We start from the raw sequence: 56,101 nt of genomic DNA, 5'->3' as shown, positions 1-56,101 counted from the left end.
CTTGGCCAGCGGAGCGAACTGCGCCTTGAGGGCTGCATCGTCATTCTGAGCTGCCAGCGCCTGTGCCCAGAACAGGGTCAGGTAGAAGTGGCTGCCACGGTTGTCGATGCCGCCGACCTTGCGCGAAGGCGACTTGTTGCGGTCCAGGAACTCGCCAGTGGCCTGGTCGAGGGTCTTGGACAGAACCAGTGCTTTCGGGTTGTTGTAGGCGTTGCCCAGATGCTCCAGGGAAGCAGCCAGGGCGAGGAACTCACCCAGCGAATCCCAGCGCAGGAAGTTTTCTTCCACGAACTGCTGAACGTGCTTCGGTGCCGAGCCGCCAGCGCCGGTTTCGAACAGGCCGCCGCCATTCATCAGCGGGACGATAGACAGCATCTTGGCGCTGGTGCCCAGTTCCATGATCGGGAACAGGTCGGTCAGGTAGTCGCGCAATACGTTACCGGTTACCGAAATGGTGTCCTTGCCGGCGCGGGTGCGTTCCAGGGTCAGCTTCATGGCTTCGACCGGCGACAGGATCTGGATGTCCAGGCCTGAAGTGTCGTGGTCACGCAGGTACTGACGTACTTTCTCGATCATCACGCTGTCGTGCGCACGGGAGGCGTCGAGCCAGAAAATGGCTGGAGTGTTGCTTGCGCGAGCGCGGTTGACGGCCAGTTTGACCCAGTCCTGGATCGGTGCGTCCTTGGCCTGACACATGCGCCAGATATCGCCGGTCTCGACCTTCTGCTCCATGAGCAGATTGCCCTGGCTGTCGGTCACGCGGACCACGCCGTCGGTATTGATCTGGAAGGTCTTGTCGTGCGAACCGTACTCTTCGGCTTTCTGAGCCATCAGGCCGACGTTCGGTACGCTGCCCATGGTGGTCGGATCGAATGCGCCGTTCTTCTTGCAGTCTTCGATGACTGCCTGATAGATGGTGGCGTAGCAGCGGTCCGGGATCACGGCCTTGGCATCGTGCAACTGGCCATCGGTGCCCCACATCTTGCCGGAGTCACGGATCATGGCAGGCATGGACGCATCGACGATCACGTCGCTCGGTACGTGCAGGTTGGTGATGCCCTTGTCGGAGTTGACCATCGCCAGTTGCGGACGAACGGCGTAGACCGCAGCGATGTCAGCCTTGATTTCGGCCTGCTTGTCGGCGGGCAGGGCGCTGATGCGGTCGTACAGGTCGCCGATGCCGTTGTTCAGGTTGAAGCCGATCTGCTTCAGCGTGTCAGCGTGCTTGGTCAGCGCATCCTTGTAGAACTCGTCGACGATCTGGCCGAACATGATCGGATCGGAGATCTTCATCATGGTGGCTTTCAGGTGCACCGAGAACAGTACGCCCTGCTTCTTGGCGTCTTCGATTTCAGCGGCGATGAAGCTGCGCAGTGCCTTGGCGCTCATGACCGAGCAATCGACGATCTCGCCCGCTTTCACGGCGGTTTTTTCTTTCAGGACGGTGGTGGTGCCATCCTGAGCGACCAATTCGATCTTGACGGTGTTGTCCGCTTCGATCTGGGCGGCTTTTTCGCTGCCGTAGAAGTCGCCGTTGCTCATGTGGGCAACGTGGGCCTTGGAGTCGGAAGACCAGGTGCCCATCTTGTGCGGGTGCTTGCGAGCGTAGTTCTTGACCGACAGTGGCGCGCGACGGTCGGAGTTGCCTTCACGCAGAACCGGGTTTACAGCGCTGCCCTTGACCTTGTCGTAGCGGGCGCGGGTTTCTTTTTCTGCGTCAGTGGTCGGTGCTTCAGGGTAGTCGGGAATCTTGAAACCCTGATCCTGAAGCTCCTTGATGGTCGCTTTCAACTGCGGAACCGAAGCACTGATGTTGGGCAATTTGATGATGTTGGCTTCTGGCGTGGTGGCCAGTTTGCCGAGCTCGGCGAGATGATCCGGCACTTGTTGATCGGCGCCAAGCGACTCCGGGAAGCTGGAAAGAACGCGGCCTGCCAGGGAGATATCACGCGTTTCCACGTCGATATCGGAGGAGGCGGTGAACGCTTCGATAATGGGCAGCAGCGAATAGGTGGCGAGGGCCGGAGCTTCGTCGGTGAAGGTATAGATGATCTTCGAGCGGTTGGACATTCGTATTAACTCTCTGTTTTGCTGAGCATGCACAAAATCTCGATACGCGCAGGGTATGCACTCTGCTCACAGTTCAGTCATGAGCCTGGGTCGAGGTTTATTCGCGGTGATGTTGGGTGCATCAGTCGAGCGTCAAGCTGCCGGGCCGAGCTCCGGTCCGGCGCATCTGTAAGGCTGAGAGGTCTGGTTCAGACGGGTCAGCCTTTATGACTCTGCGGTCACGGCGCGCAGTATATCAAACCCTTGGCGCCAAGCATTAATGCTATGCGTGCTATCGAATAATGAATATTCGCCGTTGGTCGAACGAGACCGCTCTGGGTCAATGTTTTCGGGTGTTTTATGGTGTTCACACAGGGCGCTTCGGTTGGCGGTTGACAGTGGACGTGGCTACGCTGAATGCCTGTCACGCAGTCCAATCAGACCCGAAAGCGGAGTCAGTCATTGAATACCAGAGAATAAGCATTCCAGATGGTGGGTGAAAAGATAACGGTCAACCCCGATCACTCCCTGAGCGTACCCGACACACCGATCATTCCCTATATAGAAGATGACGGAACCGGTGTCGACATCAGCCCGGTGATGATCAAGGTCTTGGATGCGGCTGTTGAAAAGGCGTACGGCGGTCAGCGCAGGATTTCCTGGATGGAGGTCTATGCGGGAGAGAAGGCGACCCAAGTCTATGGCCCCGACACCTGGCTGTCTGATGAAGCCCTCGACACGGTCAGGGAATACGTTGTGTCCACAAGGGATCGCTGACCACGCTTGTCGGCGGCGGCATACGCTCGCTCAATGTTGAGTTGCGCCGGGCACCAGGCTGTCGGACACCGTTGCGATGTTCGAGGTCGCGCGGGGTACTGCTCCCGGGCAGGAGGGCAAGGACCAGGTCAATCCGGGGTCGGTGGTTCTATCGGCCGAAATATGGATGTGTGGAGGCGGGGGGATCATCAAAGGCACCAACGGCGCAATCTCCGCTAAAACGGTGACCTATGACTTTGAGCAGTTGATGGAGGGCGCAACGTTGTTGTCCTCCTCAGCGTTCGGCGATGCGCTCATTGAGCACATGTAAACCGCCCCAGCTATCAGAAACGGCCGGTTCAATCACTTCAGAACCGGCTGCCTCCTATGGCTGGCGTTTGTGGTGGTTCGCCCTAGGCTGGCACATTTGAAGCTTTCTGGGTTGCATTCGAACCCTCGGTCGCAGCGCTGACGCCTGCCGTGACCGTGGTTATATTGACTGCATGCAAACCCTTCGGGCCCTGGATAATCTCGAAGCTGACCGGCTGGCCCGCCTTGAGTGTTTTGTATCCATCCATGTGGATAGCCGAATAATGAGCGAACAGATCTTCATTCTTGCCGTCGGCAAGGATAAATCCATAGCCTTTTGCATTATTGAACCACTTGACTTTACCACTGAGCATAGCCATATCCCTCTGCAAAGGACTCCGTCTGGAGTATCATCCACCTCAATCCGCCTGACCTAAAAAATTTTGGTTGACTGCGCGGACCCTTTTTACCCAATGTGGGCTCTATTGTTTGTAACACCGTTTAGCTGATAGTCAAGGTCATGCGGCAGTCCAATTCAAAACTGGTCAGATCGCGACTCAGGCTCAATCCGCCCTTTACCACGAACGTTTCTTTCCATGCATGCATTCAGCAAGATTCGACTAACATTCAATCAGGATGGTCCGCAATCACACGAGGACGACTCGGCTGGCATCGCAGTGCAGGACGCCAAGCCGACCCTGCAGGCGCCACCGATGTACAAGGTGGTTTTATTTAACGATGACTACACCCCGATGGATTTCGTCGTTGAAGTGCTCGAGGTGTTTTTTAACCTGAATCGTGAGCTGGCTACCAAGGTCATGCTGGCCGTCCATACAGAGGGACGGGCAGTCTGCGGATTGTTTACCCGCGACATCGCCGAGACCAAGGCAATGCAGGTCAATCAATACGCCAGGGAGAGCCAGCATCCACTACTCTGTGAGATCGAGAAGGACGGTTAATCGCCGACCACTTGGGTATGAGGTGAAGCTATGTTAAACCGTGAGCTCGAAGTCACCCTCAATCTGGCCTTCAAGGAAGCTCGTTCAAAACGTCATGAGTTCATGACGGTCGAGCACCTCCTGCTGGCCTTATTGGATAATGAGGCTGCAGCCACTGTCTTGCGTGCCTGCGGCGCAAACCTCGATAAGCTCAAGCATGATCTGCAGGAGTTTATCGACTCCACCACTCCACTGATCCCCGTCCACGACGAGGATCGCGAAACCCAGCCGACGTTGGGTTTCCAGCGCGTCCTGCAGCGCGCAGTCTTCCACGTACAGAGCTCCGGCAAGCGTGAAGTGACCGGTGCCAATGTGCTGGTTGCGATTTTCAGTGAGCAGGAAAGCCAGGCCGTGTTTCTGCTCAAGCAGCAGAGCGTTGCCCGGATTGATGTCGTCAATTACATCGCCCACGGAATCTCCAAGGTTCCGGGGCATGGCGAACACTCTTCTGAAGGTGAGCAAGATATGCAGGACGACGAGGGCGGTGAAGCATCTTCCTCTGGCAATCCTCTGGATGCCTATGCCAGCAATCTGAACGAACTGGCCCGTCAGGGGCGCATCGATCCGCTGGTCGGCCGCGAAAGCGAAGTCGAGCGTGTCGCACAGATCCTGGCGCGTCGTCGCAAAAACAACCCTTTGCTGGTCGGTGAGGCGGGTGTCGGCAAGACAGCGATCGCCGAGGGTCTGGCCAAGCGCATTGTGGACAATCAGGTCCCTGACCTGCTTGCCAGCAGTGTCGTCTACTCGCTCGACCTCGGTGCGCTGCTGGCCGGTACCAAATACCGTGGCGATTTCGAGAAGCGCTTCAAGGCGCTGCTCAATGAACTGCGCAAGCGTCCGCATGCGATTCTGTTCATCGATGAGATCCACACGATCATTGGTGCGGGTGCTGCGTCCGGCGGCGTCATGGACGCTTCGAATCTGCTCAAGCCATTACTGTCTTCGGGTGATATTCGTTGCATCGGCTCGACCACCTTCCAGGAATTCCGCGGGATTTTCGAGAAGGACCGAGCGCTTGCACGCCGCTTCCAGAAAGTCGATGTGTCCGAGCCTTCGGTCGAGGACACCATTGGCATCCTGAGAGGCCTCAAGGGGCGTTTCGAGCAGCATCACAGCATCGAGTACAGTGATGAGGCGCTGCGCGCCGCAGCCGAACTTGCATCACGCTACATCAATGATCGTCACATGCCTGACAAGGCAATCGACGTGATCGATGAGGCGGGCGCCTACCAGCGTCTGCAGCCGGTGGAGCAGCGAGTGAAGCGAATCGACGTGCCTCAGGTCGAGGACATCGTCGCCAAGATCGCGCGTATTCCCCCGAAACACGTCAACAGTTCCGACAAGGAACTGCTGCGTAATCTGGAGCGCGACCTCAAGCTCACGGTGTTCGGTCAGGATGCAGCAATCGATTCGCTGTCCACTGCGATCAAGCTGTCCCGTGCAGGCCTCAAGTCGCCGGACAAGCCAGTCGGCTCGTTCCTGTTCGCAGGTCCGACCGGTGTCGGCAAGACCGAGGCGGCTCGTCAGCTGGCCAAGGCGCTGGGCGTCGAGCTGATTCGTTTCGACATGTCCGAGTATATGGAGCGGCACACCGTTTCACGTCTCATCGGCGCGCCTCCGGGTTACGTCGGGTTCGATCAGGGCGGTCTGCTGACCGAGGCCATCACGCGTCAGCCGCATTGCGTGCTGTTGCTCGATGAAATCGAGAAGGCGCATCCGGAAGTCTTCAACCTGCTGCTGCAGGTCATGGACCACGGTACGCTGACTGACAACAACGGGCGCAAGGCCGATTTCCGCAACGTGATCGTGATCATGACCACCAACGCCGGTGCTGAATCGGCTGCGAGGGCCTCGATCGGTTTCACTCATCAGGATCACTCTTCCGATGCAATGGAAGTGATCAAGAAGAGCTTCACGCCGGAATTCCGCAACCGTCTCGACACGATCATCCAGTTTGGCCGTCTCAGCCACGAAGTCATCAAGAGCGTGGTGGACAAGTTCCTCACCGAGCTTCAGGCGCAGCTGGAAGACAAGCGTGTACTGCTCGAAGTCTCCGACGCGGCCAGAAGCTGGCTGGCGCAGGGTGGCTACGATGCGGCGATGGGCGCTCGACCAATGGCTCGTCTGATTCAGGACAAGATCAAGCGGCCACTGGCTGAAGAGATCCTGTTCGGCGAATTGTCAGAGCACGGCGGTGTGGTCCACATCGACATCAAGGACGGCGAGATCACGTTCGACTACGAAACCACGGCAGAGATGGCGTGATGGAGTAGGGGATGCGCCCGGAAACGGGCGCGGTCCCGGATCTGTTCGGATTGTCCTCAATTGTCAGAAACAAAAACGCCCGGCATATGCCGGGCGTTTTTGTTGATGCCTGATTAACGAGCGCGGTAGGTGATACGCCCTTTGCTCAAGTCATAGGGCGTCAACTCTACACGCACCTTGTCACCGGTCAGAATACGGATGTAATTCTTGCGCATCTTGCCGGAGATATGCGCGGTTACGACGTGCCCGTTTTCCAACTCCACGCGAAACATGGTGTTGGGCAGGGTGTCGACGACAGTGCCTTCCATTTCGAAGCTGTCTTCTTTCGACATGCAGTAAAGCCCTCGGTATACAAATGAGTGGCCCGGTGCAAGTGGCGCCAGGCAAAAGCGGCGTGCATTGTGCCCGAAAAAACCTGTTTAAGCCAAGGGGTTCAATACAGAGTGACCCATCTTTGATTGGTAAGCAGCTCGATGGGGCGATATTGGGTCTTGTAATTCATCTTTTTGCAGTTCTTTATCCAGTAGCCCAGGTACACCGCATGCAACTGCAACCTCGCGGCTTCAGCGATCTGCCACAAGATTGCATAACGGCCCAGGCTTCGGCGTTCTTCTTCGGGCTCGTAAAAGGTATAGACCGCAGAAAGACCGTTGGGCAGCAGGTCAGTCACCGCCACTGCGAGAAGACGACCCTCGAGACGGAACTCATAAAAGCGTGAAAACGGTAGGTCGCGCACCAGAAACGTCGAAAACTGATCGCGACTCGGTGGAAACATGTCGCCATCGGCATGCCGCTGTTCGATGTAGCGCTGGTAGAGATCGAAGTATTCCTGAGTAAAAACCGGCTTGGTACTGCGCACCTGAATGTCGGCGTTGCGCTTGAGAATGCGTTTTTGCTGGCGGTCGGGCACGAACAGATTCACGGGGATGCGTGCAGGCACGCAGGCACTGCAGTTCTGGCAGTGAGGGCGGTAAAGGTGATCGCCGCTACGCCGAAAACCCATATCGGACAGGTCGGCATAAACCTGAACATCCATAGGTTGGCTGGGGTCCAGAAACAGCGTCGTCGCCTGCTCTTCAGGCAAGTAACTGCAGGTATGGGGTTGAGTGGCATAAAACTTAAGCCGCGCCAGCTCCGTCATGATCGCCCCCTTGTCGAAAAACCTTTAATCATGAGTGTATGCCAGCCTGTCAAACTCGCCTAGGCAACCAGTCTGCGTTAGTCGGTTGATCCAGATGACGGTTCAAATAATCGGCAAAGGCCTGCCGTGGAATCGAACGGGCGCCGAAGCTGTGCAAGTGCTGAGTCGGCATCTGGCAGTCGATCAGAACGAAGCCCCAGGCTTGCAGGCGTTCCACCAGCGTGGCGAATCCGACCTTGGAAGCGTTGTCTGCGCGGCTGAACATGGACTCCCCGAAAAACAGTTGCCCCATCGCCAGGCCATAAAGGCCACCGACCAGAACATCGTTTTCCCAGACCTCGACGCTGTGGGCGTGTCCACGGCGATGCAGCTCAAGGTAGGCGTCCTGCATCGAACGGGTTATCCAGGTTTCATTGGCGTAACTGCGAGGCGCAGCGCAGGCTTGTATGACGGCGGCGAAGTCCTGATCGAAGGTGACGGTGTAGCGAGCCTGGCGCAGAACCTTGCCGAGACTGCGCGAGACGTGCAGTTCTTCTGGCAGCAGCACGGTTCTCGGGTCGGGCGACCACCACAGGATGGGCTGGCCGTCCTGAAACCAGGGAAAGCAGCCGTGACGGTAGGCGCGAATCAGGCGGTCGGCAGAAAGGTCTCCACCCGCAGCGAGCAATCCGTTTGGCTCGCGAAGGGCCTTGTCCAGTGGCGGAAAATCGAGGCTGTTGCGTTGTAACCAGGTCAGCATGGGCATCACGACTTTGCGGAAGGGGAGGGCGCATGCGATACGTGTTTGCAACTCCGTGCGGCAAACGCGGTCACAAGCGGTCGTCATTATGGCGCTTGTCGGCTGCTTGCGGTAGGGCGCGCAAAGGATCGCGGGGTCATGGGCGCCGTGTTGCGGGCTGTTGGCAGAATCCTGCCATAAGCCTTTGTCACAAAAGAAAATGCGTGCTCAAATTGAACGCTGTCGACGATGCATGAGGATGGTCGACCTCTACGCAGGCTTTTTTATCAGGCATGAAACCGTTCAAGCGAGTTTTCGTACAGACCTCAAGGCCTCTAAGGCCTTACAATGCCGGCTTTGCGCATTATCATTCAAACGGTTCTCGATCAGGCCTCACAGCGGGCTGTGGCCTTTTTTATCAGGGCGCAGCCGGTGCCGGCGACAGCCGTTCAACGTCAATCAACGAGATGTTCGCGCTCCAGCGCAGGAAATAAAGCGTTTTGAAGAAATCCACACCAGCACCCAGCGCTGTTCCGCTTTGGCGACAGCAACTGCATTACCGGCTCAAGGAAGGTGCCTTGATCGCCTTCGGCGCCCTGTGCCTGTACCTGATGATGGCGTTATTGACCTACGATCAGAGCGATCCGGGCTGGAGCCATACCAGCAGCGCCGCTCAAGTGCAGAATGCTGCCGGGCGTGCCGGTGCGTTCTGTGCCGACATCCTGTTCATGGTGCTGGGTTACTTCGCCTATATCTTTCCGCTGCTGCTGGCCATCAAGGCCTGGCAGGTGTTCCGTCATCGTCACGAACCCTGGCAGTGGAGCGGCTGGCTGTTCTCCTGGCGCCTGATCGGTCTGGTGTTTCTGGTGCTGGCAGGTGCTGCGCTGGCGCACATCCATTTTCACTTCGCAGCAGGCTTTCCGGGTTCTGCCGGTGGCGTGCTGGGTGAAGTCCTAGGCGATTTGGCCAAGAAAGCATTGAACATCCAGGGCAGCACCTTGCTGTTCATTGCGCTGTTCCTGTTTGGTCTGACCGTATTCACCGACCTGTCCTGGTTCAAGGTCATGGACGTGACCGGCAAGATCACCCTGGACCTGTTCGAGCTGTTCCAGGGTGCCGCCAACCGCTGGTGGGCTGCCCGTGTCGAGCGCAGGCAGATGGTCGCGCAATTGCGTGAAGTCGATATGCAGGTCAACGACGTGGTCGCGCCTGCGGCGTCCGATCGCCGTGAGCAGGCCAAGGCCCGCGAGCGGATCATCGAGCGTGAAGTGTCCCTCAGCAAGCACATGACCGAGCGTGAAAAGCATGTGCCTGCGGTCATTGCTCCTGCACCTTCGCGTCCGCCCGAGCCCAGCAAGCGCGTGCAGAAGGAAAAGCAGGCCCCGCTGTTCGTTGACAGCGCAGTCGAAGGCACCCTGCCACCGATCTCGATTCTTGATCCGGCGGAGAAGAAGCAGCTCAATTATTCCCCCGAGTCCCTGGCGGCTGTGGGGCATCTGCTGGAAATCAAGCTCAAGGAGTTCGGTGTCGAGGTCACGGTGGATTCCATTCATCCGGGTCCTGTGATTACTCGCTACGAAATCCAGCCGGCGGCGGGCGTCAAGGTCAGCCGTATTTCCAACCTGGCCAAGGACCTTGCGCGTTCGCTGGCAGTGACCAGCGTACGTGTGGTCGAGGTCATTCCCGGCAAGACCACTGTGGGTATCGAGATTCCCAACGAGGACCGCCAGATCGTGCGTTTCTCCGAGGTTCTTTCGACGCCGGAATATGACAACGCCAAGTCTCCGGTGACGCTGGCGCTCGGTCACGACATCGGCGGCAAACCGGTGATTACCGATCTGGCCAAGATGCCGCACCTGCTGGTGGCGGGTACCACCGGTTCCGGTAAGTCGGTGGGTGTGAACGCGATGATCCTGTCGATCCTGTTCAAGTCCGGGCCGGATGATGCCAAGCTGATCATGATCGACCCGAAGATGCTGGAACTGTCGATCTACGAAGGCATTCCGCACCTGCTGTGTCCGGTGGTGACCGACATGAAGGACGCTGCCAACGCATTGCGCTGGAGCGTGGCCGAGATGGAGCGTCGCTACAAGCTGATGGCCAAGATGGGCGTGCGTAACCTGTCGGGCTTCAACCAGAAGGTCAAGGACGCCCAGGACGCCGGCGAGCCGCTGGCAGATCCGCTCTACAAGCGTGAAAGCATCCATGACGAAGCGCCGCTGCTGACCAAGTTGCCAACCATCGTGGTCGTGGTGGACGAATTCGCCGACATGATGATGATCGTCGGCAAGAAGGTTGAAGAACTCATTGCCCGTATCGCCCAGAAGGCTCGTGCTGCGGGTATTCACCTGATCCTCGCGACCCAGCGGCCGTCGGTCGATGTGATCACCGGTCTGATCAAGGCCAACATCCCGACGCGCATGGCGTTCCAGGTGTCGAGCAAGATCGACTCACGGACCATCATCGATCAGGGCGGTGCCGAGCAACTGCTGGGCCACGGTGACATGCTGTACATGCCTCCGGGCACCAGCCTGCCGATTCGTGTGCACGGTGCGTTCGTTTCCGACGAAGAGGTGCACCGCGTGGTGGAGGCCTGGAAACTGCGCGGCACCCCGGACTACAACGACGATATTCTGGCTGGCGTCGAAGAGGCCGGCAGCGGCTTCGATGGCGGTGGCGGTGAAGGCGGTGAGGACAGCGAAAGCGATGCGCTCTACGACGAAGCCGTCAAATTTGTACTCGAGAGTCGTCGTGCGTCGATTTCCGCTGTACAGCGCAAGCTCAAGATTGGCTACAACCGCGCGGCGCGCATGATCGAGGCGATGGAGATGGCGGGTGTCGTGACCTCCATGAACACCAACGGCTCCCGCGAAGTCATTGCCCCCGGCCCGATGCGTGACTGATTGCAAAACTGCGTCGACAGCGGGTTCTGCCCGCTGTCGTGACATCCAATGACTGCAAAGAGGAATTCCATGCGTCTTATCCGCATGCTGCTGGCAACCGCACTGACTTTTTCCGTGATCCCCGCCCATGCAGACAGCAAGGACGTGACACGCCTGACCCAGTTGCTGGAAAACTCCCGCACCCTGACCGCACGCTTCTCCCAGTTGACGCTGGATGGTGGCGGCACCCAATTGCAGGAAACCACGGGTGAAATGGCGCTGCAACGCCCCGGCCTGTTCAACTGGCACACTGACGCACCTCAGGAGCAACTGATGGTGTCCGACGGCAAGAAAGTCTCGCTGTGGGATCCGGATCTCGAGCAGGTCACCATCAAGACCCTCGATCAACGCCTGACCCAGACCCCGGCGCTGCTGCTCTCCGGTGACGTGTCGAAGATCAGCGAAAGCTTTGACATCACCGCCAAGGAAGCGGGCGGCGTGATCGACTTCGTGCTCAAGCCCAAGACCAAGGACACGTTGTTCGACAGCCTGCGCCTGTCGTTCCGTAACGGCATCATCAACGACATGCAGTTGGTCGACAGCGTCGGCCAGCGTACCAATATCCTGTTCACCGGCGTCAAGGCCAACGAGCCTATCGCTGCCAGCAAGTTTCAGTTCCAGATTCCCAAGGGTGCTGATGTCATTCAAGAGTAAGAAGGCCTGATCCCGAACCATGGACCTGTTTAGCCGTGAACCCATCGCCCAGCCACTGGCCGCACGTCTGCGTGCGACCAATCTGGACGAATACGTCGGTCAGGAGCACGTGCTGGCTCATGGCAAGCCTCTGCGCGAGGCGCTGGAGCAGGGCGCGCTGCACTCCATGATCTTCTGGGGGCCGCCGGGCGTGGGCAAGACCACGCTCGCCCGGCTGCTGGCCAAGGTGTCGGATGCCCACTTCGAAACGGTTTCTGCCGTATTGGCCGGGGTAAAGGAAATTCGCCAGGCCGTCGAGGTCGCCAAGCAGCAGGCAGGTCAGTACGGTCGACGTACGATTCTGTTCGTTGACGAAGTGCACCGTTTCAACAAGTCGCAGCAGGATGCGTTTCTGCCGTATGTCGAAGACGGGACCCTGATTTTCATCGGTGCGACCACCGAGAACCCGTCCTTCGAACTGAACAACGCCTTGCTGTCCCGGGCACGGGTCTATGTGCTCAAGAGCCTCGACGAAACCGCACTGCGCAAGCTGGTTCATCGTGCACTGACCGAGGATCGCGGTCTGGGACAGCGCCAGCTGACCTTGAACGATGAAGGCTTTGCGATTCTCATGGCGGCCGCCGACGGTGACGGGCGTCGCATGCTCAACCTGCTCGAGAACGCTTCCGATCTTGCCGAAGATGGCAGTGAGATCGGCACCGAACTGCTGCAAAGCCTGCTGGGCGATAGCCGACGTCGTTTCGACAAGGGCGGTGAAGCGTTCTACGACCAGATATCCGCGCTGCACAAGTCGATTCGCGGGTCCAACCCGGATGCTGCCCTGTACTGGTTCGCGCGTATGATCGACGGCGGCTGTGACCCGTTGTACCTGGCGCGCCGTGTCGTGCGCATGGCCAGTGAGGATATCGGCAACGCCGATCCACGCGCTTTGCCGCTGTGCATGTCAGCCTGGGATGTTCAGGAGCGCCTCGGCAGTCCGGAAGGCGAGTTGGCGGTCGCTCAGGCCATTGTCTATCTGGCCTGCGCGCCTAAAAGCAACGCGGTGTACATGGCGTTCAAGAGCGCCATGCGCGAAGCGTCCGAGCACGGGTCGCTCGAGGTTCCGTTGCACCTGCGCAATGCACCGACCAAGCTGATGAAGCAACTCGGCTATGGCGAAGAATACCGCTACGCCCATGACGAGCCCGATGCCTACGCGGCAGGCGAAGATTACTTTCCTGACGAGCTTGAACCGCGCCAGTATTATCAGCCGGTTCCTCGTGGGCTCGAACTCAAGATCGGCGAAAAGCTCAGGCATCTGAACGCGCTGGATGAAGCCAGCCCCCGCAAGCGGAGAAAGTAGTGATTCAGACCATTCTTGCGGTGTCGATCGCCGGTATCGCTGGTACATTATTGCGCTTCGCGGCAGGTACCTGGGTCAGTGCCCACTGGCCGCGCTATTTTTATACGGCGACGCTGGCGGTCAACATCGTCGGCTGCCTGATCATCGGCATACTGTACGGGCTGTTTCTGCTGCGCCCTGAAGTGCCCATCGAAATTCGAGCCGGCCTGATCGTCGGTTTTGTAGGGGGTCTGACGACCTTTTCATCCTTTTCACTGGATACGCTGCGCCTGCTGGAAAGCGGGCAACTGCCGCTGGCCCTGGGCTATGCCGGTATCAGCGTGTTCTGCGGGCTGCTCGCAACGTGGGTTGGCCTGTCCCTGACCAGACTTTGATAGACGAGAGAACGATATGCTCGATTCCAAACTGTTACGTACTCAACTTCAGGACGTAGCGGATCGCCTGGCTTCCCGTGGCTTTACACTGGACGTGGCCCGTATTGAAGCGCTGGAAGCCCAGCGCAAGGTTGTGCAGACCCGCACCGAACAGTTGCAGGCCGAGCGTAACGCCCGTTCCAAATCCATCGGTCAGGCCAAGCAACGCGGCGAAGACATTGCGCCACTGATGGCGGACGTCGAGCGCATGGGCACCGAACTGAGCGAAGGCAAGGTCGAGCTGGACGGCATTCAGGCCGAACTGGACGCGCTGGTACTCAATATCCCGAACCTGCCACACGAATCGGTTCCGGTAGGCGCCGATGAAGACGGCAACGTCGAGGTGAGCACCTGGGGCACGCCAACCCGCTTCGATTTCGAGGTCAAGGACCACGTCGCGCTGGGCGAACAATACGGCTGGCTGGATTTCGAAACCGCCGCCAAGCTGTCTGGCGCGCGTTTTGCCCTGCTGCGTGGCCCTATCGCACGTCTGCATCGTGCGCTGGCCCAGTTCATGATCAACCTGCACATCAACGAGCATGGCTACGAAGAGGCTTACACGCCTTATCTGGTTCAGGCGCCTGCGCTGCAGGGCACCGGTCAATTGCCGAAGTTCGAAGAAGACCTGTTCAAGATTTCCCGTGAAGGCGAAGCGGATCTGTACCTGATCCCGACCGCCGAAGTGTCGCTGACCAACATCGTGTCTGGGGAGATTCTGGACGCCAAGCAGCTGCCGATGAAGTTCGTCGCCCACACGCCATGCTTCCGCAGCGAAGCGGGCGCGTCGGGTCGTGACACTCGCGGCATGATTCGCCAGCATCAGTTCGACAAGGTCGAGATGGTGCAGATCGTTGCGCCGGACGAGTCCATGGCCGCCCTTGAATCGCTGACCGGCAACGCCGAACGCGTGCTGCAACTGCTGGAGCTGCCTTACCGCAAACTGGCGCTGTGCACCGGCGACATGGGTTTCAGCGCCGTGAAGACCTACGACCTTGAAGTCTGGATTCCGAGCCAGGACAAGTACCGTGAAATCTCCTCGTGCTCCAACTGCGGGGACTTCCAGGCGCGTCGCATGCAGGCTCGCTGGCGCAACCCGGAAACCGGCAAGCCGGAACTGGTGCATACACTGAATGGCTCCGGTCTCGCGGTAGGGCGTACGCTGGTCGCGGTGCTGGAAAACTATCAGCAGGCAGACGGTTCGATTCGTGTGCCTGACGTTCTCAAGCCCTACATGGGCGGCCTTGAGGTCATCGGTTAAATGGAATTTCTGCCGCTGTTCCATAACCTGCGTGGCAGTCGCGTGCTGGTGGTCGGCGGCGGTGAAATCGCCCTGCGCAAATCCCGGCTGATCTTCGAGGCGGGTGCCGTTATTCGCGTCGTCGCACCGGAAATCGAAAGCCAGTTGCGCGAACTGGTCGTCCAGAGCGGCGGTGAGCTGATTCTGCGTGGTTATCACGAAGATGATCTGGACGGCTGCGTGCTGATCATCGCCGCGACCGACGATGAACCCCTCAACGCCCAGGTTTCCCACGATGCCCGTGCGCGTTGCGTGCCGGTCAACGTGGTGGATGCGCCTGCGCTGTGCACGGTCATCTTCCCGGCCATCGTCGACCGCTCACCGCTGGTGATTGCAGTGTCCAGTGGCGGCGATGCGCCGGTGCTGGCGCGACTCATCCGCGCCAAGCTGGAAACCTGGATTCCCTCGACCTACGGGCAACTGGCCGGTCTGGCCGCGCGCTTCCGTCATCAGGTCAAAGGGCTGTTTCCGAACGTCCAGCAGCGCCGTGCATTTTGGGAAGATGTTTTTCAAGGTGCCATTGCCGATCGTCAACTGGCCGGGCAGGGCGCGGAAGCCGAGCGCCTGCTGATTGCCAAGATCGCAGGTGAACCGCCAGCGGAAACCGGCGAGGTTTATCTGGTGGGCGCAGGCCCTGGCGATCCTGACTTGCTGACGTTCAAGGCCTTGCGCCTGATGCAGCAGGCGGACGTGGTGCTCTACGACCGTCTGGTGGCGCCGACCATTCTCGATCTGTGCCGCCGTGATGCGGAACGGGTCTATGTCGGCAAGCGCCGTTCCGAACATGCCGTACCGCAGGATCAGATCAACAAGCAACTCGTCGATCTGGCCAAGCAGGGCAAGCGGGTGGTTCGTCTCAAGGGCGGCGATCCGTTCATCTTCGGCCGTGGTGGCGAGGAAATCGAAGAACTGGCGGCTCACGGCATTCCGTTTCAGGTGGTTCCCGGCATTACAGCCGCCAGCGGTTGTGCGGCCTACGCCGGCATTCCGTTGACCCACCGCGATCATGCGCAATCGGTGCGTTTCATCACCGGTCACCTCAAGGATGGCTCCACCGATTTGCCGTGGTCCGATCTGGTGGCCCCGGCGCAGACCCTGGTGTTCTACATGGGATTGATCGGTTTGCCGGTGATCTGCCAGGAGCTGATCAGGCATGGTCGTTCTGCGGACACGCCAGCGGCGCTGGTTCAGCAGGGCACCACGACCAATCAGCGAGTGTTCACGGGCACGCTGGCCAACCTGCCGCAACTGGTGGCCGAGCACGAAGTGCATGCGCCGACGCTGGTGATCATTGGCGAAGTGGTTCAGTTGCGTGAAAAGCTGGCCTGGTTCGAAGGCAATCAGGCGACCGTCTGATGCCACTTGATGGATAGCCCGCCGGGCTATCCATTGTCATGCTGTTTACTTCTCCCAGACGCCCATCCCGGACAGCCGTTCGCGATCATGGCTGGCCTCAAGGTTCAATGCCGGGCCTTTGGGGATGATCCCGGTCGGATTGATGGTGCGATGGCTAGCGTAATAGTGGCCTTTGATGTGCTCGAAATTCACCGTCTCGGCGACACCCGGCCACTGGTACAGCTCGCGCAACCAGTTGCTGAGGTTCGGGTAGTCCGCGATACGCCGCTGGTTGCACTTGAAGTGGCTGTAATAAACCGCGTCGAAGCGCACGATGGTGGTGAACAGCCTCACGTCGGCCTCGGTCAGGTGCTCGCCTGCCAGATAGCGCTTCTCGCCCAGCAGGTTTTCCAGTTCGCCCAGTTCCGCAAACACGTCATCAAACGCTTCTTCGTAGGCATGCTGCGAGGTGGCAAAGCCTGCGCGATACACGCCGTTGTTGACGGCGGGGTAAATGCGTTCGTTGAGCTCGTCGATAGTCGCCTGCAGCGCTGATGGATAGAAATCCAGGCGGTTGCCGGTCAGTTCATCAAATGCCGAGTTGAACATGCGGATTATCTCCGCCGACTCGTTGCTGACAATGCGCTGCTGCTGTTTATCCCACAACACCGGCACGGTGACCCGGCCCGTGTATTGAGGGTCATCCGCGGTGTAGCGCTGATGCAGGAAGGTCAGGTTGTCGAGGGCGTCGCCGCTGGAGCCTTTCTGCTGGTCAAAGGTCCAGCCGTTTTCGAGCATCAGCCAACTGACGACCGAAACGTCGATCAGACTCTCCAGCCCCTTGAGCTTGCGCAGGATCAGCGTGCGATGCGCCCATGGGCAGGCGAGGGAAACATACAGATGGTAGCGGCCTGCCTGTGCTTCGAAACCGCCATCGCCTGACGGTCCAGGTTTACCGTCGGCTGTAACCCAGCTACGACGCTGGGCGTTTTCGCGCTGGAAGGCACCGTCTTTGCTGCTTTCGTACCACTGGTCCTGCCAGCGTCCTTCGACCAGAAGGCCCATGTCTGAATCCCCATTTCTGAATTAAGTACAGCTTGGAGATCAGTCTAGTGACATCGGTTCGACCGAAAAACGCAAATTCTGACCGATCATTATCGATAAAGCCGATCGGTCACAGATCCTTGTTGCGGCGCTCCCAGAGTGTCTGCGCCTGCACAAACGCTTCATCACGCGCGATGCCGAGGCCGCGTAACGCCAGGGCCATGGTCGAGATCAGCGCGAGTTGCGGGTAACTGTCCTCAAGTTCGCCTCGCCACAAACCGACCAGTTGCGCCGGGTCGAGCGTGGCGGGTTTGACGTGGCGTCGCGGCGAGAGGGCTGGCCATTCCTCGTCCCAAGGCTGTCCGCCGGTCGTGCCGTACAGATGGCTGATGGTGTCCGGGTTGATCTCGATCTCACCGCCATCGCCCTTGACCACGATGGCGTTGTCACCCAGCAGGCTGCTGGCATCACGGTGAACGCTCTGATAACCCGGATGGAAAATGCTTTGCAGCCCGCAGCGCGCCTGCAAAGGATTGAGAATCCGCGCCAGCGAATGAATTGGCGAGCGCAGCCCGAGCGTGTTGCGCAGGTCAATCATGCGCTGTAGTTGCGGTGCCCAGTCGGCGAGTGGCATGAACGCCAGATTGCCCTGTGCCATCGCTGTTTCGACCGACGACCAGTTGCGACACAGCGGAATATTCAGCAAACCGAGCAACTGCTCGGTGTACAGCCGACCGGCCGTATGAGCTCCGCCGCCGTGCAGCAGGATCCTGATGCCATTCTGGGACAGGCACTTGGCGGCCAGCAGATACCAGGGCAGGTGACGTTTCTTGCCTGCGTAGGTCGGCCAGTCGATGTCGATCTGGATGGGCGGCGCATTCAGGCGTTCGCGTACGGCTTCGGTGAAACCGGCCAGTTCCTCCGGGCTTTCTTCCTTATGGCGCAGCAGCATCAGAAAAGCGCCGAGCTGGGTATCCTCGACCTTTTCGTCAAGCACCATACCCATGGCCTCGCGCGCTTCTTCGCGCGTCAGGTTGCGTGCGCCACGTTTGCCTTTGCCCAGAATGCGGACAAACTGGGCAAAAGGGTGTTCTTCAGGTGTTTCGGTGACAAGCGGGGCGTAGTCGTTCATATGCAGTTGGTCGGCTTTGGCAGGCCCGCCAGCTTGGCGGCAAGTTTGGCGGGGGTGCCGTTGAACAGGCGATTGAGGTGCATGCTGTTGCCTTTTTCGGCACCCAGTTTCAGTGCGGTGTACTTGATCAGCGGCCGGGTCGCCGGAGACAGCTGAAACTCTGCATAAAAGCCACGCAATAGTTCGAGGATCTCGACGTGTTCGGGCGTCAGCGTCAGGCCTTCTTCGCCAGCCAGTGCATGGGCGATGTCCATCGACCAATCGTTCAGGTCCGTGAGGAACCCGTCCTTGTCGAGTTCCAGTGTGCGCCCGGCGACGATCAACTGTTTCATAGCCAGGTGTTCACTTTGTCAAAACGGATCGACAGTTCGACGAAGCCTGCGTAATCCACGCTGACAATACCGGCTGGCAACGGGAGGTTACGGGCCTTGAGGTCTTCGTCCAGTACGAACAGCGATTGCGAACCGGCCTGCTGCAGCTTAAGCGAAACAGGGCTCGACGGCGTCAGGGCGTAGGTGGCGTCGCCACACAGCAGAATGCCGTCGTTGTCGCCCAGCAAACGCAGGCAGCTGTCCAGACGGTTGTCGGTAAAGGGGGAATGGGAAAGAACGTGCAAAGTGCTCATCAGATCGTAATCACCTGGTCATAGCGCTCGAACAAGGCCGACAGCTCGGTCCGGCCGGACAGCAGGCAGATGTCGTCATCCAGGCCAGCGCTCGGGACACCGCGCTCGGCAATGCTCTGCGCGCAGGCATAGAGGTCTTCAACGCCGAACATCGACAATGCCTTGAGATTGGCGGTCAGGTCTTTCTGTTGCAAGGCTGCTGCGCTCTGTTGCGGCAGCAGCTGCAGCACGCCGTCATCCAGAAACAGCAAACCGATGGGCAGATCGAACGCGCCGCCTGCCAGCACGATGTCCAGTGCCTCACGCGCGCCGGGACCCGACCAAGGCGACTGACGGCTGACAATCAAAAGTGACTTGGGCATTTCAAGGCCCTCCGAAGCAGATCAGTCGGTCTGCCGATTGCACGGCGTCATGCAACTGACCCAGCCCCGATAATTCCCAAGGCTCCAGCAGATTGGCCGCAGGGCGCTGATAACGCTCGGCTTCCTCCTGATTCAGAACGCCGCGACGCAGCGCAGCGGCGATGCACACCACGCCATCGAGTTGGTGCTCGACGATAAAGTCGCGCCACTGACGTGGCACATCCTGTTCATCCTGAGGCGTAACGGCGTTGGCCGACGCGCTATGCACGCCGTCCTGATAGAAGAACAGCCGGACAATCTCGTGCCCGCCCGCGAGCACCGCTTGGGCAAACAGCAGCGCACGCCGGGAAGAGGGCGCATGGCCCGCAGAAAAAAGGGAAATGGCGAATTTCATTGTCGGCTCTGCCAGCAAAACATGCGCAATGATAAAGAATTCGAGGGCGGGGGTGTGAGTTTGCGGACGATGAAGGCGCGCTGGCCAAACCCCAGAAACGACAAAGCCCTGAATGATCAGGGCTTTGCGCTACCAAATATGGCGGAGGCATAGAGATTCGAACTCTAGGACCTGTTACAGTCGGCAGTTTTCAAGACTGCTGCCTTAAACCACTCGGCCATACCTCCACTTCGTTGCGGGCGCCATAATACCGGAATGAAACAAGCTGTCAAACTCTCTGACTAGCCAGTTGCAGCGCCTCTGTTATGATCTTTGCAACTCAACATTTCATCAGTAAGGAGTTTCGCAATGCGCGAACAGGATTACGCCCTTAAAACCGGCATGCAGGCCGACCAGCTAGAGGTTAGTCGTGTCCTGCGCAATACGTATGGTCTTCTGGCCCTTACCCTCGCATTCAGCGGTGTCATGGCGTTCATGGCTCAACAGATGCGTGTCGGCTACCCGAATATTTTCGTGGTGCTGATCGGCTTCTACGGCCTTTTCTTCCTGACCAACAAACTCCGTGACTCGGTATGGGGTCTGGTTTCGACCTTCGCCCTGACAGGGTTCATGGGTTTCCTGCTGGGCCCGATCCTTAACCGTTATCTGGGTATGGCGGGCGGCGCTGAAGTGGTCAGCTCTGCGTTTGCGATGACCGCGCTGGTGTTCGGTGGTCTGTCGGCTTACGTGCTGATCACTCGCAAGGACATGAGTTTCCTGGGTGGCTTCATAACCGCAGGCTTCTTTGTTCTGCTGGGTGCGGTGCTGGCCAGCATGTTCTTCCAGATCAGTGGCCTGCAGCTGGCGATCAGCGCCGGTTTCGTACTGTTCTCGTCGGTCTGCATTCTGTTCCAGACCAGCGCCATCATTAATGGCGGCGAGCGCAACTACATCATGGCCACGGTTAGCCTATATGTTTCGATCTACAACCTGTTCGTCAGCCTGCTGCAGATTTTCGGCATCATGAGCCGCGACGACTGATAACGGCTTGTCGCTCACAGAGGCTTGCTTCTGCTGAATGAACACAAGGTTTGCCACGCAATAAACAAACGCCCCGACTTGTCGGGGCGTTTGCTTTTGTGAAATTGGAAAGTGGGCGATTGGTACCGCTGAAGAGTAGGGCACTCGAACCTCAAGCGCCGTCCGGAAGGGTTCAGGTCAGCCTTGATACGCTGTGAAAATCCCTGACCCTTCGATCAAAAATTCCATGACCGATCGGTCATATTTATCAAGGTTGTTACAAGTCTTTCAGCGGCTTATGGCGCATTGGCATATCACTAAAATAATTATCAGGTTATTCCCCAACGCCTGTAGGCATTTTCCTGCTTTTGGCTAATTGACATCATCGCAGAGGGATAGACACAGGATTTCCAAATGTGTCAGTTTGCTTACGCTTCAAAAGCGAGTGACAGGACTCTCTCGCTACCCGAGGGAGGCTGTCGTACCAAACTGTTCTATCTGTAGACAAGGAAGTGACATGTCGAAAGTTAAAGAAAATGCTGCTCTCTCGGCCGTGCAACTGGCGGCAACCGGAAGCTCGGCGTTCAACCAGATCGATACTTTTGTCCATACCTACGATCGCGGTGGCAATCTCACGATCAATGGCAAACCGTCGTATTCTGTCGATCAAGCCGCTGACTACATCCTCCGCGACGACGCTGCATGGGTGGATCGTGACGGCAACGGCACCATCAATCTCACCTATACGTTCCTGACGGCTCGACCTTCCGGGTTCGATACGTCGCTTGGGACCTTCAGTGCATTCAACGCGCAGCAGAAGGCTCAAGCTGTGTTGTCGATGCAATCCTGGGCGGATGTCGCCAAGGTTACGTTCACCCAGGCTGCTTCCGGCGGTGACGGGCACATGACCTTCGGCAACTACAGCGATGGCAGCAGCGGCGGAGCGGCTTTCGCTTACCTGCCAAGCGGCAACAGCCGGTACGATGGCCAGTCCTGGTACCTGACCAATAACTCCTACACGGTCAACCTGACGCCAGACAATGGCAACTACGGTCGCCAGACACTGACTCACGAAATCGGCCATTCCCTGGGCCTGTCTCACCCTGGCGATTACAACGCCGGCGAAGGCAACCCGACCTATAACGATGTCAGCTACGCAGAAGACACGCGTGGCTACAGCGTCATGAGTTACTGGAGTGAGTCCAACACCGATCAGAACTTCGTCAAGGGCGGCTCGCCGACCTATTCGTCGGGGCCGTTGATGGATGACATCGCAGCCATCCAGCAACTCTACGGTGCCAACATGAGCACCCGTGCCGGTGATACGGTGTACGGTTTCAACTCCACTGCCGGTCGTGATTTCTACAGCGCAACCTCCGCCTCTTCCAAGGTGGTGTTTTCGGTCTGGGATGGCGGCGGCAAGGACACGCTGGATTTCTCCGGTTTCACTCAAAACCAGAAAATCAACCTCAACGAAGCGTCGTTCTCGGACGTCGGCGGCATGGTGGGCAACGTTTCCATCGCCAAGGGCGTTCTGGTCGAAAACGCCGTGGGCGGATCGGGCAACGATCTGCTGGTCGGTAATGCTGCGGCCAACGACCTCAAGGGCGGTGCCGGCAACGACATCATCTACGGTGGTGGCGGTGCTGACTCCCTGTGGGGCGGCGCGGGCGCGGACATTTTCGTGTTCGGTGCCAGTTCCGACTCCAACCGGGCAGCGCAAGACACGATCCGTGACTTCACCCGCGGTCAGGACAAGATCGACGTGTCGGCCATCTCGTCGCTGACCTCGCTGCAGTTTGTGAACGCGTTCAGCGGTCATGCGGGCGAAGCGATCCTGAGCTACACCCAGAGTACCAACCTGGGCAGCCTCGCCATTGACTTCACCGGTCAAGGCGTCGCTGACTTCCTGGTCGGCACTGTCGGCCAGGCGGTTGCCACCGATATCGTGGTGTAAATAGTAGTACTCATGGGTGGCTCGCATGAGCCGCCCATGTTCTGGAATATGGCCATCATGATCATCCATCACCTTTTTCGAAACATTGCGGCAGCCGTTGCGCTGCTGGCAGCGATTTCTGGAGTCAGTATGGCGACGAGTTTGAAGTTACCCAGCCCCGCTGAACTCAGTGGCAAGTGGAGACTGTTCGCTCAGGCCCGGCCGAGTGAGGCGTGTGAGTTGCAACTCAATACCGACGCGCCGCAATTGGGCGGAGACCCGGCCTGCGCCTCGCGCTGGCTGAGCGATACGCCAACGGGATGGTTTCCCACGCCTGACGGGCTGGCGTTTACCGACAAGGAAGGCTCCGGTCTGATCCATTTCAACCACATGGGCAATCAGCTGTATCAGGCCCGGTTGCCTGGAGGCGACCTGCTCACGCTGGCACGTCTTATCGAGCAGGACTGAGCCGCACGGATTCGCAAACCGATAACTTTTATCGATGTCACCCGGCTGCAAACGCGGCCTTCAAGGAAGAATCATGAGTGCGTTGCCGTTGGGTGCCCACCCTCCGCTTTATAAAGCCCTGGGGCACTACAAACGCGCGCTGATCGGCGTCGGTTGTTTTACCGCGCTGATCAACGTGTTGATGCTGGCTCCATCCATCTACATGTTGCAGGTCTACGACCGCGTCCTGACCTCCCAGAATCAGACCACACTGGTCATGCTGACCCTGATGGTGGTCGGCTTTTTTGCCTTCATTGGGCTGTTGGAAATGATCCGCAGTTTCGTGGTGATCCGCATCGGCAGTGAGCTGGAGCGTCGCTTCAATCTGCGTGTCTATCAGGCGGCGTTCGAAAGCAATCTGCATGCGGGGCAACGTCAGGCAGGGCAGGCGCTGGGTGATCTGACGTTCATTCGCCAGTTTCTGACCGGTCCGGCCTTGTTCGCGTTCTTCGATGCGCCCTGGTTTCCGATCTATCTGGCGGTGATTTTTCTCTTCGATCCCTGGCTGGGGCTGCTGGCCACCGTGGGCGCCGCGTTGCTGGTGGCGCTGGCCTGTCTGAACGAGTGGCTGACCCGTAAACCCCTTGGCGAGGCCAGCGGTTTTTCGCAGCAGTCCTCGCAACTGGCGACCCGTCATCTGCAGCAGGCCGAAGCGATCCAGGCCATGGGCATGCTCGATGCCTTGCGCCGACGCTGGTTCGATGTCCACGGGCGTTTTCTGGCTCGTCAGAATGACGCCAGTGATACCGGGGCGGTGATCAGTTCGATCAGCAAGGCGTTGCGCCTGTGTCTGCAGTCGTTGGTACTGGGCCTCGGTGCGTTTCTGGTCATTCGCGGCCAGATGACCCCCGGCATGATGATCGCAGGTTCGATCCTGATGGGGCGGGTATTGAGTCCGATCGATCAACTGATAGCCGTCTGGAAACAATGGAGTTCGGCGCGTCTGGCGTATGGACGGCTGGATCAGTTGCTCAAGACCTACGCCGAACCCGCACAACGCATGGCGTTGCCGGTGCCACGCGGTCAACTGGGGCTCGAACAGGTCAGCGCCGCACCGCCAGGTGTGACCGTGCCGACCTTGCATCAGGTCAACTTTCAGCTGAAAGCCGGCGAAGTGCTCGGCGTGCTGGGGGCGTCCGGTTCCGGGAAATCGACCCTGGCGCGTGTGTTGATCGGCATCTGGCCGGTGCTCGGTGGCACGGTGCGACTCGACGGTGCCGACATGCATCGTCTGGATCGCCAAGCGCTCGGGCCTTACATCGGTTATCTGCCGCAAGACATCGAACTGTTCAGCGGCACCGTGGCGCAGAACATCGCGCGCTTCCGTGAAGGTGACGCCAGCGAGGTGGTGGCTGCGGCGCAACTGGCGGGTGTACACGAGCTGATTCTGCGTCTGCCGCAGGGCTACGACACGCGCCTGGGCGACGACGGCGGCGGCTTGTCCGGCGGGCAGAAGCAACGGGTGGCACTGGCCCGCGCGCTTTATGGCGAACCGAAGCTGGTGGTGCTCGACGAACCCAACTCCAACCTGGACACCGCAGGCGAGGCCGCATTGACCCGAGCAATCGGTGAGCTCAAAGCACGTGGCTGCACGGTGGTGCTGGTCACCCATCGAACCGCGTCCTTGTCTCAGACCGATCAACTACTGGTGCTCAACGAAGGACGAATGCAAGCATTCGGACCCACGGCACAGGTTCTTCAGGCCCTGTCCGGGCAGGCTTCTCAGCCGCAACCTTCCGTGCAGCCGCAACCACCGTCATCAACGCGTCCGGCCGTCGGGCTTTCCATGAGCCGCCAGTACGGCACACAGAACAGGCAGTCCGAAGTATGAGCAGCCCACACCTCAACGATTACGCCGTTCCGGGCAAGGAACGCAGCGTGCAGTTCTTCACCCGTGCCGGTTGGCTGCTGACGCTCGTCGGTGCCGGCAGTTTCTTTTTATGGGCAAGTCTTGCGCCACTGGATCAAGGCATCGCAGTGCAGGGCACGGTGGTGGTATCGGGCAAGCGCAAGGCGGTGCAGTCGCTGGACAGCGGCGTAGTGAGCCGGATTCTGGTCACTGAAGGACAGGCTGTAAAAGAAGGCGAGCCGCTGTTTCGTCTGGATCAGACCCAGGTCGAAGCTGATGTTCAGTCGTTGCGCGCCCAGTACCGTATGGCCTGGGCCAGCCTGGCGCGCTGGCAGAGTGAGCGCGATAACCTGAGCGAGGTGAACTTTCCTGCGGAGTTGATTGCTGCCGGGCATGGACAGGATCCTGATCCGCGGCTGGCAATGGTGCTCGAAGGGCAGCGCCAGTTGTTCAGCAGCCGCAGGCAGGCCCTTGCGCGCGAACAGGCCGGTTTGCAGGCGAGCATCGAAGGTGCAGGCGCGCAACTGGCCGGCATGCGTCGGGCGCGCTCCGATCTTCTGGCACAGGCCGATTCGCTGCGCCAGCAGTTGAGCAACCTGCAACCGCTGGCGCAAAACGGCTTCATTCCGCGCAACCGCCTCCTGGAATACGAGCGCCAGTTGTCCCAGGTCCAGCAGGAAATGGCGCAGAACGCCGGAGAAACCGGGCGGATCGAGCAGGGCATCGTCGAGTCACGGCTGCGCCTGCAGCAACAGCGTGAGGAATACCAGAAAGAAGTGCGTACGCAGTGGGCCGACGCGCAGGTCAAGACCCTCACACTTGAGCAGCAGCTGGCGTCTGCGGGTTTCAGTCTGCAACACAGCGAGATTCTCGCGCCTGCTGACGGCATCGCCGTAAACCTCGGCGTACACACAGAAGGCGCCGTGGTGCGCGCCGGTCAGACCCTGCTGGAAGTTGTCCCGCAAGGCACCCGGCTCGAAGTCGAAGGCCGCCTGCCGGTCAACCTGATCGACAAGGTCGGCAGTCATCTGCCCGTGGACATTCTGTTCACGGCCTTCAACCAGAACAGCACGCCCCGGGTAACGGGCGAGGTGAGTCTCATATCGGCCGACCAACTGGAAGACGAGAAAACCGGCCAGCCCTATTACGTCCTGCGCACCTCGGTAAGTGATGCGGTGATGGAGAAGCTCAACGGCCTGGTGATCAAACCCGGTATGCCTGCAGAGATGTTTGTACGCACCGGCGAGCGTTCACTACTCAATTATCTGTTCAAACCTTTGCTGGATCGTGCCGGCTCCGCGTTGACCGAGGAATAGGATGATCCACTTGACCCGTAAGGCTGCCGCGCTGGCAGCCATGTTGCTCTGCGTCTCTCCCGCAAGCCATGCCCTGGGGCCGTTTCAGATCTACGAGCAGGCGCTGCGCAATGATCCGGTTTTTCTTGGTGCGCTGAAGGAGCGTGATGCGGGGCTGGAAAATCGTGCCATTGGCCGCGCAGGCCTGCTGCCCAGAGTGTCGTACAACTACAACAAGGGGCGTAACGACTCCAAAGCGACCTTGAAGGGCGGGCGTGAAGACACCACCGATCATCGTCATTACAACAGTTTCGGTTCCAGCCTCACGATCCAGCAGCCCTTGCTCGATTACGAGGCCTACGCCAACTACCGCAAAGGCGTCGCTCAGGCATTGTTTGCCGACGAGACCTTTCGCGGCAAAAGTCAGGAGCTGCTGGTTCGGGTTCTGACGGCCTACACCCAGGCATTGTTCGCTCAGGACCAGATCAATATCGCCCAGGCCAAGCAGCAGGCTTTCGAGCGTCAGTTCGAACAGAACCGACAGATGTTTCAGCAAGGCGAGGGTACTCGTACCGACATTCTCGAAGCCGAATCGCGCAATGAACTGGCGATTGCCGAACAGATCGAGGCCCGCGATGAGCAGGATGCCGCCTTGCGTGAACTGGGCGCGCTACTGGGTGAACAGGCGATCTCCATCGAGCAGCTGGATCCGCTCAGGGACGGCTTTCAGGCCATGGTTCTGGAACCGTCGAGCTACAGCGAGTGGCACGCGCTGGCAATGGCCAATAGCCCGATTCTCGCCTCGCAACGTCAGGCGCTGGAAGTGGCTCGTTACGAAGTGGAGCGTAACCGTGCCGGTCATTTGCCACGGGTCAATGCCTACGCGAGCATTCGCCAGAACGAGTCCGACAGCGGCAATACCTATAACCAGCGGTACGACACCAATACGGTGGGCATCGAAGTCAGCCTGCCGCTGTACGCAGGCGGCGGTACCAGCGCTTCGGTGCGTCAGGCCAACAGCGTGAGGGAGCAGGCGGAGTACGAGCTGGAAGGCAAGACCCGGGAAACCCTGATCGAACTGCGTCGGCAATTCAATGCGTCCACTTCCGGGGTGAATAAACTGCGCGCCTATCAAAAGGCGCTGGTGTCGGCGCAGGCGCTGGTCGAGTCGACGCGTCAGAGCATTCTGGGTGGCGAGCGCATCAATCTCGATGCGCTAAACGCTGAACAACAGCTCTACAGCACGCGCCGCGACCTGGCGCGCGCTCGTTACGACTACCTGATGGCCTGGATCAAGTTGCACTATCACGCAGGCACCTTGCGCGATACCGATCTGGCGCGCATCGATGAGGCATTCGTGCAGCCGCGTTGAGCGAGCGTCAGGCGGTTTTGCCGAAACGCTTGAGCGAGAATGCCGACAGGTCCACATCGCTGGTGCCGCGCAGACAACGCTGCGCCAGCGCCAGCCCCAGACCAGCGGAATGCTTGAAGCCGTGTCCTGAGCAGGCCGAGACCACGGTCACGTTCTTCAGGTGCGGGTGGTCGTCAATGATGAAATGGTAGTCCGGCGTCACGGTGTAGGCGCACACCGATGACTTCACCACGTCTGCCTTTATGCCCGCAATCCTGCCGCTGACCTGCGTTCGGAACATCGTCTGTTCGTCCTCGGCACTGACGCTGCGGTCCAGCTCGCAGGCCTGTGACGCATGCAGATACTGCTCAGTGGCAATCTTCATGCTGCCTTCACCGGGTAAGGGCGGGAAGCCGTAATTGATATCCACCTCGCCAGGGCCGTGGGTCAGGATGAAGCTGGGCGATACCGGGGCGAAGGCGGCAGTGTCTTCCAGTGCGAACCAGAACAGCTGCTGCCGACAGACGCGCAGCAGATCGGTAAAGGGCTCGCCCAGCAGTTGCGACGACCACATCCCGGCACTGACCACCACCTTGTTCGCGATAATCGATCCCTGATCGCTGGTGATGCGCACCTGATCACCATGAGCCTGCAGGCGGGTCACCGTTTCGTTCAGGCGGATACGTGCGCCCAGTTTTCCGGCCAGATGCAACTGGGCTGCGATGCAGCGCTCGGGCCTTACGAAACCTCCGTCAGGTTCGAAGTAGCCGATGGCGGTGTCCAGGACCGGGCTGAACTGCGGAAATCGTTCGCGAATGTCTGCGGCTGAAAGCACTTCATGCCTTACGCCGTACTCGCGGGCGAGGGCGATCGTCTTGTGGGTGAAATCTTCCGGGTCGTTTGGGTCATAGGCCGGGCTGGATGTCATCACCAACACGCCGCACTGCTCGAACAGGGATTCGCCGGTCAATGCTTCAAGCTCGCGCCAGATGCGGTGCGAATTGCGCACCAGCGGCAGGTATTGCGGCCCTTCGCCTACCGACAGCCGGGTGATGCGCGTATCACCATGGCTGGAACCCAGCGTGTGGGGCGGTGCGTACTGGTCGATCCCCAGCACATCCGCGCCTTCTCTGGCCAACTGATAAAGCGTGGCGGCACCCATCGCGCCAAGGCCCAGAACGGCCACGTCACATTGTTGCTCCATCTGCAGACTGCCTCGCGTAAAGGACCCATTTCAGAGGTAAGCGCGCCAGGAAGCAACAGTCAGTTTCATCTATCGATAGGCCGGGGCACGGCCATGCATATTCGGGGCTGGATTTGCAGTAGATAGATGTAAGATTTTTGGCTTGCGCTCTTGAACGGTTTTAAGGTTCGAAATTTGCCATAAGTTGTCCACGGAAATCGTGGGTATGTCTGTGGGTAACTTTTTGAAACCCTTGATTGGCGTGGGGTGCAGCTGTGTGGTTAATTTATGAACAGCTCATGATCTGCTCTGCTGCTCTGCAGAGATTTGTCCGGGAATTCCGGTCTGGCGGAGTGTCATGACGCACAAGACGGAAATTTTTTCGTTGCGTCGGGCTTGCAAAAATCTGCCGCCTGCGTGAGAAAAATCTGCCGCCGATTGCTCCTGAGTGACCTGAGTGCCAAGCCGGTTCCATGACCGTTGCTGACGTCGTTTCGAGCGTCTTCGATGACCTCGATCCGGCTGCGCAGAGTGCGAAAATGGAGCTGTCACAATCGAATGCTATGTTTTTTTGCTCTGCACAACGCTCGAAAAATCTATCGTGGTACAGAATTCAGCCAACTAAGCTGCTACCCATGCGTTCGGAAAACCGAATATTTTGTACCGGATCACGGTGCAATTCCGGTGCGCGTTACAACAACTACTGGCGGGACGACGTCAAACAAGAGGTGAACGGACAGCCTTGCACTTCGTTGATGACATCCTTATTAAATCATTTGCTGGAAGTTGCGCATCATTGTGCAGATTTTGCAGGCATGCCCTGTTTCAGTGCTGCGCCACATTCGGTAAACCGAATGCCGTCATGATTGCCTCAATAGGCACGATAGAAAAACACCACAAGATAATTGTCTTACATTAATTTAAAGTATGCGGTTCGCGGCACCGGACGCCTGACCGCTCTTGAAGTCCGTACCCGAAGTATTCCTGATATTCGACGGAACTGATTATCATCGTAAGGGGAATGGATGGATGAGTGTGCTATGAACAACGACTCATTGCCGATGGAGCATGAGGTTCTCGATATCTTTGGCACTCTGCAGTCCTTTATCCGCAAGGCAGCTCCGCTCAATGTCGATATGGTTCTGGAAGGCGAAACCGGCACAGGGAAGGACACGCTTGCCCGCCGGATTCACCAGCTGTCCGGCCGGGAAGGGCCGCTGGTTGCGATCAACTGTGCGGCGGTGCCCGAGCAACTGGCCGAGAGCGAACTGTTCGGTGTGATGGCCGGTGCCTACACCGGCGCCTCCAAGTCCAGAGCCGGGTATATCGAGGCTTCTCATAACGGCACGCTGTATCTGGACGAGATCGACAGCATGCCGCTGCTGTTGCAGGCCAAGCTGTTGCGTGTGCTGGAGATGCGCGGAATAGAGCGGCTGGGCTCCACCCGGTTCGTGCCGCTGAACCTTCGGGTGATCGTGGCAACCCAGACTCCGCTGGAAAAACTGGTCGAGGAGGGCAAGTTCCGCCGCGACCTGTTCTTTCGGCTCAATGTCATCAAGATTCAGCTGCCGACCTTGCGCTCCCGACTGGATCATCTGCCTTCGCTGTTCGAGCGATTTGTCGTCGAGACCGCCGAAAAGCATGGCCAGCCCATTCCGGTTCGCGACCCGCATGTCCTCAACCGTCTGCTCAGCCACCGATGGCCCGGCAATATTCGCGAACTCAAATGTGCGGCCGAACGTTTTGTCCTGGGTATGCCGCCGCTGAGTAGCGAGAACGATTCTCAGACCGAAAACAGTATTCATTTGAAGAGTTACCTTCGGCAATTCGAGAAGGCACTTATCCAGGATTGTCTGTCGCGCCATCCCAAGAGCATCGACTCGGTTATCAATGAACTGGGTATTCCAAGACGCACCCTGTATCACCGCATGAAAAGCCTGAGCATCAATTCGCCCGAGCTGTGATCATCACCTTGAAATGATTGTCGTCATTCAATGGAACTGCTTTTGACTGTCGGCCACTCATGCTTCGAACACACATGATGTGTTCGAACATTCTCGATGATCAGGAGTAATAACTATGGCTGGTACTGCTTCGCTCGGCGCTTCGATGGCTGCAATGACCAAAATGGATGCAACTGCAGCTGCAACCACAACAATGAACGCTGAAGCCCAATCCAACAAGATGATGACCGATACCGTGAACGGTATCGCCAGCGCCTATCAGGACTCCGCCACCAAGGCGCAGAACTCTGCACAGCAAACCGGTAAGGCGATCAACTACTAAGTGGTTGGCGTGCCCTCTCGGTCTACACCGAGAGGGCTTCAACCTGTGCGGTTTTCAAGGAGTGGATTCATGATTTCTTCTACTGCAAGCGTTCCACAAAGTGCCTCCTTCCAAAGTACCTTCGCCAGCACGCAAATGACCTCCATGCAGTCCGATTCGGGCGGCGCGGCAGGCAAGATCGCTTCGCTGCTGGGCGATTCGATGTTCGAAAAGCACGGCAGCGGTGCCAACATCCGCGATACCGAAAATCCATTGCTCGGCATGGTCGCCGATCACATGGACAAGAACCCGGGAAAGTACGGAAAACCTGACGACGCCACAGGCAAAGTCAATGGTTGGCGCGACGAGCTTTCCGAAGACAAGTACCTGAACAGTGAAGAGAAGGAAGCCTTCACCAAAGGGCTTGAAGGGCTGATCACCGAGTTCCTCAGTGGCGGCTCGACCGGCAGCGCTTCGGGCGGCACGGGTACCGGCACCGGGCAGAGTGTTGGCTCCGGTCAAAATCCCGCTTCCAACTGGGGCGCACCGGCTGCCAACAGCGGCAATGCCTCCGGCGGCGGTCTGCAGGAACTGCTGGCAGCGCTGCTCGGCAGCCTGGGCGAGGAAAAGCTCGACAACCTCCTGCAGCCCAACACCAGCCCCAACGCCAAGAGCGGTCAGACAACGTTCTCGTTCGAAGACAAGGATGTGCTCAAGGAAGTGTCGCGTTTCATGGACATGCACCCTGAAGAGTTCGGCAAGCCTGATGGCAAGTCCAAGGACTGGATGGGCGAGTTGTCCGAAGGCGACAACGTCATGTCCAAGGGCGAGAGCGAGCAGTTCCAGAAAGCCATCGACATGATCAAGGGCGAAATCAAGGGCAGCGCGCAAGGCGACTCGCTGGGCGGTCTGTTTCCGAATGCGGAGCAGAACTTCCAGAACGGCGGCGCGGGCAACACCCTGAAAACCGATGCCAGCATCGCGGCGGGCAACGTCCTGTCGGTTCTGGTTCAGCAAAGCACCACCAACTATCGCGGTTGATGGGTAAACCTTCGTCTTGGCAGGAGAATCAACTATGGCGATCACTCGCGTGTCCCACCATCAACCGGGTCTTCCCGAACTTGATGCAGCGTCAGATGCGGCTCCTGCCGAGGCGGACATCAGCTGGTTCAACGCGGCAATGCGCTCGAACGCAGCGCCTGCACAAAACGACCCGCAACGGATGATCTCGCCGATCTCCGAGGCGTCGCTTGCCTACCAGAAAGATTCGGAGAAGGTCGACCGCAATCTGCAGCGCGCGGCCCGTTCCAACGACCCGCAAACCCTGATCGAGGCCAACCGTTCGTTGTCCTCGTTCTATCTGGAAAGCCTGTTGAGCGCCAAGCTGGTGAGCAAGGCCGCCCAGACCGTGGAAAAACTGACCAGTCTGCAATAAGGCGTGATTATGCATCCCAGGACAGTCAGGCTTGTTGTAGTCGTTCTGTTGGCATTACTGATGGCCGGTTGTGGTGATCGCATGGAATTGCATCGCGACCTGACCGAGCAGGACGCCAACGAAGTTCTGGCCGAACTCGCCGGCAAAAACATCGATGCGCAGAAGCGCCTGGACAAGGGCGGCGTTGCAGTGCTCGTGTCCACTCAGGACATCTCCAGGGCCGTGCGGGTGCTGGAGGCCGTGGGTCTGCCGCGTCGTTCCCGCTCCACGCTCGGCCAGGTGTTTCGCAAGGAAGGCGTGATCTCATCGCCGCTGGAAGAACGGGCGCGCTACATCTATGCGTTGTCTCAGGAACTTGAGCAGACCCTGTCGCAGATCGACGGCGTGGTCGTCGCCAGGGTCCATGTGGTGCTGCCCGAGCGCATCGCGCCGGGGGAACCTGTGCAACCGGCCTCGGCTGCGGTGTTCATCAAGCACCGGGCTGACCTCGAACCCGACAGCGTGCTGCCACGCATCCGGCGTATGGTCGCCAGCAGCATTCCCGGCATGACCAATGCGGACGAACGAAAACTGGCCGTGGTGTTCGTGCCGGCTCAGGGTTATCAGGAGTCGGTGGAAATGGTCAGCATCGGACCGTTCAACGTCACACGCGAACGTTTCGAGTTCCTGCAGTGGGTGGCGGTGCTGTGTGGTGTCGGGCTGGTGCTGTTGCTGGCCGGTCTGTGGGCACTCAACCCGCGGCTGCGAGAGCGTCTGCTGCGTAAAAATACTGCGCAGGCGTCGAGCGAAGCCACACCATGAACATCAGCGAACCTCAGGCGCTGATCTGGGTTCGCTGGTGGGCTCAGGGCTGGCGCGACGCACATTCCAGCTGGCAACTGTTGGAGCAGGCCAATGCCTCGACCCTTCACCTGTTGGAGCAGGTCAGTGCGCAGTCGGCCGATCGCTGTCTTGGCATGACGTCGGCGATACCGCCCATGCCCGAGGCGCTGCTCATCCCGCTGCTGGATCTTGCGCCGCAGGAGTGGACGCTGGCGCTGAGGCTGTGTGTGACGGTCTGCGCCGGTACCCATAGGCCGCGAACCGCTGATCTGGATGAGTCTGCCCATCTGTGGTGTCGTCGGCTCGGCAAGGGATTGCAGCCCGGTTGCTGGATGCCTGAACAATGGAGCCCCGATCCCTGCGAAGTGGCCGGACTGAGTCTGTTGCGCCGCCGTGTCGGTGAGCGGTTGTGGCAAAGGTTGCGACTCAGGTTTGATCGCACTGCGGTCGAGGAGGCCGAGCGGATGGTTTTCGAAGAAGTGCCTGCCGTGCGTCTGCGTGCGCTGTGGCAGGCCATTGCCGGGTACGTACTGAACGCTCGTAATGAAGGAAACACTCATGTTGACCCGTCGCAGTCTGAACCTTCCAGCTGATCGAATCACACTCATCGAGCCGCTGCTGCGTAGGGAGACTCTTGAGGAATGTCTACTGGCCGATGAGGTGTTGCACAACGCCCGCACCCAGGCCGAGACGATTCTCGCCGAGGCCTACGCCGAAGCCGATGTGCTGCGTCAGTCCTGTGAAGAGCAGGCACGGGCCCAGGTCTGGGAAGAAGCGCAGGTGTTGCTCGATGACCTGCGCACCCAGCGCGAGCAGGCGCTGGAAACGCTGGTCGAAACCGCCGCGCAACTGGTGAGCCAGGCGTTGGAGAGCCTTCTGGAAAAAGTACCGACCGATAAAAAGGTCAGGTCGGTGATTCGCCAGCTGGCGTTGGCCAGTTCGAATCAGGACGCTGCGTTGCTGTTCTGCCATCCCGATCAGTTGGAGGCGGTGGCGCTGAGTCTTGAAACGCATGATCAGCCAGGCTGGACCCTGCGAACCGACGCCAGTCTGGACCCGGACGCCATCAGCCTGCGCACCGAACACGGCGATTTCAGCCTCGGCTGGAGCGGGTTGCAGCAACATATCTGGCCTTGAGCATGAAGTTCTGGAACCAAAGCCGGTGCCTTGCCACTCAGTCAGCAGTTCCCGGACCAGGAGTATCACCATGCTTTCTTCAGATGCACTCAGACGCCGTCTCGACAGTAATTTTGAAAATGCCCAGCAGGATCTGGATTCGGCTGCGCTGAATATGGATGCCTTCTCCCCTGAAGACTGGCACGCCTTCAACTCCGCCATTCGCCAGTCATCCACCGCCAGCTGGGCCGCCAACCAGGAGATTGTGGTCAAGCACAACCTGGCCAAGGCGATCATCAATGAAATCCGTTGACCTGCTCGCCACGGTCGAGCGCTGGCTCGACAGTGGCACGGCCGAGTTGCTGCTGCAGATCGATCAGCAACCGTTGCGCATTCAGCGCGGCACCAACGGGCTGATCTATACCGCGCCGCTCAGCGCTGCCTGGCGTGGCGACGATGAAAGCCTGGCCGCCGCGCTGCGTCTGTCGGGCCCCAGCATTCGACGCTTCAGTGCTGCGCTGGCACTGGATCCGCAAAGCCATCGGCTTTGCCTGGTGCAGTTTCAGTCCTTCCAGGGTACCTCGCCGGTCATCAGCATCATTGAGGCGCTGGTCAACCAGCGCGACGTGTGGGAATCGATGCTCGAAGCGTCAGCATCGCCTGCAAAACGCCCGGTTCGTCCTCTGTCTCTGGGGAATTCGTATGTTTAAGCAGTGCCTGAAACGGCTTTTCTGGATATCAGTGTTGTGTGTGCAGGCTGAAGTCGTAACTGCGGGTGTGCCTGAAGAGTGGCGCCAGTCCGCCTATGCGTACGAGGCGTCGCAAACCCCGTTGACCAAAGTGTTGTCGGATTTCGCCAGCTCGTATGGCGTGGGTCTCGACAGCCGCGGTATCACAGGAGTGGTGGATGCGAAGATTCGCGCGGGCAATGCCCAGGAGTTTCTCGACCGGCTGGCGCTGGAACATCAATTCCAGTGGTTTCTGTACAACGGCAAGCTGTACGTCAGCCCGCAATCGGGCCAGGTGTCCCAGCGCCTTGAAGTGTCGGCTGACGCAGCGCCGGATCTGAAGCAGGCCCTCACCGATATCGGTCTCTTGGACAAGCGTTTCGGCTGGGGCGAGTTGCCGGATGAAGGCGTGGTACTGGTCAGCGGACCGGCGCGCTATGTCGAGCTGATACGCGGTTTCAGCAAGGAAAAGGTCAAGGCGCAGGACAAGCATCAGGTCATGATGTTTTCGTTGCGATATGCCGCCGTAGCTGACCGCGAGATTCAATATCGCGAGCAGAGCATCACCATTCCAGGTGTCGCGACCCTGCTGGACGGCTTGCTGGAAAGCCAGCACAGGCCTCCGTTGCCGCAGGACCCGGCCGCCAATATCCGCGCCATGCAGGACATGGCCGACATGGGCCAGAGCAAGATCATGAACCTGGCCAGCAACCGCAAGGCCACACCGGCACGTAGCGGCGAGAGCAAATCGAACAGCAACCGCCGTGTGGTGGCAGACGTGCGCAACAACGCGGTACTGATCTACGATGATCCAGAAAAGCGCGAGACCTACCAGCAGTTGGTGCAGCAGCTCGATCAGCCCAGCAACCTGGTGGAAATCGACGCGGTCATCCTCGACATCGATCGCAGCCAGCTGAGCAGCCTGGAATCCCGGTGGTCTGCGCGGGCAGGCTCGGTGAACTTCGGCAGTTCGTTGCTGACCGGTGGTTCGTCGACCCTGTTCATCAACGATTTCGACCGGTTCTTTGCCGACATACAGGCGCTCGAAGGGCAGGGTGTTGCTTCGGTCATTGCCCGGCCTTCGGTGCTGACGCTGGAAAACCAGCCGGCGGTGATCGATTTCAGCCGCACGGCTTACATCACCACCACCGGCGAGCGGGTTGCGAACGTTCAGCCGGTGACGGCGGGCACCAGCCTGCGGGTGATTCCCAGAACCATTGCCGGTGAGCAGCCCAACCGGTTTCAGTTGATCGTCGATATCGAAGACGGCCAGCTCGAGCGTACCCGTGATAACGATACGCCGGATGTGAAGCGCGGCACGGTCAGCACCCAGGCGGTCATCGGAGAAAACCGTTCGCTGGTCATCGGCGGTTTTCATGTCGATGAAAGCGGAGAGCGTCAGGACAAGGTACCGATTCTTGGAAGCCTGCCGGTGATCGGTGCGCTGTTCACTTCAAAGCGCCATGAAGTCTCGCGACGTGAACGTTTATTCATCCTCACACCGCGACTGGTGGGCGATCAGCTCGATCCGTCGCGCTATATCGCCAGGGAAAACCGCCCGCAGCTCGACAGAGCCCTTGCGCTGAGCGGCTCGCCCAGTACCCGGCAACAGAAAAGGGATCGGGTGAGCAAGACGTTTTCGGAGCTGGCCAACGGACGGCTGCCGCCTGATATCAAAGAGTCATCATCTGGCGTGGCGCTGAAGGACCTGTGTAGAGTGGATCACGGCCTGTCGATCGATGCGTCCCGGGGACAGTGGTTCAGGGGCGATACCTTCGATATCACCGTCGGTGTGGTTCGCAACGACAGTGCCCGCGCCAAGGCATTCTCGCTGGCTTCCTGCGCCGGAGCCCGGACACTTGCAGTAACAATGTTACCCGTAACGGAGTTGCAGCCAGGCCAGTCCACCGAAGTGTTCGTGGCCACGAGGCCCGCCGCTGCCACTGCGGTTCCAGCAGCCCCCGTGAGAGTTTCAATATTGCCGCCTTGAGGCCGATGACGATACAGGGATATATCGTGCGCTGAAGGCGCGGTCGCTCATATCCGGCACTCGTATTACGTGTTAACGGTCATTTCAATACAGTCCTTTTGTCGGGAGATTCATAAATGAAGTGGGTGCGTGTGGGTACCTTGTTTGTCGTCGCGGTATTGTTGAGCGCCTGTGCGACAATGCAAACATCTTGTTTTTCCAGTGATTGTCAGCAACTTGGCGCCAACAGTTCCAGCCTTAAAGTTTGGTGGTCGCCGGAATTGCGCAACGATTCATCTGAATACAGCCTGGTACATCTGAATGACTGAAACGATTTTGCGCAGTAATGATCAGCGGGACTTCTTCGTCAGTATCGGCCAGCAACGGCCGAGTACCTGGCAGTGGGCTCCGGGGATCGACTTCGTTCATCGCAAGGATAGCGTGGGCTGGGGGCTGTCGCTGATGATCGAGCGCAGAGCCCAACGGCCAGATCTGTTTTCCGACGCGCTCAAGCGTCGATTCGAGAATATCGAATCTTATGATGGTTACTATATTTGCCTGGACAGCCAGCAACGTTTTGTCGTGTGGCATGAACTGGACCCTGAGTATCGGCGTGAGGACGCCCTTCAGGAACTGGTGGGCGAGTTTCTGATGCTGGCAGGGTTCAATAACTGAATTCGGAATATTTGTTCCAGCCGGAACCGGACGCCATTAATTTTCCACTCACTTGTCGCCGCGGTCTGTTTACCGCACCGACTAACTTGAGGATTATTCAATGGCGAACTCCCAACGCGACATGCAACGTTTTATTGCCCGTCTAAGTGCCACTCTCGGTACACCGTTAACCCTCCAGAATGGCGTGTGTGCGCTCTACGACGGTCAGCAGCGTCAGGCGGCTGTTATTGAAGTCGCTGCGCACAGCGACCACGTGGTTATTCACAGTCGGCTCGGCCAATTGCGCAAAAGCCCGGAAAACCTGCAACGCCTCCTTTCTGCCAACTTCGATACCGCAAAACTTCGCGGCTGCTGGCTCGCCCTCGATCAGCAGGATGTACGTCTGTGCACCCAGCGTGAGCTGGCTGGCCTGGACGAAGGCACTTTCTGTGATCTGGTCAACGGCTTCATTGCCCAGACCCAGCAGACCCGCACTGCAGTGGTTTCTCTGCTCAATTGACCGAAACGTCGGGAACCGCAGGTCCGCAGCAGTCCACACAGCGATGAGTGTCATGGCGGTCATGCCTGCCAGTGACACCGACGGATCGGCGGAATCGACTGTCGTTTTCCGACACATTCACTGATGGAGCGGGGTAAGCAATGTCTGATTTAACAAGCCTTTCAGGTTCGATGGGAAACCTGTCCAGCCTTCCCGGCGTGGGCGGCACGAGCATGGGTATCGGTGCTTCACTGACCGGCGCTGGCCAGGGCGCTCAGGGCGGCCAGTCCGCGCTGCAGGAGCTGGCTGGGATGCTGGCCGAGATGCTGCTGGGTTCCGGGTCTGGTTCGGGCTCGGGCTCGGGTGCAGGCGGGGGGCAGTCGGCCGGTAAAGGCGCTCAGGGCGGGCAAAGCGATCTGGATTCGTTATTGCAGTCGCTTCAGGGCAACGGGCAGAACGGTGACAGGCAGACCAAGGATTCCGGCACCGCTGGCGGCGGCGAAAAGGAGCTGCTGACTCAAGTGTTGATGGCCCTGTTCGAGAAAATCCTCGGTGGCTCGGATTCGTCTTCCGGCGCAGGCAACGGTTCGGGTGGTGGTTCGGGTGGTGCCAGCGGTATTGGCGGCGGCGGAACCGGTGCAAGCAAGGATGCCGGTGCGCTGGGTCAGGGCCAGGGGCTGGGCGGCACTCAGGGCGCGGCGGGCGGATCTAGCACCGAGGATCTGGTCAACACGCTCATGCAGAAACTGGGTGGCGGATCGCTGGACAACTCCATTCAGCCGACTGCCGATGGCGGCGGTGAGGTGTCTCAGAACGGCAAGCTCAAAGAGCTGCTGGAAATGATCGCCCAGTTCATGGACAGCCATCCGGAAACCTTCAGCCAGCCGTCTGATGGCGCGAGTAAAGGTGGTGGTGGTGGTGGTGGTGGTGGTGGTGGTGGTGGTGTCGCACCGACAGGCACCGGAGGTGGCGGTGGAGCACCTTCTGTTGGCGGTGGCGGTGGCGGTGGCGGTGGGTCTCCGTCCGTCGGCGGCGGTGGTGGAGGTGGAGGTGGAGGTGGAGGTGGAACACCTTCCCTGGGTGGCGGTGGCGGAACACCTTCCATCGGAGGCGGTGGCAGTACTCCAGCGCCAACACCGGGCGCGGGCGGCGGCACGCCGACACCGACTGGTCCGACTGGAACACCTTCACCTACCGGTCCGACCGGCACTGGCACCAGCGGCTCGGCCACGCCGGTCTCCTTCCCGACGGCCTCAAGCAATCCGACCGTCATCAACGAGACCATCAAAGTGGGTCCTGGCGAAACGTTCGACGGCGGCGGCAAGACCTTCACCGCAGGCAAGGCTCTGGGGGATGGTGGACAGGGCGAGGGACAGAAGCCGATGTTCGAACTGGCTGAGGGCGCCACCCTGAAAAACGTGGTGCTGGGTGACAACGCTGCCGATGGCGTGCATGTGCGCGCCGCCAGCGAAAAGGCCGTGAACGTGGATAACGTCCACTGGACCAATGTCGGCGAAGATGCGCTGACCGTGAAAGGTGAGGGCGGTGCCAAGGTCACCAACCTGAACATCACCAACAGCAGTGCCCAGGGCGCCAATGACAAGGTGTTCCAGCTCAATGCCGATGCGAACGTGAACGTGGACAACTTCAAGGTCAAGGACTTCGGCACCTTCATGCGCACCAACGGCGGTCAGCAGGGTGACTGGAACCTGGACCTGAAAAACATCAGTGCTGAAAACGGCAAATTCTCCTTCGTGAAAAGTGACAGCGAAGGCTTGAACCTGTCCACCAGCGGCATCGATCTGAAGAACGTCGAGAACGCCTACAGCAAACTGCCAGGCTCGACCAACCACAAGGAGGCTTGAGATGACGGTCACGCGACAACCGCAAGCGTTGCAAGAGGCGCAGGACACTCCTGAAGAGCGCTCCTGGGCAGCGCTGGTGCGTGCAGGGGGCTACCTGTCTCCGGCGCAGCGCCAGGCCTTCGAGAAAGCCATCGCACTGGTCACCGACCGGATGCGCGACACCCTGGAGAAGCCGGCCACTCAGGTGGGCGATCGCTTCAGTCTGGATCATTACGTCGACAGCCTTGAACCGGGCTTCAAACGTGATGCCGGGCAGGGCGAACTGCAGGGCGATGCGGCGCTGACAGCCTTCTGGATCGTACGCCTGATGGCCGACCGTTTGCTTGAAGCGGCGGGCGGCAAACCGAACGTGCATTGAAGCGCTGATCGAGGAAAACAAAACGGGCTCTTGTGAGCCCGTTTTTTTATAGGTGGGTTTTACCGAATCTGCGTCTGGCTGGATAGCGCCGGGAGCGCTGTCGTGCGGCATGCCCACGCAGAGCGCTCATCGTTATACACAAGTCATCTGGCTATCCAGTTAGGCAGCAGCGCTGATGCGCTTTTGTAGCGCGATGGCATGAACACCGCAGATCGCGATGTGGGTGAAGGCTGAGTCCTGGCGCTGATTCGGGGGGGACAATCGGCATGGATGCCGATTGAGCTGCACTGGGCCATGGATGGCCCATTTGCAGCGACCCCCGAATCAGTGTCAGGACGAAGGAACCCCGGCGAAGCCGGGGCCGGAACCGGAGCAGCAGGCTTACTTTGGCCTCTCAAAGTAAGTCGTCGAGGGGCGAAAAGGTGACTGAAGCCATGCGCTCGGCTCACTGAATCCGCAATCTGTGCCATTTGTGACGCGGAGCGTCACGGGATGCATGCCCACGCGGAGCGATGGGCACGATCAGTGTCGAGGCGGGCTTGCGTATAACGATGAGCGCTGGAGCGTGGGTACGATCGGTATCCGCTACCGCACGCTGATCGTTACCACGCTCCGCGTGGCAACGCCTCTCAAGACGCTCCGCGTCCGCTCTCGAACGTGGCGCAGAGCTTCGTGGGATGCATGCCCACTTCAGAGCGATGGGCACGATCAGTGTTGAGGCAGATTTGTGTATAACGTTAAGCGGTGCTTCGGGAGAGGTGTCAGTGGGTGGCGGGCTTCATGAAGCGCTCTTTTTCGAACTCCATGTAGATGATCGTTCGCGGGACCGGCGTTGCGTTGACCGCGAAGTGATCCAGCGCGCCGTCAAAGATCGCGCCTGTTCCCGGTTGCTGGTGATAGAACTCGCCCGCCACATTCAGGTACGAGAAGTTCGCTTCGCCTGCTGCGCTCAGGGTGATGTGCATCTGCAGCAGGCCTTCGTCGGTCAGTTCGGGGTGGCGATGAATGCTCAACAGGCTGTGCGGTGCCAGACGGGCCAGCGCCAGCACCTTGATGCCCTTGAGCGGTGCGAACAGCGCCAGGGTGCGCGGCAGGGTCGCCTGGGCCGGGCCTATGGGCGTGTCCCTGAACAGCAGCGCGTATTGCGTCCAGTCCCGGTTGCCGCCTTCTGCCCCCCAACCCTTGAGCCAGCCGTAATCACCCCCTTGCTGCAGGTGTTCGCTGATTTCGGTGTGGACCTGCTGATGGGACTTGTCGGTACGATCAATGTCGAGCAACGGCGCGTCCATTGCGGCGACCTCTTGCTGAATCACGGAGCAATTGGCAACCAGATGGGCGAGTGCGGGAAAGTCGTCGAGCGAATAAAAGGCCGTGGTCATTTTCGGTATTCCTTGAGAACGCTAAAAAGAGCTCGTGGTGCAGTCAGCGCTGCACCACGAGCGTATTCAACAGGCACTGGACAAAACGCAGGCGCGTCAGGCCCTGAATTCCATCCCGTCCTTTTTCAAGGCTTGCGCCGTGGCGATAACCTCTTTGGTCGGGCGAGACATCTCACCGTCGACGCTGAAGCTGCTCGGCCTGTTCTGATCTTCCCCGTAGTTGAAGTTGATCTTGGCCAGCGTCTTGTTGACGTTGACTGCCGCCGAGCTGCTGGCGCTCAGCAGAGGCGTCGGGGTCGTGAAACCGTCGGACTGGCCCGCCAGCTTGAACACCGTGATGGCCTTGATCCGCAGGTTGTCGCGGTCATTGAGCATGCCGATGATGTCACTCTGGGTGATGCGGCCCTCGCGGGTACCCTTGTCGATTTTTTGCATCATCTCGTCCTTAGGCTCCAGGCGAACCCGTGCCATCGTGCCCGGGCTGGCTTTCATCTGGCCGATCAGCGACTTCAGGTTGGGCTCCTCGGCGATCAGTTTGGCAATGTTCTCGGCGTTGCTCGGCGAGTGCAGACTGCCGAGCATGCTCATGATTTTCGAGGCGACACTTTGCTCATCCAGACGCGAGAGGTTGGTGTAGTTGCTTTCATGACGGGCGTTGTCGAGCACCGAATGTTTATCGACGGCTGCATCGTGTTTGGTTGTTGCGCGGCTCAGGCTCAGTAGCGCAGCTTTTTGCGCACTGTTATTCGGAGAACGGTCCTCGAAGAGCTTATTGAGGCCATCCAGGTGCGCCTGGATTTTCTCTTTCGGCGTCTTGTTCGCGTATTCGGATTGTTTGGCATCGGCCAGTCGCGTCAGCTCTTTCTGTGCAGGCTTGTCCTTGAAGGCACCGTCCAGCTGCTTGCTCAGCTTCGTCAGCTCGGCGGTCGTCATGGCCACCCCTTCCTTGGTCTGGAACTTGGTGCGTTTGGTGGTCTTTGAATCGATTGACGCAGTGATCGTCGCATTAGGGCCGAATGCAGAGGCCTGTGCGCCCGGTTGTGCCACTGCAGCAGGCGTCGGGGCTGCTGCTGAAGGCTGTGTCGTCGTTGCCGGCTGAGCGGCAGCGGTCTGGTCGGTGTGGCCTAGGTTGATCTGGGCGCGTGCATAGGCGGTGGCGCCGGCGGTGTTGGCAAAACGGACCCGATTGTTGGATTTTTCGTCCAGCAGCCCCTTGTCGTTTTCCTGGGTCGCCGAGTACTTGGTAAATGTGGCCAGGTTCAGGTTTATGTTGGCGCCGATGCCTGCCCGGGCGCCTGCGGTCCATTCTTTTTCATTGGGATCGCTCAGTCCCAGCTCGACGCGAAGCTCGACACCTACGCCCCCGGTCACATCGCCATTGAAGCGCTTCATCGAGTGCGCTTCGTGGGCAGTGCCGTTCTTGAGCACGTCCAGCGCGGTAACCTTGCCGCCAAACAGATCGTCGACAAACTGGTCGATTTTTTCGTCAGGCACGGTGAAGGCTGTGCCACTGCGCGACATACCGGTTCCCTGTAAGGTGCCGTCGCCGCCGAGTCGAAGGGCCATAAAACCCCGTTGATCATTGATGTTGTACTCACCGAAGTTGGGCACCAGTCTCTGACCGCCGCCCACGCCCGCGCTGCCGCTGACACCGCCTTCGTGGAACATGTAGACCGTCACACCCTTGTCACCGCGCTCGGCATTGAACGCGTAGTTGCGTGCTACGCCGACCGACGCGCTGGGCCAGGGTCCTGCACCCAGGTTGGCAAGGCTGAAGAACGGGGTGGTCGCAGTGACACCATAGCTGCGTGACATGGCGATTTCATCGTCAGGGTGCTCAAGGTGTTTGAGCGCGCTTTTCATCTTGTCGGCCAGATCCGCCTGGCTGGTCGCACCCATCGCCGCGCGCATGTTCACACTGGTGGCGTGAGTCGGGTCCTTGAAGCCGTTGAGAAACGACTTGATGCTGTCGTAGCCGTCTTCCAGTTGCTTATGTCCGCTGAAGCCCATTTCGGTCACGACCTTGACGGGGTTGTCGTTGTACTGCTTGTTGAGTGCGTTCAGCTCGGTCTTGAGCGTTTTCACATGGGTGGCGTTATCCACTTCAGGGCTGCGCGTCTCGGCCTTGTCGAGCAGCTTGCCTACCTTGTCCAGTGTCACGACGTCCAGCGCCAGACGCGCCTTGCTCAAGGCGAGCTTGTCACTCTGACTGCGCCGGTGATCGGGAGACGTATCACCGTCCAAGTGCTTGAGCTTCATGCCGTTGTCATTGAGTCGTTTGAGCAGAGCACCGGCCGGGTTTTCGGAGGAGGGGGCAACCTTGCTCAACGCGCCCTGTACATCGGCAGCCAGATCATTCTTGATCGGCTTGGCGTGTTCCGCTTTTGCGATCTGGGCTTGCGTCGGTTTGCGCTCGGGTTTGATGAATTCGCCGTGCAGGTTGAGCACGCCCGTCTTCTGTCCCAATTGCTGCACCACACCGTGGCTGTGGTTCTCCAGGTCATCGCGCAGCGTTTCCAGATCCTCGACCAGCTGTTTGCCTTCCGGGCCCAGATCCAGGCGGGATATACGCTCCTTCAAGGTGTTACCAGGCTGAGGTGCGGGGCTGGAGGAGTTCTTGATCTCGGTCAGTTCCTTGAACACGGGTGCCTCTGCCTGATACACCTCCTGCAGCCCTTCGCGGCCCTTGATCCGATGCTGGATGTGGTAGAACCCGTTCATGATCGGCCGAGGAATATTCAGGTCGGGTTTCACGATGTGAGCCGGAATGAACTCCTTTACGCTCGACTTGTGACTGAGCGAGGTGTCACTGCGACCCGCCAGGGTGCTGCTGATTTTCAACGTGTTGCCTGTGCCGAAAATCTTGACGTTTTTCGAGCCATCATCCAGTCGCCCGAACAGATTGTTCAACCCGTTTTCCGGCTCCTTGCGCGGCTCCATCGGCTGGAACTGCTTGTCCTTGAGGACGAAGGAGCCCTCGTCAGGCGCCCCATCCTTGAGTTTCACACTGACGGTGTTGTTGCCCTCCTTGCGGATACTGTCGACCGGACGATTGCCGGGCGTGTCGATTTTCTGCCATTTCGCGTCAGGCTTGGGGTCCGATTCCGGTGCCTGCCAGTCGTCCTTGGACATGAAGTACAACTCGCCCGTGGTGGTCGTGGCGTGCAGGTTGTGGTTCTCGTCCAGGGTCAGCGAGGCGACTTCGCCGGACAGGTCCTTGCGGGTCAGCTCGGTAGGCTCGCCGGTCTTGTGATGGGCCGTCAGGCGGCCCTGATCATCGACGGCGGCAAACTGCTTGTCGTTGAGCATGGCAAACGCCTTGATGACGCGGTCATCGAGGCCTTCGATGGCATCGCCCATTTCAACTTTGGTCGAGCGGGTCGGCTGGTTGAGGTTGTGGGTGCCGCTCAACGAGGTCTTGGTGTATTCGGGGCTGACCTTCAGTTCGGAGATCTTGCCGTCCTTGAGCACGTAAGCGCTGCTGTTGTTGCCGCGCTGCAACCGGTCGATGTCCTTGACGCCGGTGTCCTTCCAGCCTTCCGTGGTTGCATCCCATTTCTGTACACGGTTGTCTACGATGCCCACCCGACCGTTGCGGTCCAGATCGAACGTGTTTTCCGGGGTCGGCACCTTACCCTCCGGCAGGCCGCGCCTGTTCTCGACGACCACCACATCGGTCAGGTTCCAGCCGTTGCGCAGGCTGGAATTCGCCTCGTCGAGGGTGTGGCTGTGGATGTCGCCGACATCGTTTTTGATCAGCGCGTGCAACTGACCGTTTTCACCGCTCAGGAAGCCTGTGACCTGCTGGCGCTTGCCCAGAGTCGAGTCTTCAGGCTGAAAATTTTTCTCGGGTTGCAGGTGCAGTATGCCGTCTTCGCTTTTCAGGTCCTTTCGCGCGGCGCTGTAGAGCTGGCCTTCGGCGTCGGCCACGAACAGGCGGTCACGGGTCAGGCCGACATGTTTGGCTTCGGATTTGCCATCGTTGAGTTCGAGCGTCAGGTGCATGTCTGGCACCTTGCCCATTTCGCCCAACTGCAAGGTCTGGGTGTCTTTACCGGCGAGCATCGCCACGGTGCCATCCGGAGAGACCGAATGCGCCGTCAGGCCTTCAAGTTTCATCTCCGGCTTGTTTTTTTCGCTACTGGAGAGGTTGACCAGCGTATCGCCCGTCCGGCCGTAAACCTTGCCATCGCCCTGGGTCGCAAGGTGGCTGAACGTGGTCTCCTTGCTGTCTTCGCTGGGAGACCAGGTCGCGGTTGCCGGATGCAGTTCGTAGAGCTTCTCGTCCTGCAGCCGCAGATGCTTTCCGCTGCTGTCCAGATGGGCACCGCTCAAATGAGCGATGTGGGCGCTGTCCGGCAATGACTGGGCGCCACTGTCGTGGCCGGCGATGCTTGCCGAGTTGTCTTCGCGTTGCAGTTTCAGGCTGTCGGGTTTGCTGCCAGGCGGAACACTCAGCGGTTTGCTGCTGCGAAGCAAGGCCAGAGCAGCGTCGGTCTGGGCTATCTGTACCAGATGACCTTTTGGCTCGAGCAGCACTTGATCGCGGTCACTCGCCGAGTTTGTGGCCAGATAGCTCTTGCCCGGTTGGCCCAGCCGGTCCTTGAGCAGGTTACCCAGTGCGGATGGAATGAAGTGATCGAAATCCGGTCGACCTTTGGCGTCCAGGGAAATGATGTTGATGGAGGGTGTGTTGCGCTCCAGGTTGCCGTTCTCCATACGGAAGGTTCCAGCATTGCCTGCGGCACTGCGGGTCAACTGAGGTCTTGGCGACGCGTCTTGCGTGCTGCCCGAAGCATGGCTCTGTGCCGGTGTGTTGCCGCCCGATCGAGACGGACCAGGTTGATGGTCGGAGCGTGCCGGTGAGCTTTCCTGGCTGGGCAGCCAGTCCTTGAACGACAGTTCCCGTTGCAGCGCCGTTGTCGGACGCTCGCTGCCTGTGGAGGACGAACGCGTGACTGGCGGGCGTCGAGCCGAGCTGATATGAGCGATATCGTCGGCGTCCAGTTGCGGTGCGGTCTGCTCTGGCGCCGCAGTCGGCGTCAACGCGCCCGGTGTCGGGCCGAAGGTGCGCGGGGGAATATCGGGCTGCTGCGTCACCGGGACCTGTACGGGCTGCTTGCCCAACTGAACGACCGACACCGAGGCGCGCTGGGTCGGCGGCTCGGGTCGCTGCTCCAGCCCGCGTGGATTGTGACCCTGGGAGGTTGCGCCATGGACCTGTCCGGTCACGGGCGCGTTATTGATTGGAAGCATTGAGGTTCTCCAATGTCATGGCTGGCCAGGACAACCTCGCGATGGATGTCCGGACTGTAAAAGGAAGGATTCCTTTGCCCTGAGTGGAGTGCGCGCCGAACTGGTTCCGCGTCCTCAGTAATGCGGCATTTCGATCACATCACCCTTGAGCTGCTCGTCCATTTCCCGCAGCAGGCGATACACCTGGGCCACTGCCTGCAGAGTGGCGCGCGGGATGAACTGGCCGACGTTCTCGCGGTACAGCGTTCGCGCCAGCCAGACAAAACGCACCACCGGCACACCGGCCTCGCGGGCGCGCTCGATCAGTTCGCGGGCTTCGGCATCTCGGCCCTTGCAGATGATGCGTGGCAGCGGCGTCTGTTCCGGACGGTAGAACAGGGCTACGGCAAAGTGCGTCGGGTTGACCAGCAACATGTCGGCGTCCTCCACCGGTGCCCTTGCGGGTGCTGCGCTGCCGGGCTGGTCAGTGATTTCACGAGCCAGCGCCTTGCGATGGGATTTCATGTGCGGGTCGCCTTCGGACTCCTTGTATTCCTTGCGGATGTCCTCGTGGCTCATTCGCTGGCCCTTGACGAAGAAGTACTTCTGCAGCGCGAAGTCCAATCCTGCCAGCACCAGCAGCAACCCCAGGCAGGTCCGCGACAGGTGAGTGAACAGCTCGACCAGCGCCATCCAGTAACTGTCCAGGTCGGTGCGGGCAAGACCGATCAGATCGCCCAGCGCCGGAGGCAGCAGCACGTAGAGCACGCAGGTGATCATCACGGCCTTGCACAGGCTGTTGAACAGGTTGAACAGCTGCCTGGAGGAGAACATCTGCTTGAACTGGTTGATCGGGTTCAGGCGCTCGAAATCCAGCTTCAGCGAGTCGGTTGCAAACAGGGGGCCGAACTGCACCCAGCCACCCGCCAGTCGCATGGCGGCGGCAATCCCCAGCACCGGCAGCATGAACAGCAACAGCTCCCAGCCCGCCTTGGTCAGCACTTCGCCAAGCGCCGCATTGAACGGCCGGTCCAGCTCGGTCAGGGGCAGGGCGATCAACGCCTTGAGGCGCGACATGCCGCCATCCACCAGCCCCAGAATCATCTCCATCAGCGCCGCGAAAATGAACAGCTTGGGTACATCCTGGCTTTGTCCGACCTGACCCTTCTTGCGCGCGTCGTCGAGCTTTTTCTGGGTGGGTTCTTCGGTTTTTTCGCTCATGGCTCAAGGTCCGGCAGGCAGGGCTTCAGGGGGTGTGCAGCATCAGCGGCAGCAGATGCCGCAAGTCGCTCAGATCGGCCAGGCGGCCTTCGCCGAGCAGCGTCAGCATGGGCATGTACAGCACCAGAAAAAACAGACCGGCCAGGCTCTTGGCAGGCATTGCCAGGGTCGACACCTGAAGCTGCGGGCTGTACAGGCTGAGAATCGCCATGCCGAATTCGATCATCAGCAGCAGACCCACCAGCGGCGCGGCATACAGCACCATGAAGCGGAAGGTACTGGCCACCAGCTTGAGGTACACCTCGAAACCGGCTGCTCCGGTCACCGGCACCCATTGCGTGGCAGGCCATACGAGGTAGCTGTCCCACATGATCTGCGTCAGGCTGGCATAGCCACCGCCGAGGATCATCAGCAGGATCAGCACCTGCTTGAGCATGTGGCCCAGCTCCGACGTGTTGTCGCCCAATGCCGGGTTGATCTGCCCGCCGACCAGCGCGCCGCGCTGGTTGTCGAACAGGCAGCCGATCGATTCGAACAGCCAGAACGGCATGGCCAGCAACAGGCCCAGCAGCAGGCCGATTACGCTTTCCTTGAGCAGCAGGGCGCAGAGATCCAGCCAGTCGAGCTCATGCCCGGTCAGTCCCATGCGAATGGCAGGCATCGGAATCAGCGCCAGTGCCAGCACGATGGCGTGGCGCAGCATGCCTTTGAGCTCGGTGAACGCAAACGCCGGAATCAGAAACAGACAGGGGTACAGACGCGCCATGCCGATGGTCAGTGCAATGATCGTTTCACTGAGTTCCTTGAACGCGGGCTCGAACATGTCAGGCCCTCGTCTGGCTGATCATGCTGAATGACAGATAGGCCAGTTGCATCAACTCGATGCCGATCCAGCGCCCGGTCAGCGCCAGCGCCAGCCCGACGGCGACCAGCTTGATGGCGAACGGCAGGGTCTGATCCTGCAACTGCATCACCGCCTGGAGCAGCGAGGTGATGACGCCGACCACGACGGCCACGATCAGCGGCGGCGCAGACAGCACCACGACCAGCATCATCGCCTGCTTGAACAGCGTCAGGGTTTCCATAGTGCCTCGCGCGATCACATGTAGCTGTAGAAGAGTCCGTCGAGCAGGCGCGTCCAGCCATCCACCAGCACGAACAGCAGAATTTTCAACGGCAGCGAAATGGTCATGGGGGCAACCATCTGCATGCCCAGCGCCAGCAGAATGTTCGAGACAATCAGGTCGATGACGATGAACGGGATGTAGATCAGAAAGCCGATCTGGAAACCGGCCTGCAGCTCGGACAGCACAAAGGCCGGGACCACGAGCAGCAGGTCGTCGCGGCTGGCCTTGTCGGCCATTTCCTTGGGCCACATGCGCTGGGTGTTTTCCAGCAGGTGGGTCTGGATGTCAGGGTCCAGATTGCGCGTCATGAAGGTGCGCAAGGGCTCCACCACATGCTTGCCGGCGCTTTCCATGGCCGCGAACGTGTCCAGGTGCTCGGGCAGCTTTTTGACCCGGTCACCCATTTCACTGAACACCGGCGCCATGATGAACAGCGTGGCGGCCAGAGCGATGCCGTACAGGGCCATGTTGGGCGGCGCCTGCTGGACGCCGATGGCGTTGCGCGTGATCAGCAGCACCATGGCGATTTTCAGGAACGCGGTGCAGATGATCATCAGCAGGGGCGCCAGTGACAGGGCGCCGAGAAACAGCGCCAGCGTCAGTGGATTGGCATCCTGCAGGTTCACCGCAGCGCTTCCATGCGGGTGATCTGCAGACCCAGGCGGCCTTCGACGTCGACCAGTTCGCCGTGCGCCAGAACCCGTTCGCCATGGTGCAGCATGGCGTGGCCGGGCGTGCAGCCGTTGAAGGTCAGCACAGAACCCACAGCCAGCGAGCGCAATTGCCCCAGACTCAGGGAGAGGTTGCCGGCCCGCACTGTCAGCGCCATGCTCAGGTCATTGAAACGCTGCAGGCCGTCTTCGTTGGCGTCGGTGCTGTCTGCTTCCGGGTGGTGCTCGTGCTCGTCGATATCATCCAGGTGCAGCGGATGATCGTCGGCGGCAGAGAAGTGGTCGATCGTGGCGTTCATGGGGATTTGCTCCAGTTCGGTGAGGGTGAAGCACAGCGCGTCGGCGCTGGTCTGGGCCAGACTCAAGCGGCACCCGCCCAGTTGCAGGGTGCCCTGGCCGTCCGGTGTGAACAGCGAGTGATCAGGCAACAGCACATCGCCCGGGCGCAGACTGGCCAGTTGCGAAGGGCTCAGGTTCAGATGACCCAGCAGCAGCGGTACGCTGATCGGCCATTGCCACGGCATGGCGGCAGATTCGGCCTGCCATTGGCCCCGGTCGAGCAGGTCGAGCAACGTCTCGGGCTGCGCAGACAGGCGTGCGCTGACCCGCAGGCCGTTGATCCTTGCCTGCAGCAGGCAGTCCAGCCCCGTCGTCGGTGGTGCATCGAGGGGCTGCAGGTCGCCAAACAGGTCCTGCAGTTCCGGGCTCAGGTAGTGGTTGTACAACTGCCAGTACCAGTGATGTTCATCGTTGGCCGAATCCGCGTGCGGCATCAGGGCCGGGCAACTGGACAACAGTCCCAGCAGAGCTTCAGCCTCGGTCAGTCGCAAGGCCCCGGCCGCGCTGTCCAGCTGGCTTTCATGGCGTGCCGGGTTCGGTGACGCGCTCAGGCGCAGGTCCAGCCAGCCTTGCTGCTGATCCAGTTCGAACGGCAGGCTCAGGCCGCTGCCGATCCTTTGCCGGGCGCTGGCCTCGGCGTTGCTGATGGCGCGTAAATCAAGTGCATGTGCATTCATGTCACTGGTCTGCCTGTCCGAGGGTGAGGCGTATGCGGCGGCCGAGTCGCTGGCTGAGCCACTCACGGCTAGCCTCGCGATATTCCTGGCAACGCTGCAAGGCAACGTCTCTGGCAAAGCGCAGTGCGATGTCCAGCCCGTCGGCACGCGGCACCACCTGCACGATCACCTTGCCCAGTTCGGGCAGTTCAAAGGTCGCTTCCATGGGCATCTGGTCGTCGGCGTTGAGGTGCTCTTCGATCGGTTCGATCAGCGGGTCCCACAAGGGTGTTACCGGGGAGGGCGGTGTCCCTGCATGTCCGCCCTGTCGCTCACCGTCGCGCCAGGGATCGGGCAGCGTCTGTGGCAGCTCGGCACCGCCCCAGAAACCGATATCGTTCGGCGCGCTCATCATGGCTTCGAACAATTCACCTTCGTGACGGGTTTCGCTGGGTTCATGCTCGCGACGTTCGAAGCGGGTCGTTGGCTGGGCTGTCTCGTTGCCGGAGCTGCCGGTCGGGCGAGGCTTGGGCTCTGGTGGGCGCGGCGGCACCGGTTTGTGAAGGGCAGGCTTTGCGGTCATGACGCCTCCCGCGCCAGATCGACGAGGAAGTCCAGCTTCTCCACATCGCGCTGACGTTTGCGCAATTCGCGCTGGCTGTCTTCGGCCCAGAGCTTTTGCTGCTGATGCTCATGCTGCAGGTCGCTCAGTTGCTTTTCACTGCGTTCGATCTGCCGGATCGCCTGACGCTCGGCGGCCAGCCAGTCGTTCATTTCGCTGAGTGGCAGTGCGCGGTGCGCATGCCGTTCGCGCTGTTCGATGCGAGAGTGGCGGTGCGCCTCACGCAGCGCCTCAAGCTCGTTAGTCATGCTCAGCAGGCGGGCATGCAGGGCCGCGAGCACCTGACTCTGGCGTCGCCAGGCCTGTTCGGCCAGGGTCAGCCTGTGGCGGCGAATCGGCGCCAGGACGTCCAGCGTTTCGCCAAGGCCATTGAGTTGCGCGTCGTTGGCTGAATCCTGCGAATCATGTTCATCGTGGGACATCGGCAGTTACCTGTATGAGGTGGTCCAGGGTTTCATCGAGCGACACCGGGTCACGCAGCGACTGCTGAAGAAAGCCCATGATCCGGTCACGGGACTGCACGGCAAAATCGGTCAGCGGGTCGTTACCCGGCTGGTACTCGCCCAGCTTGATCAGCATTTCTACCTGCTGATAAGCCGCCATCAGTCTGCGTACCTGTGTGGCACCGTGGACCTGTTCGGTTCCCACCACATTGCTCATGGTCCGGCTGAGACTGGTGAGAATGTCCACCGCCGGGTAGTGGCCACGCTCGGCCAGCTTGCGCGAGAGCACGATGTGGCCGTCGAGCAGCGAGCGCACCTCGTCGGCGATGGGGTCGTTCATCGAGTCCTGTTCGATCAGGACCGAATACAGCGCCGTGATCGCCGCATCGTGGGTACGGCCGGCGCGTTCCACCAGGCGTGGCAGCAGGCTGTAGACCGAGGGCGGCAGGCCGCCGCGTCCGGCCGGTTCGCCACTGGCCAGACCGATCTCGCGTTGTGCCCGGGCGAAGCGGGTCAGGGAGTCGATGATCAGCAGGGTGGATTTGCCCTGCTGGCGAAAACCTTCGGCAATCGCGGTGGCGGTGAACGCTGCGCGGGCGCGTTCCATGCTGCTGCGGTCCGAGGTGGAGCACACCAGCACGGTGCGCTGGCGTAGCTCTTCGTCCAGCTCATGGTCGAGGAATTCGCGCAGCTCACGACCCCGTTCACCGATCAGGCCGAACACGATGGCCTCGCACGGCGTGTTACGCGCCATCTCGGCCAGCAGGGTGGTCTTGCCGCATCCGGCACCGGCAAAGATGCCAACACGTTGTCCTTCGCCCAGTGTCAGCAAGCCGTCAATGGAGCGCAGCCCGGTGGACAGCGGTGTATCGATTCTGGGCCGTTCGGTGGCGGGCGGGGCATCGCGGATCACCGGTTGTGCACCCACGGCACCCGACAGGGCGAAGGCCGAAGGGCCGTCGCCACTGAGCGAGCGGCCGAAGCCATCGAGCACCGCGCCCAGAAGAAACTCACCGACCACCAGGCTATGCGGCTGAAACAGCGGCCTGACCGGTGCGCCGATGGCGATGCCGTCCAGCGGTCCCAGCGCAGCCAGCAAGGTGTGCTGCCGGTCGAAACCGACGATTTCAGCCATCACCTCGCTGCCATCGGCACGGCTGATTTCACACAGATCGCCGATCCTCGCCCTGGGCATGTAGCTGTTGAGCAGAATGCCGTTGACGCCAGCGATCCGGCCGCGGATCAGCACCGGCGCGCAGTGCGACAGACGCTCGCTCTGGGCCTGTCGCCATGACTCGAGACGTGCCAGCGCTGCGTCCATCACCAGCTCACCTCGACACGACGTTCGCCTTCGAACACCAGCTTGTGCTCGTTGATGTCCACGAAGCGCATGCCATCGACTTCGTCGCCCAGAAACAGCCGACGACCGTCGCTGGTGAGGATGCTTGCCAGCCGTGTATTGCTGATCTGGATGATGGTGAACGGCAGCTCGGCGGTCGCCGTGGGCAGCGCATTCAGCACCTGGATCGGGCTGCTGTACTGACGTTCGAAACGCAGCAGCATGCGCGAGGTGGACTGCAGCAGATCGTCCTCGTCAAAGTCGCCGTGCAGAAAAAGTTTGCCCTGTTCTTCCGCAATCGTGACCCGCTTCTGCAGCTCTCGCTCGGTGAGCATCTTGAGCAGTACGTTTCTGACCTCAGTGGTGTCCTTGAGCACGACCCGGGACGGTTTCTGCGGTGCGGGCGGCGCCGGTTCTTCGCGCTTGAGTAGCCACATCAGGGCGCCCACGAATACCAGCAATGACGCGACCAGCAGCATGGGTCCCAGCAGCGAACGGGGAGGTTTGAGCGGTTGTGCGTCGCGCTCGGCGCTGAGCATCGCGGGCTGCGGTTCAGCGTCTTCCGTTGCCTGAGGCGTGTCTTCATCGTCCTCGGCGGGCCATTCGGTGTTGGCGCTGATCACCGACAGCCACACGCCGTTGACGGCGAACGGCGTGCCGGGCTCCAGTTGACTGATGGCCTCGACCTTGTGGCCTTCGCTGTCGGTTACCGGCCCTTCACTGCTGGCCAGCGACCACGTTTCATCGACCAGTCGCAGCGTGCAGTGCCGGTTCTTGATGCCCGGATCATAGAGTGCAAGGTCTGCACCGGCAGACGAGCCAATGCTCCACTGCTCGCCGTTGAGGGGCAGCGCTGCGCCGCGATGCAGCCCGGTCAGGACCCGCAATTCGTAAAGTTTGTCGGTTTCCATGGGTGCTCCGTCAGGCCATCAGGTCGTAGGTTTCTTGCAGGTCGATCCGCCCCAGCACCTGGACCTGAACCGTGGGGATCAGCTCGGCGAAGGACAGCACGGGAACATGGTGGAACTGGTCGGTCAGCAGGCTGCGCAAAGGGCTGCGCAGGTCCTGCGCCACCAGCAGGACCGGTCGGGGGCTGGCTTGCAGCGGAAAGGCTTCGCGCAGTTGCTCAACCAGCGCGTTGCCCAGCTCCGGTTCGAGGGCAAAATAGGATTCGTTCTGGGTCTGGCGCAGGGAGTCGCGCAGCAGCACTTCGGTTTCCGGCGTCACCAGCCAGGTATGCAGCGTGTTCTCTTCACAGTGCTGGTGACAGATCTGGGCCTTGAGGGCGATGCGCACGTGATCGGTCAGCGCGTTGAGGTCGCGCTCGTGCTGGCCCTGCTCGATCAGGGTTTCAGCGATTGGCCTGACCGAACGCAAGGACACCAGTTCGGCGGACAGGCGTTGCAGAACGGCGGCAAAACGCGCCAGCGGCAAGGTGCGCTGCAGCTCCTGCGCCAGTTCCGGCTGCTCGCTTTCCAGCCAGCTGAGGATGGCCTTGCTCTCCTGCAGGCCGATGAATTGCGGTCCGGTGGCCTGAAAGGCTCGGCTCATGCGTTCCAGGATCAGCTCCAGCGAAGACACACCAGCGTGCTCTTCTTCCTTGAGCAGCGGATCATCGATGTCCACCCAGACCCAGCGAGTCTCATCGCGTTCGACACGGCCCGGCTCACCGGCGTCCTCATCGATTTCCCGATGATCGACCGCCAGGCGCGCGTTGGTGAAGGTGGCGCGGATGAATGGCACTTCGTAGACGCAGAAGCGGAATTCATCAGGCTCGAAATGATCGGCGAACTCCATGTCGAACGAGGGCAGCGTCAGGCCGAAGTTGTGCACCAGCGTGTTGCGACGCTGGCGAATGCCCTGTATCAGCCTGTCGAGCTCCGCCGTGCCCTGATGGCTGGAATGGCATTGCAGCAGGTAGGCCCGTGACGGATTGAAACGGCGAATGTCTTCGCGCCCGTTCAGTTCCGGCGCGCCTTTGCTGGCTGCGCCGATGCTGTCCTGATGCAGCTCTTTCTGGCGGATGCGCCAGAGCTGGATCAGGCCGCTGAACAGGCACAGCAGGGCGATACAGGCAAAAACCACCGTCGGCATGCCCGGAATGAGCCCGAACCCCATCATGCCGATGGATGAAAAGACCCATGCCTTGGGCTGGCTGGTGAGCTGCTCGGCAATTTCATGACCGATGTTGGCGTCGGCCGTCTGGCTGTCGGGCGCTACGCGGGTAATGATCATGCCCGCTGTCAGCGAGATCAGCAGGGCCGGAATCTGTGCAATCAGACCGTCGCCGATGGTCAGCACCGAATAAAGGTGCATCGCGTCACCGGCCTCCATGCCGTTCTGCAGCACGCCGATCGAGAAGCCACCGATCAGGTTGATGAACACGATGACCAGACCGGCAATGGCGTCGCCCTTGACGAACTTCATCGCGCCGTCCATGGCACCGAACAGTTGGCTTTCCT

53 protein-coding genes, 1 tRNA gene and 1 pseudogene (2 of these 55 only partly in view) are annotated in these 56,101 nt (G+C 59.8%); 30 read left to right on the top strand and 25 right to left on the bottom strand.

Annotation, left to right across the window (positions count from 1 at the left end; translation table 11 throughout):
- Positions 1–2,070: the 5' portion of an NADP-dependent isocitrate dehydrogenase gene (locus CFBP1590_RS16220; RefSeq protein WP_058430521.1), read on the bottom strand. The gene continues 156 nt to the left of window position 1, outside the view; only the first 2,070 of its 2,226 coding nucleotides appear in the window; the start codon lies at positions 2,068–2,070; its stop codon lies off the left edge, out of view.
- A 440-nt stretch (positions 2,071–2,510) separates the two neighbouring features.
- On the opposite strand from CFBP1590_RS16220, the pseudogene CFBP1590_RS16215 reads away from it, so the two are divergent.
- Positions 2,511–3,136 (top strand): annotated as a pseudogene (locus tag CFBP1590_RS16215) (isocitrate/isopropylmalate family dehydrogenase).
- 82 nt (positions 3,137–3,218) lie between these two features.
- On the opposite strand, the gene cspD reads toward CFBP1590_RS16215, so the two are convergent.
- Complete coding sequence (cspD, locus tag CFBP1590_RS16210) at positions 3,219–3,488, bottom strand: cold shock domain-containing protein CspD (protein WP_088235505.1); 270 nt, start codon at positions 3,486–3,488, stop codon at positions 3,219–3,221.
- 222 nt (positions 3,489–3,710) lie between these two features.
- On the opposite strand from cspD, the gene clpS reads away from it, so the two are divergent.
- Positions 3,711–4,073, top strand: coding sequence for an ATP-dependent Clp protease adapter ClpS (clpS, locus tag CFBP1590_RS16205; protein ID WP_004884680.1), 363 nt, complete (start codon positions 3,711–3,713; stop codon positions 4,071–4,073).
- A gap of 30 nt (positions 4,074–4,103) precedes the next feature.
- Positions 4,104–6,377 (top strand): ATP-dependent Clp protease ATP-binding subunit ClpA, encoded by a 2,274-nt coding sequence (gene clpA / locus CFBP1590_RS16200; protein WP_004884681.1) that lies wholly within the window; start codon positions 4,104–4,106, stop codon positions 6,375–6,377.
- Between the two features lie 113 nt (positions 6,378–6,490).
- Here clpA and infA read toward each other — a convergent pair whose 3' ends face one another.
- The 3 genes from infA to aat all read right to left on the bottom strand — a co-directional run bounded on the left by infA (position 6,491) and on the right by aat (position 8,257).
- The gene (gene infA, locus CFBP1590_RS16195) at positions 6,491–6,709 is read right to left on the bottom strand and encodes a translation initiation factor IF-1 (RefSeq protein WP_002553999.1); all 219 of its coding nucleotides are present in this window, start codon (positions 6,707–6,709) and stop codon (positions 6,491–6,493) included.
- A gap of 101 nt (positions 6,710–6,810) precedes the next feature.
- Positions 6,811–7,518, bottom strand: coding sequence for an arginyltransferase (locus tag CFBP1590_RS16190; protein WP_004884684.1), 708 nt, complete (start codon positions 7,516–7,518; stop codon positions 6,811–6,813).
- Between the two features lie 49 nt (positions 7,519–7,567).
- Positions 7,568–8,257 carry a leucyl/phenylalanyl-tRNA--protein transferase gene (gene aat, locus CFBP1590_RS16185; RefSeq protein WP_029244552.1) on the bottom strand — a complete coding sequence of 230 codons (690 nt, stop codon included), beginning with the start codon at positions 8,255–8,257 and terminating at the stop codon, positions 7,568–7,570.
- 479 nt (positions 8,258–8,736) lie between these two features.
- Here aat and ftsK point away from each other — a divergent pair, with 479 nt between their 5' ends.
- The 6 genes from ftsK to cysG all read left to right on the top strand — a co-directional run bounded on the left by ftsK (position 8,737) and on the right by cysG (position 16,240).
- Entirely contained in the window at positions 8,737–11,139 is a 2,403-nt protein-coding gene (ftsK, locus tag CFBP1590_RS16180; protein ID WP_025993122.1) for a DNA translocase FtsK, read from the top strand.
- Positions 11,140–11,208: 69 nt separating this feature from the next.
- Entirely contained in the window at positions 11,209–11,832 is a 624-nt protein-coding gene (gene lolA, locus CFBP1590_RS16175) for an outer membrane lipoprotein periplasmic chaperone LolA (protein ID WP_004884692.1), read from the top strand.
- Between the two features lie 19 nt (positions 11,833–11,851).
- Positions 11,852–13,174, top strand: a complete 1,323-nt coding sequence (locus tag CFBP1590_RS16170) for a replication-associated recombination protein A (RefSeq protein WP_004884694.1) — start codon at positions 11,852–11,854, stop codon at positions 13,172–13,174.
- Positions 13,174–13,548 carry a fluoride efflux transporter CrcB gene (gene crcB / locus CFBP1590_RS16165; protein WP_088235504.1) on the top strand — a complete coding sequence of 125 codons (375 nt, stop codon included), beginning with the start codon at positions 13,174–13,176 and terminating at the stop codon, positions 13,546–13,548. Before CFBP1590_RS16170 ends, crcB begins: the two co-directional genes overlap by 1 nt.
- 16 nt (positions 13,549–13,564) lie before the next feature.
- On the top strand, positions 13,565–14,845 hold the full coding sequence (gene serS / locus CFBP1590_RS16160) for a serine--tRNA ligase (RefSeq protein WP_004884697.1): 1,281 nt from the start codon (positions 13,565–13,567) through the stop codon (positions 14,843–14,845).
- Positions 14,846–16,240, top strand: coding sequence for a siroheme synthase CysG (gene cysG, locus CFBP1590_RS16155; protein ID WP_025993118.1), 1,395 nt, complete (start codon positions 14,846–14,848; stop codon positions 16,238–16,240). It abuts the gene before it with no gap.
- A gap of 45 nt (positions 16,241–16,285) precedes the next feature.
- On the opposite strand, the gene CFBP1590_RS16150 is transcribed toward cysG, so the two are convergent.
- The 7 genes from CFBP1590_RS16150 to CFBP1590_RS16120 all read right to left on the bottom strand — a co-directional run bounded on the left by CFBP1590_RS16150 (position 16,286) and on the right by CFBP1590_RS16120 (position 20,003).
- On the bottom strand, positions 16,286–17,284 hold the full coding sequence (locus tag CFBP1590_RS16150; RefSeq protein WP_029244551.1) for a glutathione S-transferase family protein: 999 nt from the start codon (positions 17,282–17,284) through the stop codon (positions 16,286–16,288).
- A 109-nt stretch (positions 17,285–17,393) separates the two neighbouring features.
- The gene (locus CFBP1590_RS16145) at positions 17,394–18,395 is read right to left on the bottom strand and encodes a glycosyl transferase family protein (protein WP_088235503.1); all 1,002 of its coding nucleotides are present in this window, start codon (positions 18,393–18,395) and stop codon (positions 17,394–17,396) included.
- Positions 18,392–18,727, bottom strand: a complete 336-nt coding sequence (locus tag CFBP1590_RS16140; RefSeq protein ID WP_029244549.1) for a TusE/DsrC/DsvC family sulfur relay protein — start codon at positions 18,725–18,727, stop codon at positions 18,392–18,394. Before CFBP1590_RS16140 ends, CFBP1590_RS16145 begins: the two co-directional genes overlap by 4 nt.
- Positions 18,724–19,020 (bottom strand): sulfurtransferase complex subunit TusB, encoded by a 297-nt coding sequence (gene tusB / locus CFBP1590_RS16135; protein WP_088235502.1) that lies wholly within the window; start codon positions 19,018–19,020, stop codon positions 18,724–18,726. Before tusB ends, CFBP1590_RS16140 begins: the two co-directional genes overlap by 4 nt.
- Positions 19,020–19,382 carry a sulfurtransferase complex subunit TusC gene (gene tusC / locus CFBP1590_RS16130; RefSeq protein ID WP_058430527.1) on the bottom strand — a complete coding sequence of 121 codons (363 nt, stop codon included), beginning with the start codon at positions 19,380–19,382 and terminating at the stop codon, positions 19,020–19,022. The genes tusB and tusC overlap by 1 nt, the downstream gene beginning before the upstream one ends.
- A gap of 1 nt (position 19,383) precedes the next feature.
- Positions 19,384–19,776, bottom strand: coding sequence for a sulfurtransferase complex subunit TusD (gene tusD / locus CFBP1590_RS16125; protein WP_025993112.1), 393 nt, complete (start codon positions 19,774–19,776; stop codon positions 19,384–19,386).
- A gap of 139 nt (positions 19,777–19,915) precedes the next feature.
- Positions 19,916–20,003, bottom strand: a tRNA-Ser gene (locus CFBP1590_RS16120).
- Between the two features lie 121 nt (positions 20,004–20,124).
- Here CFBP1590_RS16120 and CFBP1590_RS16115 point away from each other — a divergent pair.
- From CFBP1590_RS16115 to CFBP1590_RS16090, 6 genes are all read left to right on the top strand, one after another.
- Complete coding sequence (locus CFBP1590_RS16115) at positions 20,125–20,796, top strand: Bax inhibitor-1/YccA family protein (RefSeq protein ID WP_004884720.1); 672 nt, start codon at positions 20,125–20,127, stop codon at positions 20,794–20,796.
- A gap of 496 nt (positions 20,797–21,292) precedes the next feature.
- Positions 21,293–22,732, top strand: coding sequence for a serralysin family metalloprotease (locus tag CFBP1590_RS16110; protein ID WP_029244543.1), 1,440 nt, complete (start codon positions 21,293–21,295; stop codon positions 22,730–22,732).
- Positions 22,733–22,789: 57 nt separating this feature from the next.
- Entirely contained in the window at positions 22,790–23,179 is a 390-nt protein-coding gene (locus CFBP1590_RS16105; RefSeq protein WP_029244542.1) for a protease inhibitor Inh/omp19 family protein, read from the top strand.
- Positions 23,180–23,252: 73 nt separating this feature from the next.
- Positions 23,253–25,049, top strand: a complete 1,797-nt coding sequence (locus tag CFBP1590_RS16100; RefSeq protein WP_088235501.1) for a type I secretion system permease/ATPase — start codon at positions 23,253–23,255, stop codon at positions 25,047–25,049.
- Positions 25,046–26,383 carry an HlyD family type I secretion periplasmic adaptor subunit gene (locus tag CFBP1590_RS16095; protein WP_058430530.1) on the top strand — a complete coding sequence of 446 codons (1,338 nt, stop codon included), beginning with the start codon at positions 25,046–25,048 and terminating at the stop codon, positions 26,381–26,383. The genes CFBP1590_RS16100 and CFBP1590_RS16095 overlap by 4 nt, the downstream gene beginning before the upstream one ends.
- A 1-nt stretch (position 26,384) precedes the next feature.
- Complete coding sequence (locus tag CFBP1590_RS16090; protein WP_088235500.1) at positions 26,385–27,734, top strand: TolC family outer membrane protein; 1,350 nt, start codon at positions 26,385–26,387, stop codon at positions 27,732–27,734.
- A gap of 7 nt (positions 27,735–27,741) precedes the next feature.
- Here CFBP1590_RS16090 and solA read toward each other — a convergent pair whose 3' ends face one another.
- A complete protein-coding gene (gene solA, locus CFBP1590_RS16085) occupies positions 27,742–28,917 on the bottom strand; it encodes an N-methyl-L-tryptophan oxidase (RefSeq protein WP_088235499.1) in 1,176 nt (391 codons plus the stop codon).
- Between the two features lie 1,019 nt (positions 28,918–29,936).
- Between solA and CFBP1590_RS16080 the strand changes: the two genes are divergently transcribed.
- The 15 genes from CFBP1590_RS16080 (at position 29,937) to CFBP1590_RS16015 (ending at position 40,607) form a co-directional block, all read left to right on the top strand.
- Complete coding sequence (locus CFBP1590_RS16080; RefSeq protein ID WP_029244537.1) at positions 29,937–30,860, top strand: sigma 54-interacting transcriptional regulator; 924 nt, start codon at positions 29,937–29,939, stop codon at positions 30,858–30,860.
- Positions 30,861–30,975: 115 nt separating this feature from the next.
- Complete coding sequence (locus tag CFBP1590_RS16075; RefSeq protein WP_004884739.1) at positions 30,976–31,182, top strand: type III secretion system major pilin HrpA; 207 nt, start codon at positions 30,976–30,978, stop codon at positions 31,180–31,182.
- A gap of 69 nt (positions 31,183–31,251) precedes the next feature.
- The gene (locus CFBP1590_RS16070) at positions 31,252–32,202 is read left to right on the top strand and encodes a DNA-binding protein (protein WP_058430532.1); all 951 of its coding nucleotides are present in this window, start codon (positions 31,252–31,254) and stop codon (positions 32,200–32,202) included.
- A 34-nt stretch (positions 32,203–32,236) separates the two neighbouring features.
- A complete protein-coding gene (gene sctI / locus CFBP1590_RS16065) occupies positions 32,237–32,596 on the top strand; it encodes a type III secretion system inner rod subunit SctI (protein ID WP_029244535.1) in 360 nt (119 codons plus the stop codon).
- Between the two features lie 9 nt (positions 32,597–32,605).
- Positions 32,606–33,397 carry a type III secretion system inner membrane ring lipoprotein SctJ gene (gene sctJ / locus CFBP1590_RS16060; protein WP_029244534.1) on the top strand — a complete coding sequence of 264 codons (792 nt, stop codon included), beginning with the start codon at positions 32,606–32,608 and terminating at the stop codon, positions 33,395–33,397.
- Positions 33,394–34,011 carry a hypothetical protein gene (locus CFBP1590_RS16055; protein ID WP_043305819.1) on the top strand — a complete coding sequence of 206 codons (618 nt, stop codon included), beginning with the start codon at positions 33,394–33,396 and terminating at the stop codon, positions 34,009–34,011. Before sctJ ends, CFBP1590_RS16055 begins: the two co-directional genes overlap by 4 nt.
- On the top strand, positions 33,977–34,555 hold the full coding sequence (gene sctL, locus CFBP1590_RS16050) for a type III secretion system stator protein SctL (protein ID WP_043305820.1): 579 nt from the start codon (positions 33,977–33,979) through the stop codon (positions 34,553–34,555). Before CFBP1590_RS16055 ends, sctL begins: the two co-directional genes overlap by 35 nt.
- Before the next feature lie 70 nt (positions 34,556–34,625).
- Positions 34,626–34,847 (top strand): HrpF family protein, encoded by a 222-nt coding sequence (locus CFBP1590_RS16045; RefSeq protein WP_004884749.1) that lies wholly within the window; start codon positions 34,626–34,628, stop codon positions 34,845–34,847.
- Positions 34,834–35,244 carry a type III secretion system chaperone gene (locus CFBP1590_RS16040; protein WP_025993097.1) on the top strand — a complete coding sequence of 137 codons (411 nt, stop codon included), beginning with the start codon at positions 34,834–34,836 and terminating at the stop codon, positions 35,242–35,244. Before CFBP1590_RS16045 ends, CFBP1590_RS16040 begins: the two co-directional genes overlap by 14 nt.
- Positions 35,237–37,252 carry a type III secretion system outer membrane ring subunit SctC gene (sctC, locus tag CFBP1590_RS16035; protein ID WP_032664507.1) on the top strand — a complete coding sequence of 672 codons (2,016 nt, stop codon included), beginning with the start codon at positions 35,237–35,239 and terminating at the stop codon, positions 37,250–37,252. The genes CFBP1590_RS16040 and sctC overlap by 8 nt, the downstream gene beginning before the upstream one ends.
- A 116-nt stretch (positions 37,253–37,368) precedes the next feature.
- A complete protein-coding gene (locus CFBP1590_RS27620) occupies positions 37,369–37,560 on the top strand; it encodes a hypothetical protein (protein WP_122781932.1) in 192 nt (63 codons plus the stop codon).
- Positions 37,553–37,906 (top strand): hypothetical protein, encoded by a 354-nt coding sequence (locus tag CFBP1590_RS16030; protein WP_025993095.1) that lies wholly within the window; start codon positions 37,553–37,555, stop codon positions 37,904–37,906. The genes CFBP1590_RS27620 and CFBP1590_RS16030 overlap by 8 nt, the downstream gene beginning before the upstream one ends.
- A 100-nt stretch (positions 37,907–38,006) precedes the next feature.
- On the top strand, positions 38,007–38,405 hold the full coding sequence (locus CFBP1590_RS16025) for a type III secretion system chaperone (protein WP_025993094.1): 399 nt from the start codon (positions 38,007–38,009) through the stop codon (positions 38,403–38,405).
- 140 nt (positions 38,406–38,545) lie between these two features.
- Positions 38,546–40,249 carry a pectate lyase gene (locus tag CFBP1590_RS28290; protein WP_088235498.1) on the top strand — a complete coding sequence of 568 codons (1,704 nt, stop codon included), beginning with the start codon at positions 38,546–38,548 and terminating at the stop codon, positions 40,247–40,249.
- A 1-nt stretch (position 40,250) separates the two neighbouring features.
- Positions 40,251–40,607 (top strand): hypothetical protein, encoded by a 357-nt coding sequence (locus tag CFBP1590_RS16015; RefSeq protein WP_004884774.1) that lies wholly within the window; start codon positions 40,251–40,253, stop codon positions 40,605–40,607.
- Between the two features lie 761 nt (positions 40,608–41,368).
- Here CFBP1590_RS16015 and CFBP1590_RS16010 read toward each other — a convergent pair.
- The 12 genes from CFBP1590_RS16010 to sctV all read right to left on the bottom strand — a co-directional run.
- The gene (locus CFBP1590_RS16010) at positions 41,369–41,986 is read right to left on the bottom strand and encodes an aspartyl/asparaginyl beta-hydroxylase domain-containing protein (RefSeq protein ID WP_058430538.1); all 618 of its coding nucleotides are present in this window, start codon (positions 41,984–41,986) and stop codon (positions 41,369–41,371) included.
- Between the two features lie 96 nt (positions 41,987–42,082).
- A complete protein-coding gene (locus CFBP1590_RS16005; RefSeq protein ID WP_088235497.1) occupies positions 42,083–47,242 on the bottom strand; it encodes an AvrE-family type 3 secretion system effector in 5,160 nt (1,719 codons plus the stop codon).
- 114 nt (positions 47,243–47,356) lie between these two features.
- On the bottom strand, positions 47,357–48,442 hold the full coding sequence (gene sctU, locus CFBP1590_RS16000) for a type III secretion system export apparatus subunit SctU (protein WP_029242889.1): 1,086 nt from the start codon (positions 48,440–48,442) through the stop codon (positions 47,357–47,359).
- Between the two features lie 25 nt (positions 48,443–48,467).
- Positions 48,468–49,265 carry a type III secretion system export apparatus subunit SctT gene (gene sctT / locus CFBP1590_RS15995; protein ID WP_004885166.1) on the bottom strand — a complete coding sequence of 266 codons (798 nt, stop codon included), beginning with the start codon at positions 49,263–49,265 and terminating at the stop codon, positions 48,468–48,470.
- A 1-nt stretch (position 49,266) separates the two neighbouring features.
- A complete protein-coding gene (gene sctS / locus CFBP1590_RS15990; protein WP_004885167.1) occupies positions 49,267–49,527 on the bottom strand; it encodes a type III secretion system export apparatus subunit SctS in 261 nt (86 codons plus the stop codon).
- Positions 49,528–49,541: 14 nt separating this feature from the next.
- Entirely contained in the window at positions 49,542–50,195 is a 654-nt protein-coding gene (gene sctR, locus CFBP1590_RS15985; RefSeq protein WP_004885168.1) for a type III secretion system export apparatus subunit SctR, read from the bottom strand.
- A complete protein-coding gene (gene sctQ / locus CFBP1590_RS15980; protein ID WP_088235496.1) occupies positions 50,192–51,256 on the bottom strand; it encodes a type III secretion system cytoplasmic ring protein SctQ in 1,065 nt (354 codons plus the stop codon). The genes sctR and sctQ overlap by 4 nt, the downstream gene beginning before the upstream one ends.
- A 1-nt stretch (position 51,257) precedes the next feature.
- Positions 51,258–51,818 carry a type III secretion system HrpP C-terminal domain-containing protein gene (locus tag CFBP1590_RS15975; protein WP_050575408.1) on the bottom strand — a complete coding sequence of 187 codons (561 nt, stop codon included), beginning with the start codon at positions 51,816–51,818 and terminating at the stop codon, positions 51,258–51,260.
- On the bottom strand, positions 51,815–52,279 hold the full coding sequence (locus CFBP1590_RS15970) for a type III secretion protein (protein ID WP_088235495.1): 465 nt from the start codon (positions 52,277–52,279) through the stop codon (positions 51,815–51,817). The genes CFBP1590_RS15975 and CFBP1590_RS15970 overlap by 4 nt, the downstream gene beginning before the upstream one ends.
- Positions 52,266–53,621 carry a FliI/YscN family ATPase gene (locus CFBP1590_RS15965; protein ID WP_088235494.1) on the bottom strand — a complete coding sequence of 452 codons (1,356 nt, stop codon included), beginning with the start codon at positions 53,619–53,621 and terminating at the stop codon, positions 52,266–52,268. Before CFBP1590_RS15965 ends, CFBP1590_RS15970 begins: the two co-directional genes overlap by 14 nt.
- Positions 53,621–54,550: an FHA domain-containing protein gene (locus CFBP1590_RS15960; RefSeq protein WP_029242885.1), complete on the bottom strand. Its 930-nt coding sequence runs from the start codon at positions 54,548–54,550 to the stop codon at positions 53,621–53,623. The genes CFBP1590_RS15965 and CFBP1590_RS15960 overlap by 1 nt, the downstream gene beginning before the upstream one ends.
- A gap of 10 nt (positions 54,551–54,560) precedes the next feature.
- A protein-coding gene (sctV, locus tag CFBP1590_RS15955; protein WP_004885174.1) for a type III secretion system export apparatus subunit SctV crosses the window boundary here: on the bottom strand, positions 54,561–56,101 show its 3' portion. 550 nt of this gene lie beyond the right edge of the window; 1,541 of the gene's 2,091 nt are visible here — the last part of the coding sequence; the start codon falls outside the window, past its right edge; it ends in the stop codon at positions 54,561–54,563.

The sequence above is a fragment of the Pseudomonas viridiflava genome, from assembly GCF_900184295.1.
Lineage (GTDB): Bacteria > Pseudomonadota > Gammaproteobacteria > Pseudomonadales > Pseudomonadaceae > Aquipseudomonas > Aquipseudomonas viridiflava.
This window is presented reverse-complemented; position numbering and strand designations above follow the sequence as displayed.

Coding starts and splice junctions, on each gene's coding strand:
- sctT (WP_004885166.1), bottom strand. CDS start 49,265: ATGTTCGAGCCCGCGTTCAAGGAACTCAGTGAAACGATCATTGCACTG.
- clpS (WP_004884680.1), top strand. CDS start 3,711: ATGCATGCATTCAGCAAGATTCGACTAACATTCAATCAGGATGGTCCG.
- infA (WP_002553999.1), bottom strand. CDS start 6,709: ATGTCGAAAGAAGACAGCTTCGAAATGGAAGGCACTGTCGTCGACACC.
- CFBP1590_RS27620 (WP_122781932.1), top strand. CDS start 37,369: ATGAAGTGGGTGCGTGTGGGTACCTTGTTTGTCGTCGCGGTATTGTTG.
- CFBP1590_RS16010 (WP_058430538.1), bottom strand. CDS start 41,986: ATGACCACGGCCTTTTATTCGCTCGACGACTTTCCCGCACTCGCCCAT.
- tusB (WP_088235502.1), bottom strand. CDS start 19,020: ATGAGCACTTTGCACGTTCTTTCCCATTCCCCCTTTACCGACAACCGT.
- tusC (WP_058430527.1), bottom strand. CDS start 19,382: ATGCCCAAGTCACTTTTGATTGTCAGCCGTCAGTCGCCTTGGTCGGGT.
- sctI (WP_029244535.1), top strand. CDS start 32,237: ATGGCGATCACTCGCGTGTCCCACCATCAACCGGGTCTTCCCGAACTT.
- CFBP1590_RS16145 (WP_088235503.1), bottom strand. CDS start 18,395: ATGAACGACTACGCCCCGCTTGTCACCGAAACACCTGAAGAACACCCT.
- sctS (WP_004885167.1), bottom strand. CDS start 49,527: ATGGAAACCCTGACGCTGTTCAAGCAGGCGATGATGCTGGTCGTGGTG.
- CFBP1590_RS16150 (WP_029244551.1), bottom strand. CDS start 17,284: ATGGGCCTTCTGGTCGAAGGACGCTGGCAGGACCAGTGGTACGAAAGC.
- CFBP1590_RS28290 (WP_088235498.1), top strand. CDS start 38,546: ATGTCTGATTTAACAAGCCTTTCAGGTTCGATGGGAAACCTGTCCAGC.
- CFBP1590_RS16045 (WP_004884749.1), top strand. CDS start 34,626: ATGCTTTCTTCAGATGCACTCAGACGCCGTCTCGACAGTAATTTTGAA.
- CFBP1590_RS16040 (WP_025993097.1), top strand. CDS start 34,834: ATGAAATCCGTTGACCTGCTCGCCACGGTCGAGCGCTGGCTCGACAGT.
- lolA (WP_004884692.1), top strand. CDS start 11,209: ATGCGTCTTATCCGCATGCTGCTGGCAACCGCACTGACTTTTTCCGTG.
- tusD (WP_025993112.1), bottom strand. CDS start 19,776: ATGAAATTCGCCATTTCCCTTTTTTCTGCGGGCCATGCGCCCTCTTCC.
- sctQ (WP_088235496.1), bottom strand. CDS start 51,256: ATGAATGCACATGCACTTGATTTACGCGCCATCAGCAACGCCGAGGCC.
- CFBP1590_RS15965 (WP_088235494.1), bottom strand. CDS start 53,621: ATGGACGCAGCGCTGGCACGTCTCGAGTCATGGCGACAGGCCCAGAGC.
- CFBP1590_RS16080 (WP_029244537.1), top strand. CDS start 29,937: ATGAACAACGACTCATTGCCGATGGAGCATGAGGTTCTCGATATCTTT.
- solA (WP_088235499.1), bottom strand. CDS start 28,917: ATGGAGCAACAATGTGACGTGGCCGTTCTGGGCCTTGGCGCGATGGGT.
- aat (WP_029244552.1), bottom strand. CDS start 8,257: ATGCTGACCTGGTTACAACGCAACAGCCTCGATTTTCCGCCACTGGAC.
- sctC (WP_032664507.1), top strand. CDS start 35,237: ATGTTTAAGCAGTGCCTGAAACGGCTTTTCTGGATATCAGTGTTGTGT.
- cspD (WP_088235505.1), bottom strand. CDS start 3,488: ATGCTCAGTGGTAAAGTCAAGTGGTTCAATAATGCAAAAGGCTATGGA.
- CFBP1590_RS15960 (WP_029242885.1), bottom strand. CDS start 54,550: ATGGAAACCGACAAACTTTACGAATTGCGGGTCCTGACCGGGCTGCAT.
- sctJ (WP_029244534.1), top strand. CDS start 32,606: ATGCATCCCAGGACAGTCAGGCTTGTTGTAGTCGTTCTGTTGGCATTA.
- CFBP1590_RS16110 (WP_029244543.1), top strand. CDS start 21,293: ATGTCGAAAGTTAAAGAAAATGCTGCTCTCTCGGCCGTGCAACTGGCG.
- CFBP1590_RS16190 (WP_004884684.1), bottom strand. CDS start 7,518: ATGACGGAGCTGGCGCGGCTTAAGTTTTATGCCACTCAACCCCATACC.
- CFBP1590_RS16140 (WP_029244549.1), bottom strand. CDS start 18,727: ATGAAACAGTTGATCGTCGCCGGGCGCACACTGGAACTCGACAAGGAC.
- CFBP1590_RS16090 (WP_088235500.1), top strand. CDS start 26,385: ATGATCCACTTGACCCGTAAGGCTGCCGCGCTGGCAGCCATGTTGCTC.
- CFBP1590_RS16115 (WP_004884720.1), top strand. CDS start 20,125: ATGCGCGAACAGGATTACGCCCTTAAAACCGGCATGCAGGCCGACCAG.
- sctL (WP_043305820.1), top strand. CDS start 33,977: ATGTTGACCCGTCGCAGTCTGAACCTTCCAGCTGATCGAATCACACTC.
- CFBP1590_RS15970 (WP_088235495.1), bottom strand. CDS start 52,279: ATGTCCCACGATGAACATGATTCGCAGGATTCAGCCAACGACGCGCAA.
- CFBP1590_RS16075 (WP_004884739.1), top strand. CDS start 30,976: ATGGCTGGTACTGCTTCGCTCGGCGCTTCGATGGCTGCAATGACCAAA.
- cysG (WP_025993118.1), top strand. CDS start 14,846: ATGGAATTTCTGCCGCTGTTCCATAACCTGCGTGGCAGTCGCGTGCTG.
- CFBP1590_RS16095 (WP_058430530.1), top strand. CDS start 25,046: ATGAGCAGCCCACACCTCAACGATTACGCCGTTCCGGGCAAGGAACGC.
- CFBP1590_RS16100 (WP_088235501.1), top strand. CDS start 23,253: ATGAGTGCGTTGCCGTTGGGTGCCCACCCTCCGCTTTATAAAGCCCTG.
- serS (WP_004884697.1), top strand. CDS start 13,565: ATGCTCGATTCCAAACTGTTACGTACTCAACTTCAGGACGTAGCGGAT.
- CFBP1590_RS16105 (WP_029244542.1), top strand. CDS start 22,790: ATGATCATCCATCACCTTTTTCGAAACATTGCGGCAGCCGTTGCGCTG.
- sctU (WP_029242889.1), bottom strand. CDS start 48,442: ATGAGCGAAAAAACCGAAGAACCCACCCAGAAAAAGCTCGACGACGCG.
- CFBP1590_RS16015 (WP_004884774.1), top strand. CDS start 40,251: ATGACGGTCACGCGACAACCGCAAGCGTTGCAAGAGGCGCAGGACACT.
- clpA (WP_004884681.1), top strand. CDS start 4,104: ATGTTAAACCGTGAGCTCGAAGTCACCCTCAATCTGGCCTTCAAGGAA.
- CFBP1590_RS16170 (WP_004884694.1), top strand. CDS start 11,852: ATGGACCTGTTTAGCCGTGAACCCATCGCCCAGCCACTGGCCGCACGT.
- CFBP1590_RS16025 (WP_025993094.1), top strand. CDS start 38,007: ATGGCGAACTCCCAACGCGACATGCAACGTTTTATTGCCCGTCTAAGT.
- CFBP1590_RS16055 (WP_043305819.1), top strand. CDS start 33,394: ATGAACATCAGCGAACCTCAGGCGCTGATCTGGGTTCGCTGGTGGGCT.
- CFBP1590_RS15975 (WP_050575408.1), bottom strand. CDS start 51,818: ATGACCGCAAAGCCTGCCCTTCACAAACCGGTGCCGCCGCGCCCACCA.
- CFBP1590_RS16030 (WP_025993095.1), top strand. CDS start 37,553: ATGACTGAAACGATTTTGCGCAGTAATGATCAGCGGGACTTCTTCGTC.
- CFBP1590_RS16005 (WP_088235497.1), bottom strand. CDS start 47,242: ATGCTTCCAATCAATAACGCGCCCGTGACCGGACAGGTCCATGGCGCA.
- CFBP1590_RS16070 (WP_058430532.1), top strand. CDS start 31,252: ATGATTTCTTCTACTGCAAGCGTTCCACAAAGTGCCTCCTTCCAAAGT.